Genomic DNA, 56,291 nt, shown 5'->3' on the forward strand with positions numbered 1-56,291 from the left:
GCCCAGTATGTACCCCATCCGAAAACACCATCCACTTTTCCCGTATAAAATCCGTTATATTTCAAACGAGATTGCAGTTCAATGACATCTTCGCCAGATGCTCCTCTTTGAATGACTTGATTAGAAAAAGCTTCAACATTTTTTAGTTGTATACTACTTACCATCAAAGATAGTCCTATGAATGCAAGTAAAATTGCTATTTTAAAAATAGCTTTTTGACGCATGATTTTCCCTCCTTAATTACGGAAATGATTTCTTGGTTATGTTTTGTAAAAGCCTCGCTTTTATGTAAAGAAGACAAAAAAATCCAAACTCATATCGTTGAAAAAATATGTAAACAATATAAAAAAATATAAAAGGAGTTCATCATGAAAAAATTGTTAAAGCGTATCGCACTCGTCATTTTGTTCATAACTACATGTTCAAATATATATACTGTCCCATCAATTGTTCATGCGCAGCCTCCGTATGCCAAATGGGGGAAACTTGCTGTAGAAAAGACGAAAGAACAATACCCAAAAGCGGAGATTATTGATTACCTTCATATAGGTAGAAAACCGAAAACCGTTCAAATAACGGTTGAAAAATTTAAATTGTGGCTACGTGAAGATGGAAAAGAATATGGTGTTTTTGTTGATGTAGAATTTGAAACGAAGACAGATAAATTTATAAAGATGACATTTCAGAAGACGAGTAGATAAAATGAAAGAACCCGCACTGTTTATATTTTAAACAGTGCGGGTTCTTTCATTTCTATAATCCATCCCTAAATTTACACCTTTCAAACATTCTCTCTTCTTATATAAACTTATAATGCTCCTGTACATGCTCAATAAACAATTTCAATGGAACAAGTCCACGTTTTGGCATATGACTACTTATTACAGCAACAAGTTCTAACTGTGGAATGATAACGATGTATTGTCCGCCATATCCCATAGCAAAATACATACAATACGGTATGTGAAATCTTTCGTTATTCAAAACCCACCAGTGATATCCATAAGCCCCCACATGTTCATACGTTTCAAATAGAGCTTTACTAGATTCTTCTAACCATTTCGATGATACAATTTCATTCCCTTGCCAATATCCATTCTGCAAACATAATATTCCGAGCTTTAATAAATCTTTAGATTTCATTTTCATACCGAAACCGCCGACATGTATGCCTTGCGGATCTTGTTGCCACTCATATTCGGTAATTTCTAATGGATCAAATAAATATCTTTTCGCAAACTGCTCTGTCGACATTCCGGTAACTTCTTGAACAATATAGCTAAGCAAGTGAGAAGACCCTGAGTTATAATTCATTTTTGTAGCTGGTTCTTCCATTATTGGTTTTTCTAATATATACTGCACCCAGTTTTCCGATTCTACAAAATCATTTGGGAACACTACTCCATTTCCGAACTCTTTCCAATCCTCACCTGTAGTCATCGTTAATAAATGATAAAGAGTCAAATCCCGCTTTTCATTAGATACATTTTCAATCCACTCTATAATCGGTGTATGTATATCATTTATATATCCTTTATCAATTGCAATACCAATTAATATAGATACAATGCTTTTTGTAATCGAGTTTATTTTATATAAATTACTTGCACATTCTATCGTTTTATAATATTCATTGGTTAGCTCACCTTTTTGATAAACGAGAAATGTATTTACTTTTTTCTTTTCAAATTTATTTTCTAGTTGCTTGAAATCCAAAACTTTACCTCCAATTAAATCATTACCTAATTTATTATATCTTGTAGTTTTCATTAAAACATACTTATGTTCAAATAAAAAACAAACCTGCCAGTAATAAACTGACAGGTTTGTTTTTTATAATTTCGTACGAACATTCCAAAGCTCTGGGAAGAAACATTGATCAAGTACCCTTTTCAGATAAGATACACCAGAAGATCCACCTGTTCCCATTTTATGACCAATAATACGTTCTACCGTTTTCATATGACGGAAACGCCATTGTTGTAGCCAGTCTTCAATATCGATTAATTTTTCAGCAAGCTGATATAAGTTCCAATACTTCTTCACATCTGCATACACTTCTATCCATGCTGCTTCTACTGTTGCGTCTTCTTCATAAGGCTGCGTAATATCACGATTTAACACATCTTTATGAATAGGGAATCCTTCTTTTACAAGAGCTTGAATTGCCACATCATACAAACTTGGTGCATGTAGTGCTGTATGAAGTCGAGCGTGTAATTCTGGATCTTTTTCATAAATTTTTAATGCGTGCGGCGTTTTATAGCCAAGCGCATACTCAATCATACGATATTGATACGATTGAAAACCTGAAGCTTGACCGAGTGAGTCACGAAACTCAATGTACTCTGATGGTGTTAATGTCGCAAGAATATCCCAAGATTGAATAATTTGCGACTGAATTTTTGATACACGTGCTAACATTTTAAAAGCTGGTTGTAATTTATCTTGTTTAATAGATTCAATCGCTGCGTTTAACTCATGTAAAATAAGCTTCATCCAAAGTTCACTTGCTTGGTGAATCACGATGAATAACATTTCATCATGATGATCTGATAATCTCTTTTGAGAAGATAGTAAACTATCTAATTGTAAATACTCCCCGTACGTCATATTCTCTTTAAAATCCGTATGAATTCCTTTTTCCATAATTACCTTTTCGTTTTCTTTCATATTAGCCAAACGCCCCTTTTATGTAATTCTACTTATATTGGTCTAATAACTGCTCGAACTGGACTTCCATCTGCATCTGTTAAGGCAAGTGGTAATGCGATTAATTCATAATCGCCGTCTGCTACATGTTCTAGTACGACATTTTCTAAAATGTGTATACCATGTTTAAACAATTGGTGATGCGCTGCTAATTCTTTATCGTCTAATGGATCTACTGATGGTACATCTACCCCAATTAAACGAATTCCCTTTTCAGAAAGAAATGGTGCGATATCAGCACGTAAATGCGGAATTACATCCGGGAATTCATTCGCTTTACCATGTGAAGATGTGCGTAACAACAAGCGTTCTATACCTTCTAAATGAAAGGTTTCTAATTCCTTTTTCCCAATGCTTTCAAGATTAGAAACATCAATGATCCGCGCTGGACCGACATAAACTTGAACATCTAAATCTATTACTTTCTTTCCATCATTATCAAAATGAAACGGTGCGTCAATATGAGTACCTGTATGAATACTCATCGTTAGCTTTCCGACATTTACTGAGCCACTTTCTTCTTTTGACCATGAAACTTCATACGAGAACGGTGTATCACCTGGCCAAGTAGCAATATCATTATTTAGCGGTTGTGAAATATCAATCCACTCTGAAGCTTTCATACTTATGCCACAACCTCTCGCTTATTTTCAAACTGCTTATACGCTTCATCTTTCATAATTTTCTTTAATATTTGTACAGATTTCCACACTTCTTCGTATGTGTTATATAAAGCGACCGGCGCAAGTCTTACTCCATTAGGTGCACGGAAATCAGGGATAACTCCATTTGCTTTTAACGCTTTACATATGCGTGCTGCTTCTGCATGTTCTAAATAAATATGCCCGCCTCGTTTTTCATCCTCTAATGGATTTCCAATTGTAAATCCGTAATCTTTTAATTCATAATCAATTAAATCCAGCATGTATCTTGTAATATGTAGCGATTTTTCACGTAAACGTTCTATACCAGCATCTTTAAATATTTCAAGAGAACCAATTAAAGGTGCAGTACTTAATACGTGCGGTGTACCAATTTGATAAGCACCTGCATGATCAGCAGCTGTTAATGTATGTTCCATATCAAACTGCTTATCTTTTCTAGAACTAAACCAACCTGATAATCCTGGAAGTCTATTAAAATGCTTTTTATTTACATAAAGGCCCGCAACTCCACCAGGTCCTGCATTTAAATATTTATAATTACACCAAATGGCGAAATCAACATCCCATTCTTTGAAATGATGCGGAATAGAACCGATTGAATGACATAAATCAAATCCAATATGAATACCACGCTCATGAGCTTCCGCTGTTAAACGTTTCATATCAAGAATTTGTCCACTTCTATATAGTACAGAAGGCAATAAAATTAACGCGATATCATCTGTCATTGCTTGAATAATATCATCTTCAGAAAGTGTTCTACCGTCTCGGCTCTTCACTCGTACTAAATGCTCATCTGGATCTAGACCCTTTAAACGAATTTGACTTTGAAGTGCATATATATCTGACGGAAATGTTAATTCATCAGCAAGAATTTTTGTACGTATTCCTTTCGGCTCATAAAACGTCGCAATTACTTGGTGAATATTCGTCGTTGTGGAACCGGTTACAATTGTTTCTTCCGGTAAAGCTCCAATAAGAGGCGCAGTCAATTCACCTAATTTCTCCGAAAGGAAAAACCACGGATGCTCTCCTTCAGTCCAGCCGTCAATTCCATACTCCTTCCATGAATCGAGCAACGTAAGTAATGATTTCTCTGCTCTTTTTGAAAGTAGTCCTAATGAGTTTCCATCTAAATATATCGTTCCTTCTTTTTTATAGAATTCAGTTTGAAAATCTTTCAGTTCATCATGTTTATCACATTCAAGCGCATATTCATAATTCGGTTGAAATGGTTCTTTATACATGGTGTCACCTTCTTTTAATTTTCTTTTTATTCTAACTAATCGAAATATATCACCTTAGTTGATATAACGTCAATGATATTATGTCAGTTGACTTTATATATGAATTCCTTTTACAATACAGTTATATTTTCAGATATTTCAGTATAAAGAGGTGGTTCTTTGAAAAACAATACTCTTTCATCAAGAAAACACCGCTCCTTAGAAACAAAGAAGAAACTATTACACGCTGGTTACACTATTTTTATACATAACGGATTTCAAAAAACGACTATTACACAAATTATTAAACATGCAGAAACTGGTTATGGAACGGCATATGTATACTTTAAAAACAAAGATGATCTCCTTATCGTTTTAATGGAAGATGTCATGAATCAATTTTATGATATTGCCGAGCGCTCTTTTTCCCCTCAAACGAAAGAAGAAGCACATAAAATGATTCAAAATCAAGTTAGAGCATTCCTACAACTAGCAGAAAAAGAACGAGCTATATTACAAGTTGTGCAGGAAGCAATTGGATTATCAAAAGAGATACGTCAAAAATGGGACGAGATACGGGAACGCTTTATAAACAGTATTACGCAGGATATTACATACTCTCAAGAAGGTGGATTAGCACAGCCTGAATTAAATAAAGAAATTGTAGCACGTGCTTGGTTCGCAATGAATGAGATGTTTCTTTGGGCAATTGTGAAAAATGATAAAGAATTAGAGTTAGGAGAAATTGTGCATACATTGACGGAAATGTATACGACTGTGCTATATAAATAGCACACTCATTTATATAGGTGTGCTATTGTATGGTCTATAAAAATATTTTATCTGGTTATGGTGATGCTAAAAGTGTTTTTTTAAATAACGGGAATGTCTTAGCAATATTTCCAAGGTAAGAAAAGAGAACATAACCTTACCTCTTCTGAACTTACTTATTGGATAACAGAAAGATTTTGTATTGATAAAGAGATGTACCAAACAGCTATTAAAATTTTTAATGAGCAAACTTCAAAAAAATAACCTGTTACTCAACAAATTAAGTACCAGGTTATTTTAAATATTTTATTACCGATACAATAATACAAATTAGCGATGTAAGTAAAAGCAACAGTCCCATATTCTTATTCTCTTTTTCATCCTTCTTAACATTTTGTATCCCCATTCCAGCAAGCATAAAACCTAACAATAATTGCAAAATAAGCATACTTTGCTTCGAATCATCATTCCAACTGTAAATAGAATAGCCCATTACAATAATAGCGAGTATAAATGTGGTAATTCTAATCATAAAAACACCCCCTATTTGATTCTATTGTGTTAACCTACTCACAATTCCAACAATAAACTTATACTCAGCTCTACTTTTTCTTACTTTCTTAAACCCTTCTTTCGTATCAAAAATAAAACACGTTTTCCAAAACCAAATTCGTACATATAAAGACTCAAAATAAATAGGTTTTATAATTCCTCGTTCCTCAAATTCAGTTCCATCTTTATTTTCTATTTCTGTTCGAACGAACCACCTATTTCCAATACCAATTTCAATATACTTCACATAAGTCCACCTTTCGGAAATTAATTTTTAACTATTCTATTATTTCCCCGGTAAGCGCACATTCCGACAGAACATGAGCCCATAAAGAAAAAGTAGATTACAAAAATCTACTTTATAACTTATATTTTTGCATTCGTTTATAAAATGTACTTCGAGGTACATCTAACAGTTTTGCAGCTAAAGAAACATTTCCATTCGTCTTTTCTAGCGCTTCAATCATACTATCACGCTGTATTTTTTCACGAAAATTTAATGTATGCTCCGTTTTATTTTCTGCTTGCAATTCAAGTTGATGTTGATTTCCCATCATTGTTTGTAATAAAAAAGAGATTTGTTTTTCGCATATTTCCCGTCCTTGCGACAAAATGTAAATACGTTCTAATGCATTTAATAATTCCCGAATATTTCCGGGCCATGTATGCTGTGAAAATTGATTACAAATACTCTTTGGAAATACAACATTCCAATTCTTTCGTCTACAAAAATCTTGTATGAAGTACGGAATATCCTCTTTTCTTTCTATTAACGATGGAACATAAAGTGGATAAACATGTAAACGATAATATAAATCTTGACGGAATTTCCCTTCTTCTACTAATCGCAGTAAATCTTTATGTGTCGCAGTAATAATACGAATATTTAGCGGTACCTCTTTTGAACTGCCAATTGGGGTTACTGTTCGTTCTTGTAAAACACGCAATAATGCGACTTGCATCTCTGGTGGCACTTCACCAATTTCATCTAAAAATATTGTTCCACTGTCTGCTTGTTCGAATTTCCCTTTATATCCTTGACGTCGCGCACCTGTAAACGCACCTTCAGCATAACCGAATAATTCACTTTCCATTAATTCTTTCGGCAACGAACCGCAGTTAACAGCTATAAAAGGACCATTTTTTCTTGGACTATTTTCATGAATCGCTCTCGCTACATATTCTTTCCCTACACCTGTTTCACCACAAACATATACACTAGCGTCAGTTGGAGATACAAGCTTAATTTCTTCTAACGTATGTTGAAATGCATTGCTTGTCCCAATAACTCCATGGAAAGTAATTCCGTTAATAAATTTGGAAGTAGAAAATAAATTCTCTCGTTTATTTTCTTTTAAATAAATACATTTCCCGATCATTCTATCATTACTATATACTGGTACTTCTAATTTAGGTTTCAATCCATTTTGTATTAAATCTTCAAGTTTCATTCGTGACCAATTAGAAACTTGTTCTCGAACCTTCTTGCTTGCAGAAACGATAACATCACGATGATTACAAATGACAACTTGTTCATCACTGTCAATTACATCTAAAAAACGATGGATTAAATGTAGTTCATTTTGATGCACTCGAATACTACATTCACGTTCAATCGCATGTGCAATTGAAGTTACCATCCCTAGCATATACGGATGTGAAAATTCAATTGGACAGGAGAAATCTAGAACACCAATTAATTTCCCATCATCGTTATGAATCGGAGCGGCCGCACAACTCCAGCTATGAGATGCGACAGAATAATGCTCTGTACCACTTATCATAATAGCCTCTTCAATCTGTAACGCGGTTCCTATCGCATTTGTACCAACAGCTGCTTCCGTCCATTTCACACCTTCAATGAAGTTAATATGTTTCGCTCGTTTTAACGTTTGTTGATTTCCGCTTAACGATAGAACGTAACCGTCTGGATCAATTAATAATGCCATCATTTGCAGTTCATCAATGGTTTTCCTCATATTTTGTAATTGAGGTATTGCTATATCAAGGAAGATTTCACTCTTTTTCTTTTGATCTTGAAAAAAATTAGAAGACAAAATTTTCTGACCTTTATTCATATGAGGATTCACATTTGCTTGTTTACATCGATGCCATGACTCTGAAATTCTTTCGTTCATACGGTTCGAATCAAGGACTCCTTCATCAATAAACTTTTTCCATGTATGTAAGTAAAACGGTGAAGCTAACATTGTATCATCTCCCTATTCATTATTTTGGAGATCTGTAAAAACATACTTTTATTATAAAACCGAATAAAAGCGTTTTCAATAAAACTAGAAAGACGACACAAATATGTTAATAATTTGAATATCTTAATGCGCTTCTTTATTCTTTTTTAGTAAAACTATATTTTGTATAATAGACGCAAAGAAAATACATAACCAAAACCACTTTTGTGGATTGCCGTTTATAAAGAAAACTATCAACGCTATTGCAAATAAAGTAGTGGATGCTAAACTAAAATATAATTTTGTTTTAATTCCCACTAGCCCTCACTCCTCTATTACTTTACAGTACATATTAACTCTTCATGTTTTAACTCTAATATGTACTTTTGTAAAACATATTCTCTTCCACCATGTTTTTCATACCAATCCTGTATTCTTTTAACATGCATCTCGTCACTTCTAATTTTTGATTCAATGTCTTTATACTGTTCATAACTGTCATATTCCCATATGGCGAATATTTCTGTTGTACCATCATTATTATCTTTCATCCAGCGTCCTATTAGCCTGGAACCATGCTTTAACTGGTTAGGTAAGTTTGTGTTAGTAAAATGCTCATTAAATATTTCTACAAATTCATTTTTTACTATATAGTACTTTCTTCTGTAAAACATCCCACTACACCTCTTTTATGAATCTTCCCATTACAACCGTATTATAATACTTCCCATCCGACAGCTTTTTGTCATTTTTCAAAATACCTTCTACTTCAAAACCTAATTTTTTATAAAGTTGAATAGCTTTTTCATTTGTCTCTAGCACTTGTAATGATATCTTTTTCACTTCATTTTCATCAGCCCACTGAATAGATTGTTGCAAGAGACTCTTACCGATTCTATATCCCCAAAACTTTCTTAAAATACAAACACCAAATTCTACCTTATGGGATAATCTCTTCAAATTTGATCCTTCACATCTTGAAAATCCTACGATTTGGTTGTGCACTTCTGCAACTAAAAACAGATTCTTCATCTCTTCACTATCTGCTTTTATTATTTTTTGAAAACCTATCTTATTTATAAATCCCTCTCCAGCTTCTCTATCCATATTTTCAGTTTCTCCATCAATCTGAACTCTAATCTTCGATAATTGCTCCGCATCCGGTTCAGCTGCTGAACGAATTGTATAAGTTAATCCATTTATATGAAACTCTTGTCCTTTTATAATCATTACAAACTCCTTTTAAATGCAGTCTATTGATGCGATTATAATTTCTTTACCCTGTTTCTCAAATTGTTGAATCGTTTCTTTACTAGCTTCTTCATCTGTTATTATAAGGTCAATTTCTATCAGTGACTCTCCTTTGATAAAGCAGTCTCTTCCAAGTTTCTTATGAGGAGCTAAACAAATATTTCTTCTAGCAATTTTACTTACTCTTTTTCCAAAATAAGCAACTTCCGGAGTTGCAGTACTTATACCGTTCAATGAAATGCCACCACCTGTAGAGAAATAAAGATCAATAGATAATCTACTTATCATTTCAGAGGCAAGTGTATCTGTCATATTCCCTGATGGTTTCACCTTTCCACCAATTAAGTATGTATCAATGTTCTTATATTCCCGTAAGGTACTAGCAATTTCTAAAGCATTCGTAATCACTGTAAATGACATTTCAGGTAAGTATTTTAACATGGCATAATGAATAGAAGCCCCGCCAATAAAAACGGAATCTCCTTCTTGTATGTAGGATGCAGCAACTTTCGCAATCGCTTCTTCACCTAGTGAACTATCACGATAACGTTTCGATGGTTCAGCAGTTAAATTCCTTACTCTAGTAAGTTCGATTGCACCTCCATGTGTTCTTTTTAACAAGCCATCCTTCTCCATAATAGATAAATCTCTTCTTATAGAATCAATAGACATATCGAAACTTTCCGCAAGATCTTTAGCAATTACCCTTCCATCTTTCTTAAGTAACTCTAAAATTTTCTCTCTACGCTCTTCAGTAAACATGTACCCACCGCCGTTATTGAAGATTCTGAAATCTCATCCTTATGTTAATTATATGCATGTCTCTTCCGTTTTACAATATTTTCAATTCTTATTCACTCCGTTTTATTCAGTTTTTCCCCTCTTTCTATTCCATTAACTTAAAACGAAATAAATGCATATTTGTATATTCCATAAATATACTTCCATTCCCCTTCCTAATCATGTAAAATTATTCCTATGTTTTACTTTTCAACACAGAAAGGAATTATTATGAAATCTATAATTAAAGTAACTTGTACAGCATTATTATTTACAGGACTACTGGCAGGATGTAATGGGAATACTGCACCGAAACAAGAAAAGAGCGCTCTTGAAAAGGATGCAATGCACTATGGGGAAATATATAAAAATGAATACTATAGAGCAACTGTTGAAAATGCTAAATTCGAAAAAATAGACAAAGAGTGGCGTCTCACAGCTCGAGTTACTATAAATAATGCTCGTACTGACGGACAAACGATAGATCTTTCAGAAATAAAATATTTCATAAAAGATGAAAAAACGGGTGTAAAATACGAAGGTGAAGTTATACAAAATGAAAATGCTAAAAAGGTTCCATCTGATTTTTCTTTAACTACCGACATTGAATTTAATATGAAAACTTCTCCAAAAGATTTAAATAATATGTATTTATTCATAGATAGCAAAGCTGCGCCTTTAAAAGATACATATTGGAAACTTGATAATTTAGCATCTTAATAAAAAACAGTTATATAAGACTGTTTTTTTATTTATAAAGTTTACTAGTTACTTATCTCAAGCAGTACGTCTTTTGCACAAATCGTCACTTCTTCAAATGGACAATCGAATAAAACACCCAATTCGAACCCTTCATTCGTAAGATCTATTTCATGACATAACCACCATGCACCTTCAAAATCTTCCGGAATAGAACATTTCGTTACCCCTATAAAAGTTACTTGCAGTTTATCAAATTCACTGAACGTGCCGCTGCAATCCAAAGTAATAATTAGCGTATCTTTTGATAATCTCTCTACTGATTTGACTACACTGTCATGTAGTGAGTAATCATGTAACTGAATAACATTTGTTGGGAGTTTTTTCTTAATCGAATGGAATTGCTCTAAGTAGAATCGATCTAAATGAGCCCTTCTTTTCTCACAATCCTCTATCCATTCTTTCATAAGTTTTTTCAATTCACTAGAAGGATATTCTGAATTAATTATGGTGTTATGAATAAATGGGTGTATGGATTCAGGAAGGAATTTTAATAAATCTGTTTTCCTTTCCTTTATTTCCTCTATTAAACTTTGTATATCCATTTCTGACCATTCTTTTATAGACTCTATAAAACTTACAAATTCTATAATTTGCATTTCTTTATACCAATCTCCAGTGAAATTCTTCAATCGCACCACCCCTAAAACATTTTAACATCCCACAAAAGCAATACATCTATTTATTATATCATTCCAATAACTATTTTTTCTAAAGAAAAAATGCAAAACTATAAATATTCCGCCTTTTATTTCTAAAACTTCAGAATATTTACAATAGTTGATAATTAGAATACATTTTACTAGTACAAAGTTTCACCTGTACAAAATCTAAACAAAAAGGGATGGTTATATGTTGAAGAAATTAGTAGCAGGTACACTAGTAGCGGGATTTGCATTCACTGGAGGACTTGGAGTAGCAAGTGCTGAAGAAAAAGCTAACACAATTAAGTCTTTTGATTATTTAAAAGTGGATGAACAGAATGTTAATTCACTTACAAAATTAAGTGATCAGGACAAGAAAGATATCCAAATTACTATGGTATTACCAGAGCAAAATGAAAATGGAGATTGGTTAGCTTACGGTTTTACTAGCCGCGAAACATTAGATGCTTATATTGAAAAGGATAAAAAAGTACTTAAAAATAAAATTAATCCTTTAGGTAGCGGTGCTGGTAGTACTGATTTTTATGAACATAAAGATAAAGGTGGCCAATATATTTACTGGAGCAGCGGTTTTAAAAACTTACCTTCTAGCTGGAATGACAGAATTTCTTCTGTAAGTACAGCATCGCCTTCAGCAAGTTATTCAACGACACTTTGGGAGCATACTTCAACACAAGGCTATGGAAAAGGTGTTGTATTCAAACATGCTGATTGGTACGGTAAAACTGCTAATTTAGCTGCTGATTGGAACGATATTACTTCAGCGATTGACGTAAAAAAATAATAAGATATTCAATTTTCCCTGTAAAAATTCAAACCACTATTCTCTTATTCATTTAGAGAATAGTGGTTTATTAATTTTCTATTTAAGCATGTACAGCATGCCCTACAGCTTGTAATAACGCTTCATGAATCGCTTCAGATAAAGTTGGATGCGCTGCAATATAATCTCTCATAATATCAGCGGTAACTTCTGTATGAATCATTACAGTTCCTTGTCCGATTAGTTCGGTTGCACGAGGACCGATAATAGAAATCCCAACAATTTCTTGATATTTAGGTTCCACGATAACTTTTACTTTACCCGTTTGTTCTCCAATAATAAGCGCTTTTCCGTTCGCTGTAAAAGGAAAATCTCCGATAAGAATATCACCGTATTGTTCTCTTGCATCTTTTTCGTTTAAACCAACACTTGCGATTTCTGGGGATGTGTATATACATCGAGGTACTGCATGATAGTTAACTTTCACATCTTCTCCACTCATATGTAACGCTGCTGTCGTTCCTTCATGGAAAGCAACGTGAGCAAGTTGTATTCCACCAATCACATCACCTGCTGCGTAAATATGTGATACATTTGTTTGCATATGTTCATTCACAGAAATTCCTTTATTTGAAAATTGAACACCTGCTTTTTCTAAATCTAATTTTTGTACACGTGGTTTTCGACCAACAGAAACGAGAACAATTTCCGGATTGACTACTTGGATACTTCCTTCATATTCAAATGAAGCCTGCTTCTTATAATTATTTAATCCTTTTAAAGCAGCTCCTGTAAATATTTCTACGCCATCATTTTCTAGTTTATCTCTTAAAATATGTGCGATATCTTCATCTTCACCAGGTAATAATTGCGGTGCCATTTCAACAATCGTAACTTTTGTTCCAAGACGACTATAAATACTTGCAAACTCGCAACCTATTACACCACCGCCAACGATTAATAATGATTTCGGTATATTTTCTAGGGACATTGCATGGCTACTATTTAAAATCCACCGCCCATCAAATGGAGCAAAAGGTACTTCAGTCGGTTCTGAACCTGTTGCTATAATGAACTGGGCTCCATCTACTACATCTACTTTATCACCGTGTGTAACTCGTACACGGTGATCCGTTTCAAATTTCGCTTTACCTTGTATAACTTTTATTTTATTTTTCTTCATTAAATATTGAATTCCTTGGACAAGCTGCGTTACGATCTGTGATTTCCTCGCCTGTATTTGCTTCCAATCAATTGATATACTTCCTTTGTTAAGCGTAACTCCGTAATTATTCGCTTTTCTCACAATGTCATGCACTTCCGCACTTTCTAACAATGATTTTGTAGGCATGCAACCAACATTTAAACAAGTCCCGCCAAGATCAGCTTCATCAATAAGAATGACATCTTTCCCATTTTGAGCCGCAGTAATTGCTGCTACATAGCCAGCAGGTCCGCCTCCAATAACGACTAATTTACTCATTCTCTCACCTTCTCTTTATAAAAGAATTGTTACAGGTTCTTCTAAATAACGTTTAATTGTACGTAAAAATGCAGCTGCTGGTGCACCATCTAATACACGATGATCGAATGTTAAACTTAAAGGTAACATACTTCCTTTTCTTAATTTTTTCCCTTTATATACAGGAACATGTTCAATTGCACCAACACCTAAAATACCAGTTTCAGGTGTATTTAATACTGGTGTGAAATATTCAATCCCAAAGCTACCTAAATTACTAATTGTAAAGGTTGTCCCTTGCATATCGTCACTACTTAAACTACCTTCTCTTGCTTTTTGTGCCACAATTTTAATTTCTTTAGATAACTCTACTAAAGATAAATTATTAGCAAAGCGAATAGACGGAACGACTAATCCTTTTTCTAACGCGACTGCCATGCCTAAATGAACATGTTCAAATTGATGAATTGCATCATCTATATAAGCGCTGTTCATTTCTTTATGCTCCGCAAGTACTAATACAACAGCGCGAGAAACGAAATCCGTAATGGTTAGTTTGTTATCGTATCGTTTTTGTACAACTTCCGCTATGTCTTTATGTAAAGCTACTAAATCTGTCACATCTACTTTCATCGTTAATGTTAATTGCGCACTATTTTGTAGGCTTGCATGCATACGGTTTGCGATTGCTTTCCTCATACCAGTCACAGGAATGACTTTACTTTCTTCTTGTTCAAGTACTTCTGGAATTGCAACTCTTTCCTCAAGTTCCTTTAAAACATCTACCTTTGTAATTCTTCCTCCAGGTCCTGTACCAATTAATGATCTAATATCAAGATTTTCAGTTTTTGCAATCTTTTTCGCAACCGGAGATATTTTGATTCTTTGCTTCGCTACTTCTTTCGCATATGGTTCTGGATGTTGTATATTTTTAGGTTCTGCATTAGGTGTTTTTTCTTCTACAACATTTGTATTTTCATAGACTTCTACTATTTCGTTCGGCTTACCGATATAGCAAATTACAGTACCCGGCGGCACTCCCTCATCTTCACTTACAGCTATATCAAGAACAGTTCCATCAGCCGGTGCTTCTATTTCAGTTTCGATTTTTTCCGAGTTAATGCTAGCAATTAGTTCACCTTTTGATACGTTATCGCCTGCTTTAATATTCCAGCTCGTAATAATACCTTCTTTCATCGCCATACCTAACTTTGGCATTACAACTTCTACAGCCATGTTTCTCTCTCCCTTCTCATCGTTTCATTACACATGTAATAAAGATTGGTCTCCGATCATTTCTGATACAGTTTCAATTACTTTCTCCGGCGTTGGTAAATATAACTTTTCAAGTGGTGGTGAGAACGGAACTGGTGTATGTGGTGCTGTAATTCGTTTAATAGGTGCATCTAACAAATCGAATCCTTTATCCGCTACAATTGCTGCAATATCCGTTGCGATACTACATCTTGGATTTGCTTCGTCAATAACAATTAGGCGATTCGTTTTTTCAACAGATGCTAAAATCGTATTTTCATCCAGTGGTGATAAAGAACGTGGATCAATTACTTCTACTTCAAGTCCCTTTTTCGATAATTGCTCAGCAGCTGCAAGTGCTGTATGAACTTGTTTTCCAATTGCGACGATTGTTACATCAGAACCTTCACGTTTAATATCTGCTTTCCCTAATGGAATTGTATAGTATTCTTCTGGTACTTCGCCTTTCATATTGTAAAGTGTTTTATCTTCAAAGAAGATAACTGGATCGTCATCTTCAATTGCTGCTAATAATAAGCCTTTTGCGTCATACGGAGTAGAAGGAACGACAACTTTTATACCTGGAATGCTCGTAAATAACGCATATAAACTTTGTGAATGCTGTGCCGCTGCGCTAAAACCAGCACCATGCATCGTACGTACTGTAACTGGCACTTTCGCTTTACCACCGAACATGTAGCGGAACTTTGCGCCTTGGTTTAATACTTGATCAAGACAACTACCGATAAAATCATTAAACATTAATTCGGCAATCGGACGTAATCCTGTTGCAGCAGCTGCCATCGCCGCTCCCATATAACCCGCTTCTGAAATAGGTGTATCTAAAATACGATTTCGACCAAATTCTTGTACAAGGCCTTTCGTAACACCAAGCACACCGCCCCATGCTTCATCGTCTTGCAAGTGATCAACTTGTGCACCGCCTGCAACATCTTCTCCGATTAAAATTACATTTTCATCACGACGCATTGATATTTTCATCGCTTCATTAATTGCAGTTGACATACTTACTGTTCTAGTCATTATTTTTCACCCTCCTCTTATTTGTAAGAAACGTATACATCTTTTAATAATTCTTCATCCTCTGGATATGGACTATTTTCACTAAATTCAATTGATCTTTGCACTGCTTCATCTACTGCCTTTTCCATATCGACAAGTTCAGATTCAGTTAATAGCGCTTCATGAATTAAATGCTTACGGAAATTCACAATCGCATCTTTTTCATTTAAATGTTCTTCTTTTTCTTCTGAAGTTTTATACGTTTGTGCTTCACCTTCGAAATGACCGTAATTGCGATATGTCATACATTCAATTATTGTTGGACCACCACCATTACGCGCACGTTCTACTGCTTCTTCCGCGGCTTTATATACTGCAAGTAAATCTTTTCCATCCACTTGAATACCTGGAATATTGTAGGCTTTTGCTCGATCTGCAATGGAATCACAACTTGACGCATATTCAAATGTCGTTGCTTCACCGTAACCGTTATTTTCGGCGATAAAAATAACTGGTAACTTCCAAATCGCTGCTAAGTTAACCCCTTCGTGAAATGTCCCTTCATTATTTGCTCCGTCACCGAAGAAGCAAACACTCACATCTTTCGTTCCTTTATATTTAGCTGTTAATGCTGAGCCGCAAGCAAGTGGAAAACCTCCGCCTACAATCCCATTTGCACCAAGCATTCCTTTATTTAAATCGGCAATATGCATGGAACCGCCTTTACCTTTACATAACCCTGTCACTTTCCCAAAAAGTTCAGCCATCATCCCGTTTAAATCACAGCCTTTTGCGATACAATGTCCATGTCCTCTATGCGTACTTGTAATACTGTCACGATCCGTTAAGTGGGCACATACACCAACTGCTACCGCTTCTTCACCTGCGTATAAATGAACGAAACCTGGCAGAACGCCTTGGGCGAATAATTCATGCACCTTATCTTCAAACTTACGAATCTCTAACATTTTTTCATACATCCAACGAGCTTGTTCTTTCGTAATTTCATTCCCTTTACTTTCAGTTGTTTTTAACATGTTCAGCCCTCCTATTTTCTTGTTCATCTTTTATATTGCAAGTACTGTGCCAAATTCTAATCCCTGATTTCATAGGTTTTCTCTTTTCTTTCATAATAAAAAAGTGGACAAAATGAGACATATGTCTCGTTTTGTCCACTTTTGTTCACTTAATGTTAGAATGATTATCTTATTCATTATCAAAACTCTTCTGTAACTTCCGGATGTAAATAATTTGACCAATATGATAAGCGTTATGAGTTGTTACATTTGCTAATATTTCCCACCATTTTGCGGAAACAGGAAATCCAACTACATCACTTTCAACCTTCTCTTCATTTATAAGCTTTTGCCATTGTAACAGTTTCTCTAGTAGTTTTTCTCTTAACTCATCGAAGGTTTGATTATTTGAAAGCATAAAACTTTTGTTATTATCACCAATAGCGGGCACGGCATCCACATTCGATTCTTTGTACCTAGTTTGCCACGTTGAATTCCAATACAGTAAATGTTGTACAATTTCAGCTATACTATTACTCTCTTCATTCGGTTTCCAGAAAGCTTCTCTCTCAGGTAGATCTTTCACTGCATCTGAAAATGGAATATACCAACTAGGATCGTTTGCATTTGCTAATAATTGATCTGCTAAAACATCTTTCACATGGGCCATTTTTTTCCCTCATTTCATTAACATATTCATACTCACTTCTCTATATACGCTGAGTCTTTATAATTCCCTTTTTTAAAAATCCCATAGAATATAGAATTAACGGGTATTGCTCTCAATACGAATGTAAGAATAATAGATTTTCTTATCATAACTCGTTATGATAAAAGAAAAAGAAAGCTGGCGGAAAATGGATAAAAAAATCGCAGTTATAACCGGGGCTTCAAGTGGTTTCGGTCTTTTAACAACACTTGAGCTTGCGAAAAAAGACTATTTAGTCATAGCTACAATGCGAAACCTTAATAAACAAGAAGATTTAATATCTCAAGCTACTAAACTGAACTTACAACAAAACATCAAAATTCAACCATTAGATGTAACCAATCAAAACTCTATACATAACTTTCAATTATTTTTAAAAGAAATAAATAGTGTAGATCTTCTCATTAATAATGCAGGATATGCACATGGGGGCTTTGTAGAAGAAATTCCAGTAGAGGAATACCGTAAACAATTTGAAACAAACCTTTTTGGAGCTATATCAATTACTCAACTTGTATTACCTTATATGAGAGAACAAAAAAGTGGGAAAATCATAAATATAAGTAGTATTAGTGGCCAAGTCGGATTCCCTGGTCTATCTCCTTACGTTTCTTCAAAATATGCATTAGAAGGCTGGAGTGAATCCCTTCGTTTAGAAGTAAAGCCTTTCGGAATAGATGTTGCTTTAATTGAACCTGGTTCTTATAACACGAATATATGGGAAGTTGGTAAACAACTAGCTACAAACCAATCTGATACATCTTCTCCTTACAAAGAATATATGGGTAAAATACAAAAACATATTAATAGCGGCAGTGATACATTTGGTAATCCGATAGAAGTTGCTAATAAAATTATAGAAATCGCTGAATCTAAGCGTACGAATTTACGATATCCGATTGGAAAAGGTGTAAAATTTATGATCTTTGCGAAGAGGATTCTTCCTTGGAGATTGTGGGAATACCTTGTATTGAGAACCTTTAAGAAAATGTAGTTAACTTTTTTGATAAACATTTTGAAAGAGGTGCTAATTAAATGTTAGGTTTACCGTATGGAAAAGTGTTTTTAGTTCCGTGGACTGAAGAATGGCAAATTGAATTTATGAAAGAGAAACAATTCATTGAGGAACAAATTGGCGAACATATTTTAGCAATACACCATATTGGTAGTACCTCTATTCCACATTTAAGTGCAAAGCCAATTATTGATATTGCAATCGAATTAGAAGATTATACGGACGGTTTAACATGTATTAAAAAGTTAGAACTGCTAAACTATAAATACAGAAAAGATGTATTGCCTGAACGATATTATTTTAATAAAGGAGAGCCAAGAACTCATCAAATTCATATGTATGAACAAAGGAATACATATTTAATAGAACAATTACAATTCAGAGATTACTTAATAGACAATAAAACTTCTCGTATTCAGTATGAACAGTTAAAGATTCAACTTTCACAAGCTAATCCTAATGATAAACATAAATATGCTGAGGATAAAACAAATTTCGTTACATCCATATTAGCCAAAATAAATGATGAATTTAAATAAGAAACCATTTACTACTCAATGGTTTCTTATTTATTAGTTAACTCTTGATTTGTACCATCAATTATAAAATCTGCAAATTCATGTGGTTTATGACTTTCTACATACATATCTTCAGCAACCATCCAATTGTTTTCCCACATATCACGTGCTGTTTCCCCATCTCTAGCAATCCCTCTTTTTATACGTGTTTCACGAGGACAATTCACCCATATTTTCAAATCATACATTCCCGCCAGCTCCTGACGTGTTGCATATACACCTTCTATAATTACAATCCCGTTTGCAGGGACAGTATGAGATTCTGCTAAAGAATCCGTTTCCCAATCGTAACGTTTATAACATCCTTCAATGCCATTACTAATCGGATCTAAAACTTCTTGTAAAAGGCGTTTCCAATCAAAATCTGCACCAATCGATTTATTCGTAGGATGTTCATTTATAATTTGTGAGGATGGTAAATAAAAATCATCCATATGAACAATCGTTACAGTTGAAAACTTACTTTTTATTTTATTAGCTAACGTACTTTTTCCTGCACCACCACAACCATCAATACCTATTAGTAGTGATTGCTCTACAGACTTCACTCGAATTTGTTCTAATATGTTATTTAACCCCAAACCATTTCATCCTCTCGTTTTATATCTATAGACTTACTTTTACGCTGAAATTGGATCGAAGTAAAGTAGCAATGAAATCATAACTACAAATGCAAGTAAACCGATTGTAGAAAGGATGTATTCTTTCGATTCTCTATCAAATTTCCATTCCATCAATGCTCTTAATATCAACGTTCCCCCTAAATAAGTGAAAATGACATAAGCAATATTAACGTTTTCGAATTTAACGATAAAAATAAAACTAGTTATTAAATAAATAAACATTAGTCCTATTTCTAATTTTTTGTGTAAACTATTTACATGTTTTTTATATCCCCAAAAACCACTCTTTGGCATATTCAATTTTTTTCTTAAATACTTATCCAAAAAATAAACAACTATACAAAAAATAATACTTATAATCCAAAAAGTAGAAGTTCCCATTACTCCACCTCCTATTACTTTATTTATTTTTAGAAATAAAGTGGACTATATTATGGTTATCCTTTTCTAAATAACTTACAATCCCTTCAGGGTATGTTGGCTTCGTTTTTAATTCTTCTATACTTTTCCATATTAATATAATATCCGCATGTTCTTTATGTCTTATTTCATTGGTAATTATCTCTTCAACAGTTCCCCAATGTAGCAATGTACAGTGATGTCCTTTTTCATTCTTCCACTCAAAAATATGCTCACTTACAATTGCTAACTTTTGAACATCAACTTTCAAATCATATTCTTCCATCAACTCCCGCATTATTGATTCTTGTGCCATCTCGCCAAATTCAATAGAACCTCCTGGAAAACGGTAAAATGATTCATTCTCATCACATTGAACAAGCACTTTAGAATGATCTACATTTAAAATCATTATTTCAGCACGTAATTTAGGATTTTTCATTTGTCTCCCCATTCATTCCACATATGATTAAATCCAATAGTTATAAAAAAAAAGATTAATCATAATTCCTGTTATTATTAATAATGGAACTGTTCCTAAAGAAATGACATATTCCCTCGATTCTTTATTATATTTCCACTCCATATATGATTGAAAGCAGTATAAAGTTATTAAAAATAATATGGGTAAATTACTAATATAAATAGGATTGAAAGTGGCACATATCATCGTAACAATTATATAAGAAATGATAAGAGCCCTAGTGCCCCATTTATGAGCGTTGTTTACATATTTACTATTCCAGTCAGTTTGTTTCGGTATATTTAATTTTTTTCTCACTACTTTTTCCAAAAAAACTAAGAATATGATCCATAATACTAATAAAATCCCTTTAGCTAAAAGCAGTGATGTCTCCTCCTTTATCTTTTATCCGGCTGATCACTCGGATACGTAGTATTTCTTTTATTTTCAACATCCCAACTAATAATTGTCGCACTATCTCGTCCGAATTGATGATGAACGTACTCTAATACATGATGAACACTTTCTTCAAGTTCTACATTAGTTCTATTCGTATCATTATATAGATTAAATGGTGTTTCATAGTGTCGGTCCCCGCATTCTAATACCCCATCTGTAACCATTACAATTCGATTTTTTCCAGTACGTAATTCACGAATTCCTGTTGAGTAGCAAGGTACAGATAAATCAAAGGTATTTACATTTCCAATCCATTCGTAAAAATGACGTTGATTTAATGCATATTGTCCTAACTTATGTAACTCTTCATGAAATACATAAACTAAACAATCACCAATAGATAACCACCATATGTAGTTTTCTTTTCTTACACATATTAAGCACGCTGTTTCCCCTTTTACTCTTTTGCACTTTTCTTTAAATGAGAGGGATTGAAAGATTGTAAGTAGATGATTTTCAACAGATCGAAATACTGTATCAATCGATTCATTCATCATTACTTTTATATTTTCATATTCTTTTTGGATTGTATTTACTACTAAATCAACACTTTCCGCACTATTATGTCCATCTAAAATAGCTGCAAATTCCCAATCACCATTTGACCAAACTAACGCACCATCTTCGTTCTTTTTTGCTCCGGCGCTTATATTCCCGCCGTATTTTCCAAGTACAACGTCACCATATTGTTTAACTGAAATTTCTCCTAAACACATTACTGTATTTCCAACCCATGAATATTGTCTATTATTTGTTGTATGCATTTCCATCACCAACCTTTCCATATATACTATCATAAAAAAAGGAAAAACAGGATTTATATTCCGAAAATTCATTCTTTCAATTCGGCAATTTTTGAAATAAATTTGCACCTTATTATTTCTTCAAAAACGCAATCCCAATTACGATTCCAATCACAATTCCGATTACTAAATTATTAGTAAAAAAGCCTTGAAATACACCGATTACAACCCCTATACCGACACCTATTGCCAAGGCATCATTCCTTTTATTATTTTTAGCCAAAATTGCATCTCCTCCCATCATTTCTCCCTAAATAACATACATTTACTTGAATGTATTAATATATTCACTATCTCACTTGAATATTTCCAAAAAATGCACTATAACTTCACATATAATATTTTCCATTTTCTGTACATACTCCTTTTATAATGAAAAATTTCAAGTAACCATTAAATATATATAGGCATTTACTATAAGAAATATCAGTAAGTCATTTAAGGAGGAACGATTCAAATGCATCCTCGTTGGAATCCAAATATAAATCAACAATATGTATATTCCCCCCATCCCGTAAGGAATACATTGCATCAAGATTCACAATATATGATGCAGCGTATTGCAAGTCTTGAAAGTCAATTAGCGAAACTAATCTCATTAATCGACGAAAATAATCAATTAATTAAATCAATGGAACAACAACAAAACCAAGTTTGCACACCAGCTGGCGGTTCTGTTATCGTTCGTATGTAATTTTTTGAACAAAAAACACACTTTGTATAATAAAGTGTGTTTTCCTTTTATCTTCTTTTTTGATGAAATCCTTGTGTAATGCGGTCTAATATAATCGCAATGACAACAATAGCTAGTCCGGCTTCGAATCCCATTCCAATATTAACTTGTGTTACAGAACGGTATACATCAACTCCAAGACCTGGCGCTCCTACAAGAGATGCTGTTACTACCATCGATAAAGAAAGCATTATACTTTGGTTCACACCAGCCATGATTGTTCCAGTTGCGAGTGGTAATTGTACTTTAAATAATTTTTGTGATGCGGTAGAGCCAAATGCATTCGCTGCTTCAATTAAATCTTCTGGAACTTGTCTAATTCCTAAGTCAGTAAAACGAATTGTCGGTGGCATTGCAAAGATTACGGATGCGATAATCCCAGGCACTACACCTACTCCGAAAAATGTAATTGCAGGAATAAGATATACGAAAGCCGGCATTGTTTGCATAAAGTCTAATGTCGGTTTTAAAAATTTTGAGAATCGTTCATTTTGAGAAGCTAAAATTCCGATTGGGATTCCTACAATAATTGAAATAATAACAGACGTAAGTACAAGTGCTAATGTTTGCATCGTCTGTGCCCAGTAGTTAATATTTAAAATAAATAATAAACCGATCAGTGTAAAAATAATTAAAGATACCTTTCTCGTTGTGTACCAAATGAGGAAACAAAGGATAATAATCATCAATATGGCCGGTATTATTGTTAAAAAATTAGTGAGTAAATCAACGAATCCACCGATAATATAAGAGAATCCTCGGAATAAGCCTTCAAGGTGCTCATATAAACTTGCAACAAATGAATCGACCCATTCCCCTAATGGAATACGTGGTATACTACTCATCGTCTTTCACCTCTTCCTCAATATTACCTGCAAGAGCTTGAATGACACTTTCGCGTTTAATAATTCCTCTAAGCCTTTTCTTCTCATCAATTACTGGTAACGGATATTTCATCTCCGCCATTTTCGCATACGTTTCTTCAAGTAAAGTATCTAAATACACATGCGGGATATCGGTAAGTAATAAATCAGCAATTGGCCACTGTTTTTGAACGGCTTTACTCGCATCATCTGCCGTTAATATCCCTAAAAACTCATACTTTTTGTTAACAACATACACAGTAGAAACGCCAGCGTTCCTCATAATTTGAAGTGCTACACGCGGTCCACGATCAATTAATAAAGTCTCCGGTCGTTTTAATATAGATTCTGCCGTGATTACTTTTCCTAAATTTACATCCGCTACGAATTTCTCTACAAATTCATTGGCAGGACTCATCATAATTTCTTCCGGTGTTCCAATTTGGACAATCTCTCCATCTTTCATTAATGCGATACGATCTCCAATTCGAAGAGCTTCATCTAAATCATGTGTAATAAAAATAATTGTTTTCTCCATTTTATCTTGTAATTCTAACAGCTCATCTTGCATTTCTTTTCGAATCAGTGGGTCTAATGCACTAAATGACTCATCCATTAACAATACATCTGGATTATTTGTTAATGCCCTTGCGATTCCAACACGTTGCTGCATACCGCCACTAAGTTGACTTGGATAATTATCTTTATGATGATCAAGTCCTACTAACTGTAGCGATTCTAACGCTTTATTCTCTCGTTCCTCTACTGGAACTCCTTGAATTTCTAACCCGTACGCAACATTTTGTATCACTGTACGATGTGGAAATAAAGCGAACTTTTGAAACACCATACTCATCTTCGTTCTTCTCACTCTTCGCAACTCTTCTTTTCCCATCGTTGCGGTATCTTCACCATCTATGTATATATGCCCCGCTGTTGGTTTAATTAATTGGTTTAACATCCGAACTAACGTAGATTTCCCGCTACCAGACAAACCCATAATAACGAAAATCTCTCCAGTATATACTTCAAAGGTTGCCTTTTTTACACCAACGTTCATTCCTGTCTCTTTCAAAATTTCCGATTTGCTTTTTCCTTCTTTTAATAAAGACAGCGCTCTTTGCGGGTGTTTCCCAAATACTTTTGTTACGTTTTCAACACGCACCTTTGTATTATCCATGTCACTACTCCTTTTCTACCCATCTATTCATATAGTGTTGCGATTTTACAAAGAAATATTACATAAAAATGACATTCATAAGATTTCTTTAAAATTCGCGTTTCCGTTCATAATAAGAATGCTTACTTATACATTTATTTAAAAAGGCAAACATTTCTTAGGAGGGTTTCGATGAAAAAGAAAATATGGCTTATATGCCTTGCATTATTTATTACTATGATATTCTCTTCATGTAATGCAACAAATGCAAATTCGAAAGGAAAAATTAAACTTGGTGTAACAAGTTGGAAAGAAAACATTGCAACGGCAAACATGTGGAAAGTTTTATTAGAACAAAAAGGTTACAAAGTTGAGCTCATGTACTTAGAAAAAGCTGCAATTTGGACTGGCGTTGCTCGCGGTGATGTTGATGCTAATTTAGAAGTATGGCTACCTGTTACGGATAAACCGCTAAATGCTCGTTATAAAGATGATATAGTCTTAAAATCAAAATGGTATGAAGGTACTGGACTTGGCCTTGTCGTCCCTTCTTATATGAAAAACATTAACAGTATTGAGGATTTAAATGCTCATAAAGATGAACTAGATAACAAAATTGTCGGTATCGAACCCGGTAGTAGTCTTATGAATTTAACAAATAAAGCGATGAAGGAATATGATATTAAACTAAAACTTGTCCAATCTTCTGAAGCTGCGATGATGAGTGAATTAAAGAAAGCATATACGAAAAAGAAACCAATCGCTGTTACGCTTTGGAATCCGCATTGGGGCTTTTCAGAATTTGACTTAAAATATTTAAAAGACCCTAAGAAAGTATATGGTGAAAAAGATGATATTTATTACTCTGTTCGTAAAGGTTTCGAAAAAGATTATCCAGATATCGTGAAATACTTTGACAAATGGAAAATGAACGATGAACAACTTGGTACATTAATGGTCATGTTAAATAAAACGAAAGACCCTGAAGAAGCGGCGCGCAAATGGATTGAAAAGAATCAAGCGCTAGTTGATGAATGGGTAAAAGATTAATAAAACAGGCTAGAGGATATGCTATTCCTCTAGCCTGTTTTATCTTATTTTTTCGTAACAACATCATCTACAATCCCATATTCTTTCGCTTCTTCAGCAGTCATAAAATAATCTCTTTCTGTATCATGTGCTACTCTTTCAATCGATTGCCCCGTTTTTTCTGCAATCATTTTATTAATATCACGCTTTAACTTTAGTATTCTTTTCGCTGTTATTTCAATTTCTGTTGCCTGGCCTTGCGCACCACCAAGTGGCTGATGAATCATAATTTCACTGTTAGGGAGCGCAAACCGTTTTCCTTTTGCACCTGATAATAATAACAATGCACCAAATGATGCTGCAAATCCCATGCATAGCGTTTGTACATCTGGTTTAATGAGATTCATCGTATCTAATATGGCAAAACCCGCTGTTGTTGAACCACCTGGGCTATTGATGTATAAATATATATCTTTCTCTGCATCTTCCGCTTCTAAAAATAATAATTGAGCTACGACACTACTCGCTACTTGATCATTTATTTCTGAACCGATAATAATAATACGATCTTTTAATAACCTTGAATATATATCATAGGAACGTTCTCCTAATTTCGTTTGTTCTACTACATATGGAATTGCATTCATTTTAAATCCCTCCAATAATTGTTATGCAACGCAAAGCATACAACTGTAGGAAGAAGGGTTTTTCGCATAAAACAATAAGACTGGCTGTATAGATGGTAACTTAGTAAAATCTATTGTCGGAAGGAGTTTCGTTAATAATTCTGGTCTCTCCTCACGAATAGACGTTACTACAACTTCAATATCATCTGTGAATTCGACAATCTCTATCCCTTCTTCGCTTACAGTTTTCAGCCTATTTCTACTCCGAAATAAAGAGGCTTTTACTGCACCTTCTGATACGGAACATACTTTAGCAATATCAGCGATACTATATTGAAAAACATCTTTTAATAATAAAATTGTGGATTGTTGTACATTTAATGACGATAATACTTTCCCTACCATTTCATGCAAATCTGCAATGTTCTCTTGTGGGGCATCAAAAATAATTTGTTCCTTTATTTTTTCATGGACTGATTTTGATTTCATCTGGTCTATCCAGCGATTTCTAGCTATTTTATATACAAGCGTCATACAAATATCTTTATTACTATATTTTTGAAGAACTTTACAAACTGTTTCTTGAGCTAGATCTTCGCCGTCCCATTTGTTTTTCGTTAAAAATGTACAGTACCTTTTCAATTCTCCATATTGCTCAATTAAAAAGTTTATATTTGAATAATTCATATCGATATGATTCTTTAAAATATGAGTTACTTTTGTGCACAAAATAACCACTCCTTTTCAGCGCTTACTTAATTAACGATTAAACAAATAAAAAAGTTACGGGGCATATAAAAAAATTATGTTTATGTTCAATAATTCGCGGTCATAAATATGTTATGTACAATTTTACGTGAGGAGGAACAAATTTGCCAAAATTAACAATTGAAGGTGCGGGAACTTTTGATGTAAAAGAAGGCACAAAGTTAGTATTAGCGATCGAAGATAACGGTGTACACATTCTCCATCGCTGCGGTGGGAAAGCACGCTGCACAACTTGTAGAGTAGAAATTATAGCAGGTGAGTTTTGTGAAGCAAGTTCTAATGAAAAAAATGCAATTACGGAAAAAGGAATTGAAGATCACTTACGTTTATCATGCCAAATGCACGTACATAAAGATATAGTCGTTCGTCCTATACTTACAGTGGAAAATTCAGGTCTAGATGCAGGCCCACGTCCAGCAGAATAATATGCTGAATTTAAAACAGCTCGCTGGTGAATATGCTGCAAACTTTGTAAAATATGGGATGAAAGTTGGACTTGGCACAGGTTCTACTGTATATTGGACGATACAAAAATTAGGTGAGCGTGTAAAAGAAGGCTTAGCATTTCAAGCTGTACCAACGTCAAAAGAAACGGAAGTATTAGCTAAACAACTAAATATCTCTCTAATTTCGTTAAACGACGTACAAAGCCTTGATCTTACAATTGATGGAGCGGATGAAATTGATGCTAATTTACAACTTATAAAAGGTGGTGGTGGCGCATTACTTCGCGAGAAAATTGTTGCCACTTCCTCCAAAGAACTAATTATTATTGCTGACGAATCGAAACTTGTAACACATTTAGGTACTTTCCCAGTACCTGTTGAAATTATACCCTTTTCATGGAAACAAACCGAAAGGAAAATTCAATCTTTAGGTTGTCAAACAACGTTACGTTTAAAAAATAACGAAACGTTTATTACCGATAACAAAAACATGATTATCGATTGTATATTCCCTCATAACATATCTAATCCAGCCAATTTACACACTCAATTAAAAATGATTACAGGTGTAGTTGAAACAGGGTTGTTTGTTAATATGACTAGCAAGGCGATTATTGGAACTGAAAACGGAATAGAGGAATTATAAATCCGCTTTATTCCGTGTAGTTAAAAAGGATGAGGTGCTTCCTCATCCTTTTTTCATGTCATTGGTAACGAATCTAATTGTATGAATTACAAACATTATAATAAAAATTACTGTAACAATTAACGGAAAGTAAAAATCATTAGATGTTGTTTTACGGCTATATATAATGAACCAAAATATAGGTATACCAGGTAACATTACTACACCACTAACAAAATTGAGGGTAATTTTATTTATTTTGCTTTTTAACAGAATATGAATAATGAAATTAGAAAGGAAAATAAGAAATAATGTAGTTATTAATAATGACATTATTTCTTATTTTCCATATTGATTGCAGGCGTTAGTTCATAATATATTCTTTTGGACGTCAAAAACTCAAAATCATTTATTTTATGAAAAATTTAACTTCCATCTTTTTTATTGTTCAAGCACAAAAAATAAAATAATGTTGAAGTATGATATACTATGAAAACAAAAGAACATCACTCTAGAAAGGGCTGAACAATTTGCACTCCAAAATCATAACAGAACTTACAGATTTAGAAACTGCCTTTCATATTCGAAAAGAAGTATTTGTAAAAGAACAAAATGTCCCTCTTGAAGATGAATTCGATACATTCGATAAAATTGGTGAGAAATGCAAACATATTTTAGTTTATTATAACGATCTTCCTGTAGGTACAGGTCGTATACGATTTGTTGACGGTGCAGGAAAATTAGAACGCATCTGTATTTTAAAAGACTATCGTAAATACGGATTAGGAAAAGTAATAATCAAAGTGCTAGAAGAAATTGCTCGTGACAAAGAAGCTACAAAAGTAAAACTACACGGTCAAACACAAGCTGAAGGATTTTATAAAAAATTAGATTATCAAACTTCTTCTGATGTATTTATTGAAGATGGTATTCCGCACGTTATTATGACGAAAGTACTATCATAATAAAAAGGGTAGTATATGAATTTATATACTACCCTTTTTTATAAATAGAAAAGTGAATTCTCAAGATTTTCTTTTGCATCAAAGCCCATCATCTCTTAGTTCATATCTAGGTAAAGCTTACACTGTTTTCCATAATGATAAGGCATAAATCCAGTTTGGATCCCCATTTCCTTGATAACTCTGGACAGCTTCATATACTTTTCCCTCGTGTAGAACTCTATCTCCCTTTTCATATGCTTTCTTTGCATTCCACTCTTCATATGAAGCGCTTTCAGTTTTTGTAGTAATTGTGAATATATCACTCTGTACAGATTCATTTCCAGCTACATCAACAGCTTTCACTACATATTTATAAGTAGTATTAGGAAGTAAATTTTTATCCATATAAGAAGTCGTATTGGATGTTGCAATTTTTTTCAATAATCCTTCTGTTTCTCTATAAATATCGTAATGGTCTACACCAATATTATCGTCAGAGGGACTCCACATTAGATCCACACTTGACGCTGTCGTTCCCATACTATGTAATCCTTTTGGTTGTGTTGGTATTTCTGTATCAGGCGCCTCAACTGTTGTTTTTACTGTAAGCGCTGCACTTTCTTTCGATACATTTCCAGCTGAGTCAATTGCTTTTACAGTATAAGAGTATTCTGTACTTGGTTGTAATTTTTTATCAATAAAATGAGTTCCTGGTACTGTATCAATCATCTCTCCGTTACGGAAGATTTGATACCCTTTTACCCCTACATTATCCGTAGAAGCGTTCCACGTTAGTTCTATACTATTCGCTGTTACGTTTTGTGTCTGAATTCCATTTGGACTACTTGGAGCTTCTATGTCCGGTTTCACATCATTAATAAGATTAACATCAATTACATTATAAAATGCATTTACTGTATCAGCTACATCCCATACTGCTAAAATCACATGATATCCACTACGATCAGTAGGCACATTGATTTTGTGAGTTAAATGATTTGAGGCTGCAGAACCATCATGTTGTACAGTTCCAATTGGTTCTAAATCTGCTCTTGTGAGCGCTTTATTTGGGTTCCATTCTTTTTTTGTAATATAGTAATGCCATTTACTTGTTAAGTGAGGCGCTGTATATTTCCAAGTAAAAGTATTTTCCCCGCCTGTGATTGTATTTTTAAACCAACGATCAGCTGTTTGTTGATCTAAAACACCACCAAATTTACCACCTGCAGAAGCGATTTGACCATCAACTGGGCCAGCTTGCGGGAACCCTTTTGGAGCTTCCAAACTTTGTGGTTCATACATAACACTTCCACAGTTTGCATTTAGTGCACCATAGGTTGGACTACATAAAGCAGATCGGCTGCTAGGCTTTTCAACAAAACCGTGCGCGTATGCGTTTTGAGGAATAAGTGTCGTGCCAATAATTCCAGCTGTTAATGCAACAGCTCCTAGACTTTTTTTGTTCATTTTCATGTTTTGTAGTTGTTTTAATAATCGATTATTCATGTTCCTGTCCCCTTCTTGTTATACTTTGTAGTGTAATGTGGGCTTCGATGTAAAAGAATAACAAGAGACAATTTTGTATCGATGTATGTGTTAATTATGCATACACCGCAGTGAAAATATATTTCATTTCTTGTGAAATATTTCACTTGATGAATATATCATGACATAAAAATCATCAAAGTATGTGCAGAAGTTGTGCAGAAATGATGAAAGCATTAGTAACACGTAAAACTATGGTCCGGATTTATAAAACAGAATATTTAACCTTTCAAAACAACGAATTCTCCGCTTCATATAAAAGAAGAGTATCTATACCATTTCATATAGACACTCTTCTCATGTATAATCTTACATTTATTACTGACCTATAAATGTAAAAATCTCATCAGCAGCTTTCTTATAGCCACCAGATTTTCGGAAAGACTCCTTCAAATTCAATGCAGCTTCTTTATATGATGGATTATTTAATACAAATTCTACACTTTCACGTAGTTGTTCCACAGTTAATTCATTTATAGATAACTTAATCCCAGCTCCTAGCTTCTCTACTTGCTTTGCGATTACTGGCTGATCTGCACTTTGCGGAATTACAATGAGTGGAATCCCGTTATTTAATCCTTCATGTGTACTGTTCATTCCGCCATGTGTAATAAACAACTTTGTATATGCAAGTAGTTTAGTTTGTGGTACATAGTTTTTTACAATGAAGTTTTTAGGAATGTTACCTAAATCACTTATTTTTGTTTTATTACCAATAGACATAACAATAGTATGATCACTATTCTCGAACGCCTTCATACAAAGTTTATAAAAATCAAGCGATTCATTAAAAACAGTGCCTAGTGAAATGTAAATCGGGCTTTTTTCTTCAATTGTAGTAAAATCAAACTCTTCATCTTTTACTTGTGCAGGGATGGACGGACCTACAAATTTAAATGTTTCATTAAACATATCTCCAAAAGGTTGGAACTCTTTTATTGTATACACAATAGTAAGTGGCGCTGGATTACAAAAAACTTCATATGGTGAGTTTATTTCAACATTATATTTTTCCGCAATCCCCTTAGTTAATCTTTCAAAATCATTATGTATCCTATCCTGAACTTCCATTGGGATACTTTTAGACAAGTAATCCAACATTTGTTCAAATGATTTTTCATTCTGTGCAAAAGATGTACAAGAATTTATTGCCGGAAGATTTAGAATTTGAGCAATTAAACGGCCACAGCCAAACATTGAATCATGAATGATGTAATCAAACTGTTCCCCTTCAATTTGTTCAAGAACATTTGGTATAATAACATCTGCCGTATGTAAAAGACCATTTATTCTCTCTGGTAAATAATTTCGACCACCGGAAAGAAAAGCATTTATAAATTTTTGATCGTCAATTGTTCGTACAGTAGCACCCGTCTTCTCAATACGCTCTCTAAAAGATTCTATTGAAAAATAAACTACCTCTTCCCCGCGTGAGACTAATTCTTCTACAACTTGCAATGTAGGATTTATATGTCCTTCTGATCCAGTATTAATGAATAAAACACGTGCCACTTAAAACACTCCTTCATTAAAATCTTTTCTATGTTGTTTTGGTCTTATTATTCTTCTAAATGGACCTAGCGAGCCTAAATCCAAGGTCATCTATATGAAATGTAGGATGGCTACGGCGACGACAAGTCGCACCGCAACCTCTAGCTGCTTCAGCCCAGCTACCGCCGCGGAAAATTCGGTATGATCCGTACACTTGTTCATCATATAAATCATAGCACCATTCCCAAACGTTTCCTAACATATCGTAAAGTCCCCATGCATTCGGTTCTTTTTTTCCGACCTCATGAATATGTCCACTAGAATTTTCATTGTACCAAGCAATCTCTTTCAGTTCTCCATATATGTATCCGGTAGTTCCTGCCTTACACGCATATTGCCACTCTGCTTCAAAAGGTAATCGGTACCCATTTGAATCTAAATTACAACTAACAATTTGACCACCATCATTAATAGAATAACATTCTTTTAATCCCGCTTTTTTTTGAAAGTAAATTACAAAATATAATGGCATCATTCCATGAAATATTTACAACTGGTTTGTTACTATTTTCATTACCATTTAGTGCACGATTCATAATAGCATAATATAATTCCACTGTTACAACATACTTTGCAAGAAGAAACGGTTTAACTTGAACTTGCCATTGTTTTTTTATTCGATCATCTCTTAATTCTACTTTTCCTGCTGGAATTTTCACCATATTAGAATCAACCGGGCTAATGAATCTATTCAATCCTATCCCCCCATGTTACTTCCTTTTATATTCTAACTATCTATGGTATCGTATTTCTCTAAAAATAGTCTTACTTCATTTGAAGATTTTAAAATAATAACCTCTTTTTCCTTACTCAATTGATTTAGCCTTTTTAAAATTGAGGGTCGTTTCGTTTTAGGATATTGCCATATCCATTTAAAAAATTGCAAATCAAACCTTTCTTCACATCCAGCACCCATATCCGGTCTTGTTTTATTCCGATATTGTACAACCCTTTTAAAAGCACGATAAACACATATTGTTCTATGAATATCAAGAAAGATAATTGTATCAGCAGCGTTAATTCTTATGTCCATTGTCCCGCCATAATTCCCATCAATAATCCACTCATCTTCTTTAACTAATTCATTTTGAACCTTTCTTTGCTCCTCTTTCGGTACACCTTCCCAATTCGGTTTCCAAAATAACGCATCAAGATGATGTACTTTAATATTTAATTTATTACCTAACTGCCTTGCTAATGTAGATTTTCCTGAACCACCAGAACCTATTAATATTATTTTTTTCATACATACCCCTTTTTAAATCTATTATTTCTTCTGTAACATAAACTCACAAAACATTCCAATCCCAACACCAATTGTATAAGCAACTAAATCACTCCACAAAAATCCGTAACCTAATACAAGGCCACCTAAAGTCGTTGCACGAATGCTATCTATCCATTCAGCATGATACAATTGGCTTACTTCAATCCCGTAGCAAAACAGTAAACTTATAAAAGCCAATTTCTTCGTTTCTATTTTAGGAAATAAAAAACCGAGCCCTGTAAAAATCATGAGTGCCCATAAAGCATCGCCTAAGTACGCGTTTAATAGATGAGGTAACGCAAAAGCTAACTTTCTTGAGCTAAGACCTAAAATAATTATAACTATAGTAAATAGCGCATATAATAATCTATTTCGTTTCTTATTCATCTCAAAATCTCCTAATATGTAATTAAAAACTGTAAATAGGTAGTAAAATATAATTATTTTACTACCTATTTTTTAATGGCTTTCATAATAAGAAAATGTGGATTTGTATTTAGATAATGATATGATGTTTCATTTACTTCTCTCATTTTTTCAACCGGCCTCGGTTCCACCATTTTATCTAACACAAAATAATTTGTTGTTTCATTAATTATGTCTTGGAGTGATCTTCTAAAAAAGCTAACTTCTATTGTAATATTTGGTTTAACCCAAGTATCTACTAATAATTGTTTTTCGAAATAATTTTCACTAGTAAACTTTGTAAAATCCATAAAAGGATGATGAATGGAATATATAAATTCGCCACCTGGCTTTAATACTCGATGAAACTCCTGAAATACTTTATCCCAATTTTCTAAGTAATGAAGCGTTAACGAACTTACAATAACATCAAAAGTATTATCTTCAGATGGTAATACTTCTTGCAAATCATGACAAAGAAACGTTGCTTTATTACCCGTACTTTCCTTTGCAGCTTTTACCATTTCAGAACTTACGTCAATTGCAGTAACATTTGCTCCCCTTTCTACAAATTGAGTAGTATACCATCCAGCTGCACATCCAGCATCTAATATACTCTTCCCTTCTAAATTCTTTGGAATCATCTCCATCATCGCTGGTCTTTCATAATAACTGTTATATGGATTTGCCAAGTCTAGATTTTCTTTATATGTACTCGCTAATTTATCATATGTATCTTTGATCGTGTCTTTCATTACTTCCACCCCTTATACATATTAATCTAATAACTCTTGCTGCTTTTTCTTTGAAAATGATTGTAGAACTAAATCATATGACCAATCAATCATCTTATTAATTTGCTCTTGCTCTACATCTTTATGTATATACACTGTATTCCAATGTTTTTTATTCATATGATACCCGTGAATGATTGCTTCTGGATACTCTTCTCTTAATCTTAATGCAAGTTCTGGATCACATTTTAATGTAATCGCAGCTTTTTCTCCTTCTTCATGGTTTATTATCGCAAATATTTTATTATTAAGCCTCATACATGTTGCATTCCACCCATCTGGAGAATCTTCAGTCGCTTTTCTTTTTGATAAACAATATGTTCTAGTTGCATTCATTTTAATTGGCACCTCTTATTCTTTCACGATTTGATTACGATGCATTACAATTTGTTTCGTCGCTTGAAATTGGTGTTCACCATAAAACTTTATTAACTTCTCTCCACAAAATAGACTAACAATATGAACATGAGATATTTCTTGAAGTAACATTGTAAGCATCTTCTCCCCAATCCCTTTATTTCTTACAATCTCATGCACAACAACATCTTCTATGTACGCTCGAAAAACACCATCAGAAACAACTCTAGCAAATCCGATTAATTCATTTTCTTCCCATACTCCAATTGCTATACTATGCTTTAACATTTTTTGAATATCAATTTCTTTTCTTTCTGGCCACCAACCGACAGAGTCATAAAGTTTTTTTATTTTGCCTACGCAGATTGGTTGTTCATGTTGCAATTTATACGTGTACATTTTCTTTCTCCCATCAAATTACTCATTATATTTATTTTGTCTTACTTTACTTCTTTCAATATAAAACTATAGAATCCAACCTGTTACAAAAAAACTTCATAAAATAAATTTATAATATCAATTTTACAATTGCAATCGTTACTCTCATCCTTTCATATTACGTATATCAAATATACAGAATAAGAGAAAACTAATGAATATAATACCAAAAGCATTTCTCATATTATTTTCAACTATTAAAACTTGAATTTCTTGCAATAAATGGTAAAGTTAATTAGGTAAAAAATATACAAAGTGAGGCGATTTTTTGAAAAAGTTTAGTTTATTACTAACAGCATTTGTCATAATTTTATCATTATTCATCCCTAATTTTACAAGTGCTAAATCTTTCCCTGATGTCCAATCTAATCATTGGGCAATTAAAGAAATTAACTATTTATCGGATATAGGTATCATTAAAGGTACGCCAGAAGGAACTTTTAAACCGAGTGATGATGTAACTCGTGGACAAATGGCCTTAATGCTAGATTTATCCTTAAAATTAGAAAAACCATCTAGCTATAATCATATTTTTTCCGATGTAGCCAAAGGTATCTATTACTATGATTCTGTACATAAGTTAGCACATAATAACATTGTACAACGTGAAACAAACTATTTCCCTGACCGCTCATTAACTCGTGCAGAAATGGCAGTAGTTTTAGTTAAAACTTTTAATTTGAAGCCTACAGGTGCAGACGTCAATTTCCCTGATGTTCCATCTAATCACTGGGGTTACAATTATGTCAAAATTTTAGCACAAAATAATATTACTACTGGATTGCCTGATGGTACATTTGGTCCAGGTGTAAAAGTAACTCGTGAGCAATTCGCTGCATTTTTGGCTCGTGTATTAGAACCAAATTTCCGTCCAGCTCTTCCTAAGCCTAAAAGTAACTTAGAGGTACATTATATTGATGTCGGACAAGGTGATGCTACTTTTATTAAATCTCCAAGTGGAGAAACGATCCTTATTGACGCTGGTAACAATGGCAAAGGTAAAGTAGTAGCGAATTATTTAAAAGGATTAGGATTCCAAACTATTGATTATATGATTGCCACTCATCCTGATGCTGATCATGTAGGCGGATTAGATGAAGTGCTTTATGCTATGAATGTAAAAAACATTTACGCCCCTAAAGTAAGTCATACGACACAAACGTTCAAAGACTTCCTAACTGCTGTAGCTAACAAAGGATTAACAATTAAAGAAGCGAATTCTGGAGTAACTTTACCAATCAACGGTTTAAACTCACAATTTTTAGCTCCCGTGAAAGAATACGATAACGATCTAAATGAGTGGAGTGCGGTATTAAAAGTAACACACGGTAGCAAATCTTTCTTATTTACTGGTGATGCTGAATCTAAAAGTGAAAAAGATATGGTTCTAGCACATGGTTCTAACCTAAAATCTGACGTATTAAAACCTGGTCATCATGGAAGTAAGACATCTTCTTCTCAGCCATTTTTAGATGCAGTGAAACCAAGTATCGCTGTAATTAGTGCAGGTGCAGGTAACCGTTATGGCCATCCTACACAGGAAACTTTAGCAAAGTTACATTCAATGTCTGTTAATGTATATAGAACTGATTTAAATGGAACTGTAATTATAAATAGTGATGGTTCTAACATTTCTGTAAGAACGGAGAGATAATTATGAAAAGAGGTATTATTGACCGTTTTGAAGGTGAACTAGCAATTATTGAATTGAATAACGTAACAATTGATGTACCTAAATCCAAACTCCCTTCTACTGCAAAAGAAGGTGATATTCTTATAATCGAGGATGATACGTATACAATTGATAAAGACGAAACAGATAAAAGAAGACGTGAAATCCAAGATTTAATGAATAAGCTATTTGAATAGCAAAAAAAAGAGCCATCCTGTTGGAGGGCTCTTTTTTGCTATTCAAATAGTAACTAGTAAATTTTTATTATTTAACTTCATACCACCAACCTTTTCGATCGAGCCAGCCTTTCATAGCATTTAATTGCGTATCACTAGTTGGTTCAGTAACAAAATACGTTAAACCATCCGATTGTAAAATGAAGGTAGCAGTCATTTTTAAAGAAGTTAACGCTCCCATAACATCTGGAGTTTCATCAGGTGAAAAGGCTCCAGATTGAATGATATTTTGTTTAGAAACTTGTCCTTGTATATTTTCTTGTTTCGGTATTGATTCAGTAAACCAGGAAAGTGGTTTATTACCTATTAATTGATTTAAATCACATTTGCCGATACCTGGTACATTACCTGTCTCCGTGTATTGCCAAATATCACAAGGATATGCTGGTTTATTGCCGCCATATCGAGGAATCCATACAAAATCACTTTTTACGTTCGCCATTCCGAAAGGCTCATATACATGATGGCCAACATATAAACCAACTTTTTTAGCACCTAGTCGGCGTAATTCATCGATAAAAGCTTGTGTACCTGCTCTCATGTCATCCATTGTTTTCACTTCTATATCAGCCGCCCAAACCGTAGCGCTCTTATCACCGCGATTCCAAAAATCTTGCGCTTCCTTCTTCGCATCAGCAATTGAAATAAATCGGCAAAATGCATAATTACCGAAAGGAATATTTCTTATTTTCAATGCTTGAGCGTAATTTTTATATAAAGGGTCTACGTAATTCGAACCATCTTGTACCCTAGCGATTACGAAATCTAGTTGTGGAGCTGCTACATCCCAGTTAATGTTACCGTTCCATTTCGAAATATCTACAATATAACCCATTGCTTAACACCTCCTTTATTAGTATTATATTCAGAGCTCGTCTTATTGCTCTTCCTCTCCTAAAAATTCAATAGTATTTGCTAGTACATATAATAAATACGACAAGTGTCTTCTACAAAGACAGTAACTCATTTCCATTAAAAAAGAAAATCATAGCTATACGAATCGTACTATTTGTCCCCATAATTACATCAGCTTGAGTAGTCGCTTTAAAATTAAAATAGCATCACCTTGTTTGGTGATGCCTTTAAAATCAATTTTTCTTCTAGAGCACGAATACTATTACTATAACCGCTTCTCTAAAAAGTGTTGGCTATGTCCTTTAGGATGATCTTCAACAACACCATATTCTCGGTAGCCGTGCTTTTTATAAAAATCTGGCGCTTGAAAACTAAATGAATCTAATAATATTAATCTACACCCTTTTTCCTTCGCGATGTCTTCGATTTTATGTAACAGTTGACTGCCATAACCATCATGACGAACTGTTTCTTCAACCCATAAAAAATCTATATGAAGATGATAAAAATACATCGTTCCTGTTACCCCACCAAATATTTTTCCATCCTCATCTTTTACTACGAAACTTACTTGCTCCATCGGCTGTTTTGCTTCATCCTTTAAAATCGACATGTTATATTGAATTACTTTATTTTTTATGTACTCTCCTTCAGTGAGAGTACCATTCTCTATGTGTTTCATATATTTCTCCATTTCAACTTAGTAAGCTATCTTTAATTTTTACTTTTTCTCTTTAAAATAGTAATAAACACGAATCCACCATAAGTAACAAAGCATGAAAAACCAATTATCCCTGGCACTGAAACATAGCCTATTCTTATATAACTTATAATTGCAAAACTAGCGATAGACAATAAAATAGATGGCCAAAATATAAGAGCTGTTTTGCTTCCTCTCTGTTTCGATGTACTTTCTTTCTCTTTAGAAATACGTGTGCCAAAAAGCAATACAATACAAATCAGTATCGCCGCAAAGTAAATTATATCTAATGAAAGATTATGATCGTAAATCGCGATTCCAACTTCCAAAATAATAATTGTTAAAATTAATATGATGATTGTTGAAGTTTTTAAGTTTCGTTTCAATCGCTCACCCCTAGCATGCTATCATTATATTTTTTGTATATGCATCTCAAAGCCAATACAACTGTTTCATCGACTTCGTTATTATCGAATCGATTAGGCAAATCTTTTCCTCCAATAACATATAGAAGCGGGTATTCATGGAACATTCCCATTATACCAATATTTATTATTGCTGTGGGCAATCCACCTGTCATATGAGCTATATGATAATACGGTATCCCTTCATATTCTCCTTGCTGCCTTACCATTCCATTTATTATTGGTCCCCATAATTCTGGATCACTTTTATAACATTTAAAAATATGTACTAACAGTGAATGTACTTGATTTAACTCTCCAACATTTTGTTCATCTCTAGGGTTTTCTTGAACATGTATCTTGGAAAAATACGTTGAAACATATTTTCTAATAGCGTTCCATCCTCCGCAGTACATTACAATCGACTTTGCAATAAAACTGTCATGACATGCTATCATCACTTCTACTGCTTTACTAAGTGATAGTGTATCTCTCCCTTGCAAATGCGGATATAATTGTGCGCTATCTTCTTTCGGATTAAATTTAATTTGATGAAGTATATCATCCCAACTAATTTGTTCCTCCTTTACCATGTTTGCTACTGCAAATCCAATTGCCACTTTTGCTGCTGATGCTAAAGGAACATATAGTTCATTATTATAGGAAGCAATTATATCTTCGTATTTTGTAGAAGACACAATCACTCCAACTTGACCAGATTGTATATCTTTCATTCTTTTAATGACAGTTTGCATATTCGCACCTCTTTTTATATTGTTTTATTACATTCTTAAATTTCGATATAGAATGTATAAAACCTTTTTTGTTACTTGATATGTATGCATATAATAAAAAAGATAGCATAAAATTTTCCCATGCTATCTTTCTAAAATACTTAATTCGCATAACGCAAACATTTACTCTTCCGTAGGCTTTTTAGGACCATTAAGCTTCAATTGATAAAAAGCTAAATCTAACCACCTATTAAACTTATAACCAGCCTTCTTAATTGTCCCCGCATGAACAAATCCATAGTTTTCATGTAAGGCAATGCTTTTCTCATTTTCTGCATCAATTCCAGCAATTAAGGTCATATATTCCCTTTCTTTTGCAACTGTGATCAATGCTTGCATTAATGAAGTTCCTATCCCATTTTTTCTATATTCCTTATGAACGTACACAGAATGCTCAATTGAATATTTATAGGCAGGCCAAGCTCTAAACGGGCCAAATGTCGCAAATCCTACTATTTTATTATCTAATTCACATACTAAAATCGGATAGCCGTTAGCCTTTTTTTGTTCATACCAATCTATTCTATTTTCAAGGGTTACAGGTTTATACGTATAGACGGCTGTTGTATTCAATATAGCATCATTATAAATATCTAAAATGTATGTGACATCTTGTTTCCTTGCTTCCCTTATCATCACTTTCTTCCTTTCCTCTAATTTCACTCCTATATACGAATACGAGCTTTTCGGAAACCATCAAATATATTTAACGCAGCAGACAAAATGTAAATGATAATACCTCCACCAATTAACCACTTTTTAACTTCCTCTGGAGAAGTAGTAAACACATTTGCCACATACGTAATAAATCCTTCATTAAATAAATGCGGATTTACTATAATTACAATGAATACTATTGTTCCAACTATTTGAAGAATAGCATTCCCGATTGCCAGCTTTTTCGTCCATTGTCCTTGTACTAACTTATAAAGAGATATACCTATTTCAAACACAATCACAATTACAACGATTGGCCAATACTGAAGTAACACCTCTTGATTAAAAGTTGCCGCGACAAACTTCAATCCGCTTTCTGTACCATGATATACACCTACAAGATGGTTCGCATAAAAATAAAGTGTTGCCCATATTGCCGTCCACATTAACCCGCCAAATACTTCGAACTTTGAGATCGACTTTTTCTTTGGAATATACGAAGTATTTTTCAAATCATCAGGCGTCCACTTTTTTAAACTTGTCGTCAACGGTTGGGTACCTTTGTCTTTATCTGTTCTTTCTAAAATTGCAAATACAAGTGTCAACCAGAAAAATACATGGAGGCCTACTTCGATAATTTCCCCAATTCCTTTACCTATCAGATTTAAAATAACATTTAATACCGCTTGCTCACCATCATATCCTACAAAATTTTCTGCAACCATTGCAATGAGTGCGATAACAGCTGCAATCGGTATGATCATTTTTAATAATATCGTATATACATCAAAATAACGTGGTCCAATTAAATACATCGGCCTATCTAAGTACCCATTTGCCAATGAAACTGGACTCCCCAATTTTTCAAGAACTCTTTTTTCATCATCTTCATTATAATCATCAGGTAACATATCCTCGATTGTTGACCGTAGTTCAAGAATAATATCTTCACGATTTTTTTCAGGTAATCTCTTCGCTACTTCCTCGACGTAAATATCAATCAAATTCATTCTTGTCCTCCTCCTTTAATAATTTATAAAGTTCTTTCGAATCCTTTATCCATTCCTTTTTCAACTGCAAAAATATCTCTAATCCGTATTCACTTAAAATATAATACTTACGCGGTCTACTCTCCGTTTTATCCCAACTACTCGTCACTAGCTCCTGCTTTTCTAATCGGCGAAGTAGTGGATATAACGTACTTTGATCGATTGTAATCCCTGATTGCTCCAATAATTGGACAAGTGAATACCCATACTGCGGTGTTCTTAACTGGCTTAAAACCGCTAATGTTAATGTACCTCTTCTTAGTTCAGTAATTAACGAATTTAATAAAGCATCCATTCACTCACCTCATTTTCATTACTATATGTCATACAGTATGTGTTTTATACTATGTATCGTACAGTATTAATGTGATAAAAACAATACGTATTTACAAAAAATAGAAAATAAAAAAGCACAAACTATATATTTTGTGCTTTTCTGGCTAATTTAAATGCTTATAACAATTTTAATTTTGTACCTCTTGTAATATAAACTCTCCTTTTTCTTTAATAAATGGGGTAACATTTACAACTGATTCAATATGAATTACTCCATATACATGCGGATATTCTTGACCGTTAGAAGCAAGTTCATATTTTATTTCTGCTTTTATTAAGGATCGATCAATTGTCAGTAATAAAACATCTTCTTTATGACTAAAATGTTTTTCAGCAACTTCTAAAGCTTGTTTTAAAAATGAACAATGAATAAATCCTTCTTCTTTTAGTGAAGTTTCATTAATTTCTCCATTTATCTTTGCGATTTCCCAATTTCTTTTTGTTATTACTTTTGTGATCATTGTTATTTTCTCTCCATGTCTTTATATAGAAAAACAAGAGGTTCTTCTTTTTGTTACTAGAAACGCCTCTTGTTTTTCATATTTATTTTATTCCTTTAATTAAAGGCGATGCTTCCCCGCTATGGAAAATCCATAAATCATGAAGTGACCTTGTACATCCGACATATAGTAACTTCGCATCATGTTTCATATTTTTATAATGTTCTTCATCAACATCGATTAATAGAACCGCATCAAATTCTAGCCCTTTTGCCAAGTATACAGGTACTACTGAAATACCACCTTCATATTTACTTTGATCTGCTTCAATGACGTTTACGGCCAATCCTGCTTTTGTTAATTTCTCATATATATCGCGACATTCATCTTCTGTTCTTCCTATTACCGCAATTGTTTTCACATCTTCGTTTTGTAGATGTTTTAACGTCTTCATAATCTCATTAAATTGATCTTCTGCATGGATTACCTTAACATTTTCACCACTGCGAAAAACTGGTGTTGCGAGCCCAACTGGAATCTCTGCGTTTTTAATTATTTCGTTCGCAAATTCTATAATTTCTTTTGTAGAACGATAACTTCTCGTCAGTTCATAATAACCTGTTTCTTGGAATACTTCCTTAAAAGCACCCCAATCTTCAATCCCTTGATAATCATAAATTGCTTGAGATAAATCACCTAATATAGTGAAAGAATTACCTAGTGTAATTTCTTTTAATACATACACTTGGAATGGTGAGAAATCTTGCGCTTCATCAATAACGACGTGATGGAATTTCTGTCCGATTTCAATACCTGTTATGCGGTGATGTAAGTAAATTAAAGCTGGTAAATCTTCTACATACACTTCTTTTTTACGACAACTCTTTTCAGTTTCTTTCACAAGTTCTTCAGGCAATACTTCGAGTATTTCTTTACTTTTCAATATTGAACTATAAAGTGAAAGTGGGCTCATTTTCGGCCAAAACTTCATATATGTGTTCAATCTCTTTGTCGCTTCTTTTTTTAATAATTTCTTCTCGTTTGTTTCTCCATACTTTTTCAGTTCAATTTCAATCCAGCGCTTCATTCGGCCGACTAATCTTTCTCTTCTTTTCTTTAATGGATAATGTTTATATTCAACTTGCATCCATTTTTTTATGTCTTCTACTGGAATAATAGCTTTGTCCCATGCCTCAAAATCACTTGTTGGTATTAATTCTTTTTCAAATTGAACCATTCTCTCTTCAATAAAGGACTTAAATTCCAGCGTGCCTTTCAATTTACCGAGCATAACCTTTTCTTCATCACGATTAATAGAAAAGGCTTCTTTCAACTTTTCTTCTGTTTGCTTTAGTTTCACAGAATCATCTAACGTACGTAATGCCCAATCTGGAAATGTTGTTTGACTAATATTCCCTACACCTAATTCAGGAAGCACACTCGAAATATAGTCTAAAAACAGACTATTCGGAGCGAATACAATCATTCTCTCAGCTTCTAATTGTTCACGATATTCATAAATTAAAAAAGCAAGGCGATGTAAAGCGATCGTTGTTTTTCCGCTTCCTGCAACCCCTTGAATTAATAATGGTAAGTTTCTTTCCGCACGAATAATATCGTTTTGCTCCGATTGTATCGTCGAAACAATATCCTTTAGTTTATTATCTTTATTCTCACCTAATCGATATAGAAGAAAATCATCGGCATGTGAGACATCTTCATTTCCTTTTACATATGTATCAACAACACGTTCTAGTTCTCTTTTTCGAATAGAGATGTTTCGCTTTAAATACACATCACCTTCTACTAATCCGTCTGGCGATTGATAAAATGCTAATTCATCTCCACCGGTAAATGAATAAAACATACTTGCAACAGGTGCCCGCCAATCTATTACAATTGGTTTCATTGTGTCTTTATGTGAAACACCTACTTTACCGATGTAGATCGGCATAACATCTTCCTTGCCATCCTCTTGAAAATCTAATCTTCCAAAGTACGGTTCTTGTACACCGATACGTAAATTTTGCCTATTAGATTCTCTCATACTTTCTAGAATTTGTTCTTTAAAATCATCTCCATAATAAACCGGAATGTTTTCGAGCTGTTCTAATTGATCATCCATCGTACGTAATGTATCTTTCATCCTTTGTAACTCTTCTTCAAAAATGTTGTTCATTTGATGATTCCCTCCTGTCCGTTCTAATTTTTCAGTCGAAATATAATTGTATTAAAAATCCATTTATAAAGTCAATAGTTTTAGTAAGAATTTTCTAAAATAAAGAAGAGTAGAGATTAATCTCTACTCTTCTTTATTTTAATTCGGTACGCCAAACATTCATTTAAAGTTGTTAATTCTTTATATTTCTCTTTTTCAAAATCATATGCTCCGCCTGGAAAGAATCCTACAATACTTAAACCAGCTTCAGCACATACATTACTAATCTCATCTACCGTATAACATCGTAAAGACTGTGTAACTATATCATTTGGATTATTAGGATGCCACCAATGATCTAACATTCTTTCATTTATACGATCATATTCGTATTTTCGCATAGCTGAGCTTAAAGACATTTCTTGTCCACTTACCTTTTTCCAATACAATGGTTGATAAATATCAATAAGTGCACATCCATCATCCTTCATCCAGTTTTTAATCCGTTTTAATAGAATCAATTGCTCATCATCTGATCCTACACCAAATCCGTCTAAATAACTAACAACATCAAACTTTTCTTCAAAATTTATTTTATAAAAATCAGCGCAATGAATATCAATATCATTAGTAGAATGTTCTTTCGCAAACATAACTAACTCTCGTACTAGCTCAACTGTAGTCATCTTTACATTCAAATTAGACATCGCTCTTGCAAATCCACCATTTCCTGCTCCTAGTTCTAACATCGACTGAAATGTATATCCAACTTGCTCTTGTACTTCTTTAGCAACTTCCTGTAACCAATTTTCATTATTTACATCATAGCTTAGTAGTTCAAATTGTTTTTTATAAAATTCTTTTACATTTAATTCGTTCATTAATATTCTCCTCCTGTATATTATTTTTCTGCTACAGGTGAGAAACTAAATTTCTGATACCCATGAAAAATCCTCCTTTTGATTTCCCTTTATTTACATTTTATCAAAATAATCAGAAATTTAAAAGTGTCAATATAAAAAGCAGATAATGGATAATCCCACTATCTGCTCTATGGCTTCTATTATTTTCCTTGTTGATGCTCCACCCAATCACCAGAAATGATAACTTTCTTTAGCATCTCTTTATCTTGAGCGACATACACAAATGCACGTATTATTCTATCTCCTAAATAAATCGTTTCGGTGATTCGGTCATATAAATCACTTTCTGCATTACCTGTATATTCTTCAAGTTCATCTAATTTTTGCAGAATAACCTCATTTACTTCATAAACTTCTCCGTATACTTTGTCCTCATTTGAACAAATCATTGCCGGATACCCCTCGTTTGTATCAAATAATTTACCATACGTCCATGCTCCGTCTGCGATGCATATTGTACCTTGCATAAAATGAGCATTCGTTTGCTCTTTTCTTAATGTGCCATACACGAAAACGTGATGCATATATCCCCTATCCCCTTTATATATATCTACTTTCTAAATTGTAAATATGCACGAATCATAAAGTAACTCACTTCATTTGGAAGTTGTTCCTTAATTGATTTCAGACCACCTTCTGCATTTTGCACGGCAGTTTCAATCAGTGATTCATATTCTGCAGGAACAAAACTGTTCCAGTCTATTTCCATTCCATCTTCAAAAGAGCGAATTAAATGATTTTCAATTGTTTGTCTTGATAAGCCACGTTCTTTCGCAATTTCATCTAGATCAATGCCTTGTTTATACATTTCATACGTTTCTAAATGAGAATTTGCTGAAGCTTTCCCTGACTTTTTCCGCTCTGTCACCACTTCTGTTTTAACTGTTTCAGCATAGTTTGGATTGTCCTTAATAAAGTGCTGAACTGCTTGTAAGAAGTGAGAACCATACTTCACAAGTTTATGTTCGCCGATCCCTTTCACAGTTAAAAGTTCAGAGTCACTTTGTGGCATTTTTGCACACATATCCTTCAACGTTTGATCAGAGAAAATAACGAATGGAGGTACACCTTCTCCTTGCGCAATTTCTTTACGTACTTCGCGAAGTACTTCAAATAAAGGATGATCTTGAACAATTTGTCTTGTCTCTACTCGTTCTTTACGTAAAACATTCTCTTTACCTAATAATACTTCTTTCCCTTTTTCCGTAACTTTTAATGTCGGATACGTACCATGTTCTACTGCAATTAACTCATCTGAAATTAGAAACTCAATAAATTCACTAACTTCTTTTACACTACGATTTGATAGTAACCCGTATGTTGGTAAAGTATGAAAATTGAATTCAATAACTTTCTTATTTTTAGAACCAGTTAAAACTTGTGCAATCATTTGTTTTCCAAATCGTTGGTTCGTTCTAATCATGCAAGATAGAACCATTTGTGATTCTCTCGTCACATCGATACTTTCCCGGTCGTCCGTACAATTTCCGCAGCGACCACAATCTTCTTTCGGTTCTTCCCCAAAGTATTGCAAAATAAATGATTGTAAACATTGTTCTGTATGACAATAATCAGTCATATTTTGCAGTTTTTCAAGTTCATTTGAAAATCGAGATTCACCTGTCGATTGATCAATTAAAAAGCGTTGTACTTGCACATCCTGAGAAGAATATAGCAATATACACGCACTATCTAATCCGTCACGTCCAGCACGTCCTGCTTCTTGGTAATAACTTTCCATGTTTTTTGGCAATTGATAATGGATAACGTAACGAATATTCGATTTATCAATCCCCATCCCGAATGCAGATGTTGCTACCATTACACTCACTTCATCACGTAAAAAGAGTTCTTGCTGCTCATTTCGATCGGTATCACTCATACCAGCATGGTATTTTGATACCGAAACTCCCGCTTTCATTAAATCTTCATACAACTGATCAACTACTTTTCTAGTAGCTGCATATATAATCCCAGATTCCTTTTGATTTTGACGAATATAATCCGCTAAATATGCATTTCGATCTTGTCCTTTAATAACAGAAAATGATAAGTTCTCGCGCTCAAACGTTGTCATAATCGTATTTTCTTGATTAATTCCAAGCGTGTTGCAAATATCTTCACGAACTTGTGGTGTTGCCGTCGCAGTTAAAGCTAATACAAGCGGCTTTTCGGGAAGATAATCTAATATGCGATGTATATGTAAATAACTTGGACGGAAATCATGTCCCCACTGCGAAATACAGTGCGCCTCATCAATTGCAATCATCGGGATTTTCATATCGATAAGTTGGTCAACAAACTCCATTGAATCAAGACGCTCAGGCGCTACATAAAGTAACTTATAATGTCCTTGTTTCGCTAATTGAATGCGTTGATTCGCTTCTGTAATTGAAATAGAACTATTAATATAAGTAGCTGAAATACCGTTTTGTATTAATGTATCTACTTGGTCTTTCATAAGTGAAATCAAAGGTGAAATAACTAATGTCGTTCCTTCGAATACTAATGCGGGAATTTGATAACAAATTGACTTACCACCACCCGTAGGCATAATACAAACCGTATCTTTCCCATCTAATACATTTTTAATTGTTTCATCTTGTCCTCTTCGGAATGACGAATAACCGAAATAAGACGCTAAAAGTTCTTGTGCTTTTGTAAACAAAAAAGAGTCACCTGCTTTTCTATATCTTTCATCTATTCCTATTATATCATCACTTATGCGTCATGAAAGTGATGAATACATGACTAACAACTTGCTTTTTCATTTTTTATGCTTTTCTACGTTTTAAAGGTTGTTTAGCAACGGTGTTTTAATGGCTATTTATGTTTATAAATTTTAAAACAAAAATAAAGCACATATAAAATGAATTACAAAATAAATATACATTTTATTACTCTTCCTTGAATACTACTAATCTTATACATATGAATTCAGGAGGTTACTATATGAAGCAGCAGAATATTAGTTCCATCAAGCAGAAAACAGTACCGAACCAACTCCAATTTTCAAATCATGATGCGTGGAAATATGAATCGTATTATAAATACCAGCCATTATTTTCTTATAGAAATATTTTCCATTTCCTTTCTCAACTTTTTAAACGTTAATGTGTATGTGATATATTATCCATAATAATTTTCTCAATATATACCTTATAGACTTACTATAATACAGCTGTTATCATATGAAATATTCTGTTGGATAAACCCCTTAAGTTGACCTGCTTATAAAAGCAGGTCTTTTTTGATTATTATACATTTCAGTACACTTTAAGATACACTTGTATATCTTTTCTCTATTTTATAACCATACTGCACTCACAACAAATGATAATAGTAACGAGATGTAAAATATAAGTTCTTAACATTTATTGAAGTAATTCTTTTTTTCTCAATACACAAAACGAATTTCACTTATTACTATAAAAGTACTCCAGATGAGTTTTTGCTCATCAACATTATCTAGTTAACGGGATCTGCTGCGGGAAGCTGATCCCATTGACTTTATTAAAAATCCACTTTCATTTGGACACATTTACCAGGTTTTTTAAATAGAATTTTATGATAACATTACTTAGTCGAGTCCGACATCTCGGCAATACCCTTTTGAGGCTCTGCAACTTCCCTTGCAGAGCCTTGTTTATTTTTATATTCATTTTATTTGTATATACCACAATAAAATTCTTCATCTTTTTCCATATCAATTTCTGAAATTAATTTAGGACACGTAACTAAAAATAAATTCCCATCATACTTTGAGTTATACATGTTCAAAGGAGTGTTACCTTTTATGTATTCTTATTGGCAATCGTATTACTCCCCCTATCATAACCCTTATGTACACTTTGATACATCTATACGTAATTACCGAATTAGTAAAAACGAGAACTTTTTAAAAGGTTATATGCGTTCTTTATGGGAACAACATGTCGCTTGGACGAGATTAGCTATTATTAGTATTGTCTTTAATTTACCAGACGTAAACGTTACAGTTGGGCGACTTCTTCAAAATGCAACACATATGGGACTGTCACTTGAACCATTCTATGGTGAAGATGCTGTAAAAAAATATAGTGCACTAATTAAAGATCACTTAGTCATTGCAGCGGATCTAGTTAAAGCCGCAAAATCAGGTGATCAAAATGCAGCTGCCGCTATAGAGAAAAAATGGTACGCTAATGGTGATGAAATTGTGGCGTTTCTTACTAGCATCAACCCATATATAGAAAAAGAAGAATTCAGAAAAATGTTTTATGAACATTTAGCACTTACGAAAGCAGAAGCGCTTGCCTTCCTAAATAAAGATTTTGAAGCAAGCGTAAAACTATACGATAAAATTGAAAAAGAAGCATTAGAAATGGCTGATATGCTAACAAATGCAATCGTAAAACAATTCCCACAAGTGTTTCAATAATAATAAGCCGATTTGAAAAAACAAATCGGCTTATAAAACTTTCTATCAATGAAATTTCACCTCTCCTCTTTACATTTAACGTATATCGATATATTTTATTAATATCCGTTTTTTATAGGAGGAAATCTTTTGATTAACGCCATTGGTCTCGTATTTATCCTCACAAATAAACACGAGAAAAAGAAGAAAGTTTATCTGAATGAAAAATTTGCATTAATAGACATTATTGATTCTAAAGAAGTAATTGATGATGAAGGGAACTCACTAGTAGAACTAACATGTAAATACAGTATTTATCTAGATGAAAAATATTACTGTAAATCTCTCGATGATTATACTGGACAAGTATTTCCGTTCTTGAGCGCTAAAATAGGAAAAGGTCTTCTCAGAAACTTAAATTACTATTTCTCTTACGTTGATGCCTATGATAAAAAACCACCCGTTAAAGAAATTAGGCCACTTATGAAACAAGTAACGAACAGATAGCGAAAAATACTAAAAAAAGAAAGCATCTAACTTCGGATGCTTTCTTTTTTGAATCTAGAACTCATTAACTTCTATCCTTCTTCTAAAAGTATGTATCTAGGCATACGTTTAATTAAAAACATTGGAGGATTAAACTAAATGAAATACTCAGAAACGATTGTTAGTAAACGGCTTCGAACACTTAAAATATCTAGTATATTTATTATGCTAGTTTTAATTGGATGGCTTGGATATACAAAATTACTTTATGAAAACGGATTTCTTCAAGAAAAGAAAATTTCAGTTGAAGTAATGAATACTAGTATTACAGGTGAAATTGAACAAAGTTTCCATGTAAACTTACAAGGTTACCGTAAAACAGACGTTGATACTATTATTGATGCAAGTAAAACCGATCCGAGCGAACTATCTTTAATTGAGATTATCAATACATCTTGTTCACGAGATTGCATAGGTGAACCATTGGCATATGTAAACTCAAACGATGGATATATCTTTTATAAGGAGTCTACCGGAACTAATGTTGCTTTAAAAATCAAAAAACAAGACTCGTGGGAAATCGTAAAAAAATCTGTTCAAGATGGAATATAACATTAGAAAATTAAAGAGTACGTAACGTACTCTTTTTTATTATTAATACCCTTCATGTTTACAATGACATTTTGGTTTCTCTTTACAATTACATTTTTCACAATCACACTTCGGTTTCTCTTTGCAGCAACACTCGTCACAATCGCATTTCGGTTTCTCTTTGCAACGACATTCGTGACAATCCCTGCATTTACATCCACATCTTCCAAACATTAAATCGTCCCAAAATGAGCGCCTACAATTACAATGATTCCCCAAGAATATGCATCCTCCTAAATAGAATTCATCATATTCTATGTTTAAAAGTAGAAAAAAGTTTGTTTACTAGTCTATTTTCTAGATTTATAAGTATAGTTATAAATGTTATACTTTTCTATTAGTTGTACCTAATATATTTAAAGAGATTACTACAAAGAAAAAAGCCCAATATTTGGGCTTTAAATTAATATGTATTTTCTATCTTCTTGCTCACAATATATATAACTAAAAAGCTCATACAACAAGTTGGCTATAGTTCCTTTCCTTCCTCCACAGCCCCTTTCAACCTCTGCAACATATACCCAATCCCTTTACACCCTGCTAACGGATACGTAATAATTTCTTCTGGATACAGTTGTGTCACTACTTTCTTATGCTTCTTCCCTGCAAGTAAAACTATTTCATCAAACTGAAGCAAGTCTTTTTCAATCATCTGTTGTTTTAATTGCTCCATACTAATAATTTCATCGCTCTTTGAATCGAAAGCAAGATCATAGTTTTCTAATACAATATCATTTGGTCTTAAAAATCCATGCTTCGCCGATAAGATAACCCAATTCTCGAAAAACATAGTTGCATACGCCTGACATGCTTTTCCGAACGGGCTAATATATACATCCTTTGCCTCCATCGGTCCGTAATCTGGATACTTATCCCAAATTTTCTTTTTTCCGCATGGAATTATGCATAACCTTTTCATCGTTATTTCTTACCTCACTTCTAACTTTTTAAATATAAAAATATAGAATTCCCTACTTCTTCATACTCAGCTTCTATATCTCCAATCCCCACTACGTTCCAACCATTATTTGTTTCTATTGGCTTTTCATTCATTATAATATGAACTTGTGTCATATTTTTAAAATCTTCTTCAAAAGATGCTAAAACAGGTTGATCTATCATAAATGTTTTATTATGTATACTCACACTTAAAAAGGTTTTATGTAATGCTTTATTTCCGTTTAAATTTACATTCATTGGATTAAACATGTTTAATTTCATATTACCTACAATATACAGATGATACCCTTTTTCTTTATAGAATTGTTTAAAATCCTTGTCTCTTTCGTTTTGAACAAAATGAAGGATTTGCTTCGTTTCTTTACTTATTGCAATTTCATTATTAAAACTCAAATCCACATTTATATTTTGTTTTAAAAAGGCATATAACGATTTATCACTATTAAAGAAGCTCGTTTTCCAGTTAGGAAGGATTTCATCTAATAATAAACATAAAAGCATTCCTGAGCTATAGCAGCTCTTCCTAATGTTATAATTAGCTTCATATGCATCTAAAATAAATCCGCTATATTTTCGTAATGTTTCGCTTTCATCCTTTTCACATATTGCATTGTAAGCGTTCATTTCTACATACCAAGCAGGCCCCTCTATACTTTCAACCATACACTCATATGTTATAAACTCTTCTTTCATAAAACTAGTTCTTTGCTCTCTTAGTTCAATAAATTGCTTAATATAATTATATTTCTCAGCTTGTGACTTACAATGCACAGCATCATATAAACACATTCGTTCATTATTTCGCAATTGTATATTTTCTTCTAATATAGGATATAGAAATCCTAGAGATTCATTTGGAAATCTACTTTCTTTATTCAAATATTGATAGCAATGAAAAAGTTCATGCACCACAATCGCAAGTAAACTTTCATAATCTTTATGCCTATTCATATTCACGATGGCAGTTGGATAATCTTTTAATAAGATACATGTATCAGCCTTAAATTGGTCATCTCGCTTTAAAACGGCATACTCACCATCATCTTTCAAAAATAATGGATGATGAAATACATACACATGCTCATCATTATATAATGCAAATGCAGCCCTATTAAAACCAGGCCAAAGCGTACTCAATAATTCTATACTTACATCTTTCTTTATTCGATTTAATATATTGTTCATTATATGTAACACCCCTATATCATTCTACATACACCTATTCTATTCCACTTAATAACAACCCTTTTATTTACATAAATGTTAGAAAAACATATATCTTTTCTCAAACCATAATGTATTATACAAATATACATGTGATGATTTTATGAAAAGGAGGTGAACAAATGAAAAATATAATCCCTGCGCTAGTACTCTATATTATCGTTTGCGTAATCGCTATGATTGCTCCAGCATCTGAAGGCTATAATCATGTTGGCTGGAAATTGTTTGTTGGGCAAGCATATGCTATACCTATTTTCTTCATTACTGCAATTATTACATTTTATATAAACAAGAAAAAATCTACGAACAAACAGTTATAAGGATAGCAAATGCTATCCTTATTTTAATTCATTTATTAGATCAAAAATTACACTTGCAGTACTTTCTATCCTTTCTTCCGAAAAGTCAAACGTAACACCTGTTTTTTCATATATTTCTTGTATAGGTAAATTCCAATCTGCATTCGCTCCCTCTTTAAAGAAAGCAATCGCTTTTTTTGGATCCTCTCGATAAATTTGAAACAATTGCATTGCTCCTATTTGCGCAATTGCGTATTCAATTTTATAGAAAGGAAACTGAACATAATGAAATGACTCTAACCAGCTTGCACCGATTTCATCTTCTAATCCTACAATATTGACTGGTGAATATTGATACCTTTTACATACTTCAGCGTATTTCTTATCACGTTCTTCTGATGTATGGTTTGGATTTGTATAGATCCAGTGCTGGAATACATCTCCTGCAATTGACGACATTAATAAAGACAAAGCACGATATAATTGTACGCGCTGCACTTCTTTATATTCATCCTCTTGCTTATAAAAGATATTGAGCTTATCCATTACTAGCAACTCAAGACCTAGGGAATAAAGCTCAGCTACCTCTTCACGAAGATATCTTTCTTGCATGCTACTATCATTGTTAAATTGTTTATAAAAATGAAATGCATGCCCCACTTCATGTATTAGCGCGTTAATTGTATAAAATGATGGACTAAAATTAGAATACACAAAAACCTCTTTACTATGAGGAAAGGTAAAACAAGCAGCTCCCGGTGCTTTATTTTCACGCTCTTCTACGTCAATTAATCCCGTTTTTCGTATATGAATAAATTTCTCATAAAAATATAAATCTGTCTTCCGAAATATTTCTTCCACCCCATTCAATAAATCAATAGCATTTTGGAATGGAGCTTTTGGTAATTTACATGGAGTAAGGTCCCAAGGGCAATATTTTTTTACACCGAGATTGTTTTTAGAAAGAATCCCCAACTGTTCCCATATTGGTACAACATACTTTTCTATAGATTCATGAAGCTTATAACACTCTTTAATACTATAATCTCTATTTTTTTGTTTAAAAGCATACTCACTATAATTATTAAATCCTGCATGTAAAGCGATCTCATTCCGCAATTGTATGAGTTCATTCATAATACAATCTATTTCTATTTTCACTATACTTCTTGCTTCACATAAAGCGTACCAAGCTTTTTCGCGAATAGCTCTATTGGGGTTATCTAGTTTTGCTTTTACGTATACATACGTCTTTTGCTCTCCTTCCCAATTAATAGATATGTTAGACATTATTTCTCTATATTTCGTAATAAGCTTTTGCTCTTTAATGGAAAGAGCAATATTCTTGTCATTAAACATTTTACTTTTTACCAATCTTGCTTTTTTCATAAAACCGTATTTCTGCTCATTTAATAAGTCGGAAAACGGAGACTTTCTAAATTTCTGGTCAAATTTCGCATTGTATCTTTTTAAAAGTGGTTGAATTGTATTTTGATTATACATATGTAAATTACGTTTATTTCTGTCATTTGTATCTCTATACGTGGCAATTAAACTACTTGTTATCTCCTCTTCTATTTCAGCGGTTACACGCAGTTCATCCAAAAGCCAACTCTCTAATTCTGAAACAGAAGTAATATTTCGCTCTAAAAGTGACTGTAATTTACTCTCCAAATCATTAAGCATACACAATCCTCCTGTTTTAAAATTTTAATTTTCTGTTTTTTGGAGATAGAAAAGGACAAGTAGCCAATCCGACTACTTGTCCTTGCTGTGTATCTGCACTCAATGAAATTAAGCTTGGAATGCTTCTGTTAATATTGGTACGATTTGTTTTTTACGAGATACAACACCTTTTAAAGTAGCAGTGTTGTTTTCTAGAGATACGTTGTATGCTTTCTCAACAACGTTTGCTGCTTTACCGATCGCAAGACCGACAGAATCGTTAGTTAAGATATCAGTTACAACGAATAAGAATAGGTCTAAACCTTTTTCTTCTACTACTGCAGAGATAACTTTTTCAAGTTCCGCTTGGTGTACAAGAACGTCGTTTGTATCAACAGCGTTTACTTGTGCGATTTCAACTTTCGCATTACCCATTTGGAATTCTTTAGCGTCAAGAGAGATTAATTGCTCCATTGTTTTTCCGCTTAAGTCAGCACCAGCTTTTAACATTTCTAAGCCGTAGTTATCAGCATCTACACCAGCAATTTCCGCTAATTCACGAGCTGCTGCTACGTCTTGCTCTGTGCAAGTTGGAGATTTGAATAGTAAAGAATCTGAAATGATTGCAGATAACATTAAACCTGCAACTTCTTTACGAATTGTAACGCCATTTTCTTTGTACATTTTGTTTAAGAT

General features: G+C 33.4%; 69 protein-coding genes and 1 pseudogene (2 of these 70 cut by a window edge). 18 read left to right on the forward strand and 52 right to left on the reverse strand.

All coding sequences use genetic code 11. The features are described 5' to 3' along the window. Positions 1-224, reverse strand: the start of a protein-coding gene (sleB, locus tag ACSG5Z_RS06020; RefSeq protein WP_048547302.1) for a spore cortex-lytic enzyme. Its footprint begins 556 nt before the window's first position; only the first 224 of its 780 coding nucleotides appear in the window; the start codon lies at positions 222-224; the stop codon falls past the left edge of the window. A 144-nt stretch (positions 225-368) separates the two neighbouring features. Here sleB and ACSG5Z_RS06025 point away from each other — a divergent pair, with 144 nt between their 5' ends. Further along, entirely contained in the window at positions 369-701 is a 333-nt protein-coding gene (locus ACSG5Z_RS06025) for a DUF3889 domain-containing protein (protein ID WP_048547304.1), read from the forward strand. A gap of 97 nt (positions 702-798) precedes the next feature. Here the strand turns inward: ACSG5Z_RS06025 and ACSG5Z_RS06030 are convergent, their stop codons facing one another. The 4 genes from ACSG5Z_RS06030 to kynU form a co-directional block, all read right to left on the reverse strand. Next, on the reverse strand, positions 799-1,716 hold the full coding sequence (locus ACSG5Z_RS06030) for a serine hydrolase domain-containing protein (RefSeq protein ID WP_088063661.1): 918 nt from the start codon (positions 1,714-1,716) through the stop codon (positions 799-801). Positions 1,717-1,833: 117 nt separating this feature from the next. After that, complete coding sequence (kynA, locus tag ACSG5Z_RS06035) at positions 1,834-2,673, reverse strand: tryptophan 2,3-dioxygenase (protein ID WP_087983895.1); 840 nt, start codon at positions 2,671-2,673, stop codon at positions 1,834-1,836. Between the two features lie 32 nt (positions 2,674-2,705). After that, positions 2,706-3,335, reverse strand: a complete 630-nt coding sequence (gene kynB / locus ACSG5Z_RS06040; protein WP_087983894.1) for an arylformamidase — start codon at positions 3,333-3,335, stop codon at positions 2,706-2,708. Between the two features lie 2 nt (positions 3,336-3,337). Further along, positions 3,338-4,624, reverse strand: coding sequence for a kynureninase (gene kynU, locus ACSG5Z_RS06045; protein WP_137014966.1), 1,287 nt, complete (start codon positions 4,622-4,624; stop codon positions 3,338-3,340). Between the two features lie 159 nt (positions 4,625-4,783). Here kynU and ACSG5Z_RS06050 point away from each other — a divergent pair, with 159 nt between their 5' ends. Next, positions 4,784-5,395 carry a TetR/AcrR family transcriptional regulator gene (locus tag ACSG5Z_RS06050; protein WP_435711008.1) on the forward strand — a complete coding sequence of 204 codons (612 nt, stop codon included), beginning with the start codon at positions 4,784-4,786 and terminating at the stop codon, positions 5,393-5,395. A 271-nt stretch (positions 5,396-5,666) separates the two neighbouring features. On the opposite strand, the gene ACSG5Z_RS06055 is transcribed toward ACSG5Z_RS06050, so the two are convergent. The 6 genes from ACSG5Z_RS06055 to ACSG5Z_RS06080 form a co-directional block, all read right to left on the reverse strand. Further along, on the reverse strand, positions 5,667-5,906 hold the full coding sequence (locus ACSG5Z_RS06055) for a DUF3953 domain-containing protein (RefSeq protein WP_073515272.1): 240 nt from the start codon (positions 5,904-5,906) through the stop codon (positions 5,667-5,669). 21 nt (positions 5,907-5,927) lie between these two features. Further along, positions 5,928-6,173 carry a DUF3977 family protein gene (locus tag ACSG5Z_RS06060; RefSeq protein WP_087983891.1) on the reverse strand — a complete coding sequence of 82 codons (246 nt, stop codon included), beginning with the start codon at positions 6,171-6,173 and terminating at the stop codon, positions 5,928-5,930. A 112-nt stretch (positions 6,174-6,285) separates the two neighbouring features. Then, positions 6,286-8,136 (reverse strand): sigma-54-dependent Fis family transcriptional regulator, encoded by a 1,851-nt coding sequence (locus ACSG5Z_RS06065; RefSeq protein ID WP_435711011.1) that lies wholly within the window; start codon positions 8,134-8,136, stop codon positions 6,286-6,288. A 314-nt stretch (positions 8,137-8,450) separates the two neighbouring features. Next, a complete protein-coding gene (locus tag ACSG5Z_RS06070) occupies positions 8,451-8,789 on the reverse strand; it encodes an NIPSNAP family protein (protein ID WP_088063669.1) in 339 nt (112 codons plus the stop codon). Positions 8,790-8,793: 4 nt separating this feature from the next. Further along, the gene (locus ACSG5Z_RS06075; RefSeq protein ID WP_137015587.1) at positions 8,794-9,345 is read right to left on the reverse strand and encodes a GNAT family N-acetyltransferase; all 552 of its coding nucleotides are present in this window, start codon (positions 9,343-9,345) and stop codon (positions 8,794-8,796) included. Positions 9,346-9,357: 12 nt separating this feature from the next. Continuing rightward, on the reverse strand, positions 9,358-10,128 hold the full coding sequence (locus ACSG5Z_RS06080) for a DeoR/GlpR family DNA-binding transcription regulator (RefSeq protein WP_087983887.1): 771 nt from the start codon (positions 10,126-10,128) through the stop codon (positions 9,358-9,360). Between the two features lie 249 nt (positions 10,129-10,377). Between ACSG5Z_RS06080 and ACSG5Z_RS06085 the strand changes: the two genes are divergently transcribed. After that, the gene (locus ACSG5Z_RS06085) at positions 10,378-10,866 is read left to right on the forward strand and encodes a hypothetical protein (RefSeq protein ID WP_137015667.1); all 489 of its coding nucleotides are present in this window, start codon (positions 10,378-10,380) and stop codon (positions 10,864-10,866) included. A 44-nt stretch (positions 10,867-10,910) separates the two neighbouring features. Here ACSG5Z_RS06085 and ACSG5Z_RS06090 read toward each other — a convergent pair whose 3' ends face one another. Continuing rightward, complete coding sequence (locus ACSG5Z_RS06090) at positions 10,911-11,537, reverse strand: DUF4085 family protein (RefSeq protein WP_435711014.1); 627 nt, start codon at positions 11,535-11,537, stop codon at positions 10,911-10,913. A 220-nt stretch (positions 11,538-11,757) separates the two neighbouring features. Here ACSG5Z_RS06090 and ACSG5Z_RS06095 point away from each other — a divergent pair, with 220 nt between their 5' ends. Further along, a complete protein-coding gene (locus ACSG5Z_RS06095) occupies positions 11,758-12,354 on the forward strand; it encodes a hypothetical protein (RefSeq protein ID WP_087983884.1) in 597 nt (198 codons plus the stop codon). 82 nt (positions 12,355-12,436) lie between these two features. On the opposite strand, the gene lpdA is transcribed toward ACSG5Z_RS06095, so the two are convergent. The 5 genes from lpdA to ACSG5Z_RS06120 form a co-directional block, all read right to left on the reverse strand. Then, positions 12,437-13,816 (reverse strand): dihydrolipoyl dehydrogenase, encoded by a 1,380-nt coding sequence (gene lpdA, locus ACSG5Z_RS06100; RefSeq protein WP_435711016.1) that lies wholly within the window; start codon positions 13,814-13,816, stop codon positions 12,437-12,439. 15 nt (positions 13,817-13,831) lie between these two features. After that, complete coding sequence (locus ACSG5Z_RS06105; protein ID WP_262748991.1) at positions 13,832-15,031, reverse strand: dihydrolipoamide acetyltransferase family protein; 1,200 nt, start codon at positions 15,029-15,031, stop codon at positions 13,832-13,834. A gap of 27 nt (positions 15,032-15,058) precedes the next feature. Further along, positions 15,059-16,093 carry an acetoin:2,6-dichlorophenolindophenol oxidoreductase subunit beta gene (acoB, locus tag ACSG5Z_RS06110; RefSeq protein ID WP_088608819.1) on the reverse strand — a complete coding sequence of 345 codons (1,035 nt, stop codon included), beginning with the start codon at positions 16,091-16,093 and terminating at the stop codon, positions 15,059-15,061. Positions 16,094-16,110: 17 nt separating this feature from the next. Further along, positions 16,111-17,109, reverse strand: a complete 999-nt coding sequence (gene acoA, locus ACSG5Z_RS06115) for an acetoin:2,6-dichlorophenolindophenol oxidoreductase subunit alpha (protein ID WP_046954101.1) — start codon at positions 17,107-17,109, stop codon at positions 16,111-16,113. 169 nt (positions 17,110-17,278) lie between these two features. Further along, positions 17,279-17,758, reverse strand: coding sequence for a DinB family protein (locus tag ACSG5Z_RS06120; protein WP_060486729.1), 480 nt, complete (start codon positions 17,756-17,758; stop codon positions 17,279-17,281). A gap of 187 nt (positions 17,759-17,945) precedes the next feature. Here ACSG5Z_RS06120 and ACSG5Z_RS06125 point away from each other — a divergent pair, with 187 nt between their 5' ends. Both ACSG5Z_RS06125 and ACSG5Z_RS06130 read left to right on the forward strand, forming a co-directional pair. Next, the gene (locus ACSG5Z_RS06125) at positions 17,946-18,791 is read left to right on the forward strand and encodes an oxidoreductase (RefSeq protein ID WP_435711020.1); all 846 of its coding nucleotides are present in this window, start codon (positions 17,946-17,948) and stop codon (positions 18,789-18,791) included. A gap of 41 nt (positions 18,792-18,832) precedes the next feature. Further along, complete coding sequence (locus ACSG5Z_RS06130; RefSeq protein ID WP_106101899.1) at positions 18,833-19,351, forward strand: GrpB family protein; 519 nt, start codon at positions 18,833-18,835, stop codon at positions 19,349-19,351. 26 nt (positions 19,352-19,377) lie between these two features. Here the strand turns inward: ACSG5Z_RS06130 and ACSG5Z_RS06135 are convergent, their stop codons facing one another. The 6 genes from ACSG5Z_RS06135 to ACSG5Z_RS06160 all read right to left on the reverse strand — a co-directional run bounded on the left by ACSG5Z_RS06135 (position 19,378) and on the right by ACSG5Z_RS06160 (position 22,378). Next, positions 19,378-19,971 (reverse strand): uridine kinase family protein, encoded by a 594-nt coding sequence (locus ACSG5Z_RS06135; RefSeq protein ID WP_106101900.1) that lies wholly within the window; start codon positions 19,969-19,971, stop codon positions 19,378-19,380. A gap of 39 nt (positions 19,972-20,010) precedes the next feature. Then, positions 20,011-20,394, reverse strand: a complete 384-nt coding sequence (locus ACSG5Z_RS06140; RefSeq protein ID WP_435711022.1) for a DUF4181 domain-containing protein — start codon at positions 20,392-20,394, stop codon at positions 20,011-20,013. Positions 20,395-20,413: 19 nt separating this feature from the next. Continuing rightward, positions 20,414-20,854, reverse strand: coding sequence for an NUDIX domain-containing protein (locus ACSG5Z_RS06145; RefSeq protein WP_376903721.1), 441 nt, complete (start codon positions 20,852-20,854; stop codon positions 20,414-20,416). A 27-nt stretch (positions 20,855-20,881) separates the two neighbouring features. Then, positions 20,882-21,205 carry a DUF4181 domain-containing protein gene (locus ACSG5Z_RS06150; protein ID WP_106101902.1) on the reverse strand — a complete coding sequence of 108 codons (324 nt, stop codon included), beginning with the start codon at positions 21,203-21,205 and terminating at the stop codon, positions 20,882-20,884. Positions 21,206-21,273: 68 nt separating this feature from the next. Next, positions 21,274-22,098, reverse strand: coding sequence for a PP2C family serine/threonine-protein phosphatase (locus ACSG5Z_RS06155; RefSeq protein ID WP_435711024.1), 825 nt, complete (start codon positions 22,096-22,098; stop codon positions 21,274-21,276). A 112-nt stretch (positions 22,099-22,210) separates the two neighbouring features. Continuing rightward, entirely contained in the window at positions 22,211-22,378 is a 168-nt protein-coding gene (locus ACSG5Z_RS06160) for a glycine zipper domain-containing protein (protein WP_048547350.1), read from the reverse strand. 216 nt (positions 22,379-22,594) lie between these two features. Here ACSG5Z_RS06160 and ACSG5Z_RS06165 point away from each other — a divergent pair, with 216 nt between their 5' ends. After that, complete coding sequence (locus tag ACSG5Z_RS06165) at positions 22,595-22,831, forward strand: hypothetical protein (protein ID WP_137013974.1); 237 nt, start codon at positions 22,595-22,597, stop codon at positions 22,829-22,831. Between the two features lie 47 nt (positions 22,832-22,878). Here ACSG5Z_RS06165 and ACSG5Z_RS06170 read toward each other — a convergent pair whose 3' ends face one another. Then, on the reverse strand, positions 22,879-23,715 hold the full coding sequence (locus ACSG5Z_RS06170) for an ABC transporter permease (RefSeq protein WP_000095064.1): 837 nt from the start codon (positions 23,713-23,715) through the stop codon (positions 22,879-22,881). Continuing rightward, a complete protein-coding gene (locus ACSG5Z_RS06175) occupies positions 23,708-24,913 on the reverse strand; it encodes a quaternary amine ABC transporter ATP-binding protein (protein WP_435711026.1) in 1,206 nt (401 codons plus the stop codon). The genes ACSG5Z_RS06170 and ACSG5Z_RS06175 overlap by 8 nt, the downstream gene beginning before the upstream one ends. A 171-nt stretch (positions 24,914-25,084) precedes the next feature. Here ACSG5Z_RS06175 and ACSG5Z_RS06180 point away from each other — a divergent pair, with 171 nt between their 5' ends. After that, positions 25,085-25,942 carry a glycine betaine ABC transporter substrate-binding protein gene (locus tag ACSG5Z_RS06180; RefSeq protein WP_048547352.1) on the forward strand — a complete coding sequence of 286 codons (858 nt, stop codon included), beginning with the start codon at positions 25,085-25,087 and terminating at the stop codon, positions 25,940-25,942. Between the two features lie 44 nt (positions 25,943-25,986). Here the strand turns inward: ACSG5Z_RS06180 and clpP are convergent, their stop codons facing one another. Both clpP and ACSG5Z_RS06190 read right to left on the reverse strand, forming a co-directional pair. After that, on the reverse strand, positions 25,987-26,568 hold the full coding sequence (clpP, locus tag ACSG5Z_RS06185; RefSeq protein ID WP_000991621.1) for an ATP-dependent Clp endopeptidase proteolytic subunit ClpP: 582 nt from the start codon (positions 26,566-26,568) through the stop codon (positions 25,987-25,989). A 21-nt stretch (positions 26,569-26,589) separates the two neighbouring features. Beyond that, positions 26,590-27,276 (reverse strand): RNA polymerase subunit sigma-70, encoded by a 687-nt coding sequence (locus ACSG5Z_RS06190; protein WP_435711028.1) that lies wholly within the window; start codon positions 27,274-27,276, stop codon positions 26,590-26,592. A gap of 143 nt (positions 27,277-27,419) precedes the next feature. Here ACSG5Z_RS06190 and ACSG5Z_RS06195 point away from each other — a divergent pair, with 143 nt between their 5' ends. The 3 genes from ACSG5Z_RS06195 to ACSG5Z_RS06205 all read left to right on the forward strand — a co-directional run bounded on the left by ACSG5Z_RS06195 (position 27,420) and on the right by ACSG5Z_RS06205 (position 29,351). Beyond that, positions 27,420-27,740 (forward strand): 2Fe-2S iron-sulfur cluster-binding protein, encoded by a 321-nt coding sequence (locus tag ACSG5Z_RS06195; RefSeq protein WP_001125375.1) that lies wholly within the window; start codon positions 27,420-27,422, stop codon positions 27,738-27,740. Positions 27,741-27,744: 4 nt separating this feature from the next. After that, positions 27,745-28,407 carry a ribose-5-phosphate isomerase RpiA gene (rpiA, locus tag ACSG5Z_RS06200; RefSeq protein ID WP_088063930.1) on the forward strand — a complete coding sequence of 221 codons (663 nt, stop codon included), beginning with the start codon at positions 27,745-27,747 and terminating at the stop codon, positions 28,405-28,407. A 509-nt stretch (positions 28,408-28,916) separates the two neighbouring features. Further along, a complete protein-coding gene (locus tag ACSG5Z_RS06205; RefSeq protein ID WP_435711029.1) occupies positions 28,917-29,351 on the forward strand; it encodes a GNAT family N-acetyltransferase in 435 nt (144 codons plus the stop codon). Between the two features lie 117 nt (positions 29,352-29,468). Here ACSG5Z_RS06205 and ACSG5Z_RS06210 read toward each other — a convergent pair whose 3' ends face one another. From ACSG5Z_RS06210 to ACSG5Z_RS06245, 8 genes and pseudogenes are all read right to left on the reverse strand, one after another. Continuing rightward, positions 29,469-30,836 carry a lytic polysaccharide monooxygenase gene (locus ACSG5Z_RS06210; protein ID WP_435711031.1) on the reverse strand — a complete coding sequence of 456 codons (1,368 nt, stop codon included), beginning with the start codon at positions 30,834-30,836 and terminating at the stop codon, positions 29,469-29,471. Between the two features lie 357 nt (positions 30,837-31,193). Then, the gene (locus ACSG5Z_RS06215) at positions 31,194-32,387 is read right to left on the reverse strand and encodes a macrolide family glycosyltransferase (protein ID WP_435711033.1); all 1,194 of its coding nucleotides are present in this window, start codon (positions 32,385-32,387) and stop codon (positions 31,194-31,196) included. 55 nt (positions 32,388-32,442) lie between these two features. Further along, a pseudogene (locus ACSG5Z_RS06220) lies at positions 32,443-33,088 on the reverse strand (formylglycine-generating enzyme family protein). Between the two features lie 65 nt (positions 33,089-33,153). Then, positions 33,154-33,672, reverse strand: a complete 519-nt coding sequence (locus ACSG5Z_RS06225) for a DNA topology modulation protein (protein WP_088063684.1) — start codon at positions 33,670-33,672, stop codon at positions 33,154-33,156. Positions 33,673-33,693: 21 nt separating this feature from the next. After that, positions 33,694-34,080, reverse strand: a complete 387-nt coding sequence (locus ACSG5Z_RS06230) for a ribosomal maturation YjgA family protein (RefSeq protein ID WP_088608827.1) — start codon at positions 34,078-34,080, stop codon at positions 33,694-33,696. Positions 34,081-34,145: 65 nt separating this feature from the next. Next, the gene (locus ACSG5Z_RS06235) at positions 34,146-34,853 is read right to left on the reverse strand and encodes a class I SAM-dependent methyltransferase (RefSeq protein WP_137015553.1); all 708 of its coding nucleotides are present in this window, start codon (positions 34,851-34,853) and stop codon (positions 34,146-34,148) included. A gap of 21 nt (positions 34,854-34,874) precedes the next feature. Then, the gene (locus ACSG5Z_RS06240) at positions 34,875-35,228 is read right to left on the reverse strand and encodes an MmcQ/YjbR family DNA-binding protein (RefSeq protein WP_087983914.1); all 354 of its coding nucleotides are present in this window, start codon (positions 35,226-35,228) and stop codon (positions 34,875-34,877) included. A gap of 15 nt (positions 35,229-35,243) precedes the next feature. Next, entirely contained in the window at positions 35,244-35,648 is a 405-nt protein-coding gene (locus ACSG5Z_RS06245) for a GNAT family N-acetyltransferase (protein WP_000288955.1), read from the reverse strand. Between the two features lie 307 nt (positions 35,649-35,955). Here ACSG5Z_RS06245 and ACSG5Z_RS06250 point away from each other — a divergent pair, with 307 nt between their 5' ends. Both ACSG5Z_RS06250 and ACSG5Z_RS06255 read left to right on the forward strand, forming a co-directional pair. Next, the gene (locus ACSG5Z_RS06250; RefSeq protein ID WP_435711036.1) at positions 35,956-37,341 is read left to right on the forward strand and encodes an S-layer homology domain-containing protein; all 1,386 of its coding nucleotides are present in this window, start codon (positions 35,956-35,958) and stop codon (positions 37,339-37,341) included. 2 nt (positions 37,342-37,343) lie between these two features. Next, entirely contained in the window at positions 37,344-37,556 is a 213-nt protein-coding gene (locus ACSG5Z_RS06255; RefSeq protein ID WP_087983863.1) for a DUF3006 domain-containing protein, read from the forward strand. 67 nt (positions 37,557-37,623) lie between these two features. On the opposite strand, the gene ACSG5Z_RS06260 is transcribed toward ACSG5Z_RS06255, so the two are convergent. The 12 genes from ACSG5Z_RS06260 to recQ form a co-directional block, all read right to left on the reverse strand. Then, positions 37,624-38,430, reverse strand: coding sequence for a GH25 family lysozyme (locus ACSG5Z_RS06260; protein ID WP_435711039.1), 807 nt, complete (start codon positions 38,428-38,430; stop codon positions 37,624-37,626). Between the two features lie 285 nt (positions 38,431-38,715). Then, the gene (locus tag ACSG5Z_RS06265; RefSeq protein WP_435711041.1) at positions 38,716-39,132 is read right to left on the reverse strand and encodes a GNAT family N-acetyltransferase; all 417 of its coding nucleotides are present in this window, start codon (positions 39,130-39,132) and stop codon (positions 38,716-38,718) included. A gap of 32 nt (positions 39,133-39,164) precedes the next feature. After that, positions 39,165-39,536: a hypothetical protein gene (locus ACSG5Z_RS06270; protein ID WP_087983860.1), complete on the reverse strand. Its 372-nt coding sequence runs from the start codon at positions 39,534-39,536 to the stop codon at positions 39,165-39,167. After that, complete coding sequence (locus ACSG5Z_RS06275) at positions 39,533-40,309, reverse strand: serine hydrolase (protein ID WP_097890111.1); 777 nt, start codon at positions 40,307-40,309, stop codon at positions 39,533-39,535. Before ACSG5Z_RS06275 ends, ACSG5Z_RS06270 begins: the two co-directional genes overlap by 4 nt. A gap of 162 nt (positions 40,310-40,471) precedes the next feature. After that, a complete protein-coding gene (locus ACSG5Z_RS06280) occupies positions 40,472-40,984 on the reverse strand; it encodes a GNAT family N-acetyltransferase (protein WP_426934255.1) in 513 nt (170 codons plus the stop codon). A gap of 29 nt (positions 40,985-41,013) precedes the next feature. Further along, entirely contained in the window at positions 41,014-42,015 is a 1,002-nt protein-coding gene (locus ACSG5Z_RS06285; RefSeq protein ID WP_435711043.1) for an HAAS signaling domain-containing protein, read from the reverse strand. Then, a complete protein-coding gene (locus tag ACSG5Z_RS06290; protein WP_048547374.1) occupies positions 42,002-42,349 on the reverse strand; it encodes a PadR family transcriptional regulator in 348 nt (115 codons plus the stop codon). Before ACSG5Z_RS06290 ends, ACSG5Z_RS06285 begins: the two co-directional genes overlap by 14 nt. A gap of 169 nt (positions 42,350-42,518) precedes the next feature. Beyond that, positions 42,519-42,851 (reverse strand): DUF952 domain-containing protein, encoded by a 333-nt coding sequence (locus ACSG5Z_RS06295; RefSeq protein WP_435711045.1) that lies wholly within the window; start codon positions 42,849-42,851, stop codon positions 42,519-42,521. Positions 42,852-42,933: 82 nt separating this feature from the next. After that, entirely contained in the window at positions 42,934-45,009 is a 2,076-nt protein-coding gene (locus ACSG5Z_RS06300; protein WP_087983855.1) for a HelD family protein, read from the reverse strand. A 116-nt stretch (positions 45,010-45,125) separates the two neighbouring features. Next, positions 45,126-45,869: a class I SAM-dependent methyltransferase gene (locus ACSG5Z_RS06305; protein WP_435711047.1), complete on the reverse strand. Its 744-nt coding sequence runs from the start codon at positions 45,867-45,869 to the stop codon at positions 45,126-45,128. A 182-nt stretch (positions 45,870-46,051) separates the two neighbouring features. Then, positions 46,052-46,435 (reverse strand): gamma-glutamylcyclotransferase family protein, encoded by a 384-nt coding sequence (locus ACSG5Z_RS06310; RefSeq protein ID WP_435711049.1) that lies wholly within the window; start codon positions 46,433-46,435, stop codon positions 46,052-46,054. A gap of 26 nt (positions 46,436-46,461) precedes the next feature. Beyond that, positions 46,462-48,579, reverse strand: coding sequence for a DNA helicase RecQ (recQ, locus tag ACSG5Z_RS06315; protein ID WP_435711051.1), 2,118 nt, complete (start codon positions 48,577-48,579; stop codon positions 46,462-46,464). 284 nt (positions 48,580-48,863) lie between these two features. On the opposite strand from recQ, the gene ACSG5Z_RS06320 reads away from it, so the two are divergent. From ACSG5Z_RS06320 to ACSG5Z_RS06335, 4 genes are all read left to right on the forward strand, one after another. Then, on the forward strand, positions 48,864-49,025 hold the full coding sequence (locus tag ACSG5Z_RS06320; RefSeq protein ID WP_353840523.1) for a hypothetical protein: 162 nt from the start codon (positions 48,864-48,866) through the stop codon (positions 49,023-49,025). A gap of 682 nt (positions 49,026-49,707) precedes the next feature. Then, positions 49,708-50,331, forward strand: a complete 624-nt coding sequence (locus ACSG5Z_RS06325; RefSeq protein WP_435711052.1) for an acetylglutamate kinase — start codon at positions 49,708-49,710, stop codon at positions 50,329-50,331. Positions 50,332-50,460: 129 nt separating this feature from the next. Beyond that, entirely contained in the window at positions 50,461-50,817 is a 357-nt protein-coding gene (locus tag ACSG5Z_RS06330) for a hypothetical protein (protein ID WP_000606238.1), read from the forward strand. A gap of 138 nt (positions 50,818-50,955) precedes the next feature. Next, the gene (locus ACSG5Z_RS06335; protein WP_435711053.1) at positions 50,956-51,408 is read left to right on the forward strand and encodes a hypothetical protein; all 453 of its coding nucleotides are present in this window, start codon (positions 50,956-50,958) and stop codon (positions 51,406-51,408) included. Between the two features lie 2 nt (positions 51,409-51,410). Here ACSG5Z_RS06335 and ACSG5Z_RS06340 read toward each other — a convergent pair whose 3' ends face one another. The 3 genes from ACSG5Z_RS06340 to ACSG5Z_RS06350 form a co-directional block, all read right to left on the reverse strand. After that, the gene (locus ACSG5Z_RS06340) at positions 51,411-51,617 is read right to left on the reverse strand and encodes a hypothetical protein (protein WP_137015648.1); all 207 of its coding nucleotides are present in this window, start codon (positions 51,615-51,617) and stop codon (positions 51,411-51,413) included. Between the two features lie 299 nt (positions 51,618-51,916). After that, entirely contained in the window at positions 51,917-52,366 is a 450-nt protein-coding gene (locus ACSG5Z_RS06345; protein WP_435711056.1) for a DUF6884 domain-containing protein, read from the reverse strand. 20 nt (positions 52,367-52,386) lie between these two features. Then, a complete protein-coding gene (locus ACSG5Z_RS06350; protein WP_435711057.1) occupies positions 52,387-53,592 on the reverse strand; it encodes a peptide ABC transporter permease in 1,206 nt (401 codons plus the stop codon). Positions 53,593-53,753: 161 nt separating this feature from the next. Between ACSG5Z_RS06350 and ACSG5Z_RS06355 the strand changes: the two genes are divergently transcribed. Further along, the gene (locus tag ACSG5Z_RS06355) at positions 53,754-53,951 is read left to right on the forward strand and encodes a DUF4017 family protein (protein WP_435711058.1); all 198 of its coding nucleotides are present in this window, start codon (positions 53,754-53,756) and stop codon (positions 53,949-53,951) included. Between the two features lie 18 nt (positions 53,952-53,969). Here ACSG5Z_RS06355 and ACSG5Z_RS06360 read toward each other — a convergent pair whose 3' ends face one another. Continuing rightward, positions 53,970-55,616 (reverse strand): M3 family oligoendopeptidase, encoded by a 1,647-nt coding sequence (locus ACSG5Z_RS06360; protein WP_435711059.1) that lies wholly within the window; start codon positions 55,614-55,616, stop codon positions 53,970-53,972. A 108-nt stretch (positions 55,617-55,724) separates the two neighbouring features. Further along, positions 55,725-56,291, reverse strand: partial view of a manganese-dependent inorganic pyrophosphatase gene (gene ppaC / locus ACSG5Z_RS06365; protein ID WP_435711061.1) — the 3' portion only. It continues 363 nt past the right edge of the window; 567 of the gene's 930 nt are visible here — the last part of the coding sequence; its start codon lies beyond the right edge, outside the window — the gene reads right to left on this strand; its stop codon occupies positions 55,725-55,727.

Origin of the sequence: Bacillus pretiosus, from assembly GCF_051294775.1 — a bacterium.
In the GTDB taxonomy this organism is placed as follows: Bacteria; Bacillota; Bacilli; order Bacillales; family Bacillaceae_G; genus Bacillus_A; species Bacillus_A wiedmannii.

Excerpts from the sequence above, each read along its gene's own strand:
- ACSG5Z_RS06025 (WP_048547304.1), top strand. The coding sequence starts at position 369 with ATGAAAAAATTGTTAAAGCGTATCGCACTCGTCATTTTGTTCATAACT.
- kynA (WP_087983895.1), bottom strand. The coding sequence starts at position 2,673 with ATGAAAGAAAACGAAAAGGTAATTATGGAAAAAGGAATTCATACGGAT.
- kynB (WP_087983894.1), bottom strand. The coding sequence starts at position 3,335 with ATGAAAGCTTCAGAGTGGATTGATATTTCACAACCGCTAAATAATGAT.
- kynU (WP_137014966.1), bottom strand. The coding sequence starts at position 4,624 with ATGTATAAAGAACCATTTCAACCGAATTATGAATATGCGCTTGAATGT.
- ACSG5Z_RS06055 (WP_073515272.1), bottom strand. The coding sequence starts at position 5,906 with ATGATTAGAATTACCACATTTATACTCGCTATTATTGTAATGGGCTAT.
- ACSG5Z_RS06065 (WP_435711011.1), bottom strand. The coding sequence starts at position 8,136 with ATGTTAGCTTCACCGTTTTACTTACATACATGGAAAAAGTTTATTGAT.
- ACSG5Z_RS06070 (WP_088063669.1), bottom strand. The coding sequence starts at position 8,789 with ATGTTTTACAGAAGAAAGTACTATATAGTAAAAAATGAATTTGTAGAA.
- ACSG5Z_RS06075 (WP_137015587.1), bottom strand. The coding sequence starts at position 9,345 with ATGATTATAAAAGGACAAGAGTTTCATATAAATGGATTAACTTATACA.
- ACSG5Z_RS06080 (WP_087983887.1), bottom strand. The coding sequence starts at position 10,128 with ATGTTTACTGAAGAGCGTAGAGAGAAAATTTTAGAGTTACTTAAGAAA.
- ACSG5Z_RS06085 (WP_137015667.1), top strand. The coding sequence starts at position 10,378 with ATGAAATCTATAATTAAAGTAACTTGTACAGCATTATTATTTACAGGA.
- ACSG5Z_RS06095 (WP_087983884.1), top strand. The coding sequence starts at position 11,758 with ATGTTGAAGAAATTAGTAGCAGGTACACTAGTAGCGGGATTTGCATTC.
- lpdA (WP_435711016.1), bottom strand. The coding sequence starts at position 13,816 with ATGAGTAAATTAGTCGTTATTGGAGGCGGACCTGCTGGCTATGTAGCA.
- ACSG5Z_RS06105 (WP_262748991.1), bottom strand. The coding sequence starts at position 15,031 with ATGGCTGTAGAAGTTGTAATGCCAAAGTTAGGTATGGCGATGAAAGAA.
- acoB (WP_088608819.1), bottom strand. The coding sequence starts at position 16,093 with ATGACTAGAACAGTAAGTATGTCAACTGCAATTAATGAAGCGATGAAA.
- acoA (WP_046954101.1), bottom strand. The coding sequence starts at position 17,109 with ATGTTAAAAACAACTGAAAGTAAAGGGAATGAAATTACGAAAGAACAA.
- ACSG5Z_RS06120 (WP_060486729.1), bottom strand. The coding sequence starts at position 17,758 with ATGGCCCATGTGAAAGATGTTTTAGCAGATCAATTATTAGCAAATGCA.
- ACSG5Z_RS06125 (WP_435711020.1), top strand. The coding sequence starts at position 17,946 with ATGGATAAAAAAATCGCAGTTATAACCGGGGCTTCAAGTGGTTTCGGT.
- ACSG5Z_RS06130 (WP_106101899.1), top strand. The coding sequence starts at position 18,833 with ATGTTAGGTTTACCGTATGGAAAAGTGTTTTTAGTTCCGTGGACTGAA.
- ACSG5Z_RS06140 (WP_435711022.1), bottom strand. The coding sequence starts at position 20,394 with ATGGGAACTTCTACTTTTTGGATTATAAGTATTATTTTTTGTATAGTT.
- ACSG5Z_RS06145 (WP_376903721.1), bottom strand. The coding sequence starts at position 20,854 with ATGAAAAATCCTAAATTACGTGCTGAAATAATGATTTTAAATGTAGAT.
- ACSG5Z_RS06155 (WP_435711024.1), bottom strand. The coding sequence starts at position 22,098 with ATGCATACAACAAATAATAGACAATATTCATGGGTTGGAAATACAGTA.
- ACSG5Z_RS06160 (WP_048547350.1), bottom strand. The coding sequence starts at position 22,378 with ATGGGAGGAGATGCAATTTTGGCTAAAAATAATAAAAGGAATGATGCC.
- ACSG5Z_RS06165 (WP_137013974.1), top strand. The coding sequence starts at position 22,595 with ATGCATCCTCGTTGGAATCCAAATATAAATCAACAATATGTATATTCC.
- ACSG5Z_RS06170 (WP_000095064.1), bottom strand. The coding sequence starts at position 23,715 with ATGAGTAGTATACCACGTATTCCATTAGGGGAATGGGTCGATTCATTT.
- ACSG5Z_RS06175 (WP_435711026.1), bottom strand. The coding sequence starts at position 24,913 with ATGGATAATACAAAGGTGCGTGTTGAAAACGTAACAAAAGTATTTGGG.
- ACSG5Z_RS06180 (WP_048547352.1), top strand. The coding sequence starts at position 25,085 with ATGAAAAAGAAAATATGGCTTATATGCCTTGCATTATTTATTACTATG.
- clpP (WP_000991621.1), bottom strand. The coding sequence starts at position 26,568 with ATGAATGCAATTCCATATGTAGTAGAACAAACGAAATTAGGAGAACGT.
- ACSG5Z_RS06210 (WP_435711031.1), bottom strand. The coding sequence starts at position 30,836 with ATGAATAATCGATTATTAAAACAACTACAAAACATGAAAATGAACAAA.
- ACSG5Z_RS06225 (WP_088063684.1), bottom strand. The coding sequence starts at position 33,672 with ATGAAAAAAATAATATTAATAGGTTCTGGTGGTTCAGGAAAATCTACA.
- ACSG5Z_RS06230 (WP_088608827.1), bottom strand. The coding sequence starts at position 34,080 with ATGAATAAGAAACGAAATAGATTATTATATGCGCTATTTACTATAGTT.
- ACSG5Z_RS06235 (WP_137015553.1), bottom strand. The coding sequence starts at position 34,853 with ATGAAAGACACGATCAAAGATACATATGATAAATTAGCGAGTACATAT.
- ACSG5Z_RS06240 (WP_087983914.1), bottom strand. The coding sequence starts at position 35,228 with ATGAATGCAACTAGAACATATTGTTTATCAAAAAGAAAAGCGACTGAA.
- ACSG5Z_RS06245 (WP_000288955.1), bottom strand. The coding sequence starts at position 35,648 with ATGTACACGTATAAATTGCAACATGAACAACCAATCTGCGTAGGCAAA.
- ACSG5Z_RS06255 (WP_087983863.1), top strand. The coding sequence starts at position 37,344 with ATGAAAAGAGGTATTATTGACCGTTTTGAAGGTGAACTAGCAATTATT.
- ACSG5Z_RS06260 (WP_435711039.1), bottom strand. The coding sequence starts at position 38,430 with ATGGGTTATATTGTAGATATTTCGAAATGGAACGGTAACATTAACTGG.
- ACSG5Z_RS06265 (WP_435711041.1), bottom strand. The coding sequence starts at position 39,132 with ATGAAACACATAGAGAATGGTACTCTCACTGAAGGAGAGTACATAAAA.
- ACSG5Z_RS06275 (WP_097890111.1), bottom strand. The coding sequence starts at position 40,309 with ATGCAAACTGTCATTAAAAGAATGAAAGATATACAATCTGGTCAAGTT.
- ACSG5Z_RS06280 (WP_426934255.1), bottom strand. The coding sequence starts at position 40,984 with ATGATAAGGGAAGCAAGGAAACAAGATGTCACATACATTTTAGATATT.
- ACSG5Z_RS06285 (WP_435711043.1), bottom strand. The coding sequence starts at position 42,015 with ATGAATTTGATTGATATTTACGTCGAGGAAGTAGCGAAGAGATTACCT.
- ACSG5Z_RS06290 (WP_048547374.1), bottom strand. The coding sequence starts at position 42,349 with ATGGATGCTTTATTAAATTCGTTAATTACTGAACTAAGAAGAGGTACA.
- ACSG5Z_RS06295 (WP_435711045.1), bottom strand. The coding sequence starts at position 42,851 with ATGATCACAAAAGTAATAACAAAAAGAAATTGGGAAATCGCAAAGATA.
- ACSG5Z_RS06300 (WP_087983855.1), bottom strand. The coding sequence starts at position 45,009 with ATGAACAACATTTTTGAAGAAGAGTTACAAAGGATGAAAGATACATTA.
- ACSG5Z_RS06305 (WP_435711047.1), bottom strand. The coding sequence starts at position 45,869 with ATGAACGAATTAAATGTAAAAGAATTTTATAAAAAACAATTTGAACTA.
- ACSG5Z_RS06310 (WP_435711049.1), bottom strand. The coding sequence starts at position 46,435 with ATGCATCACGTTTTCGTGTATGGCACATTAAGAAAAGAGCAAACGAAT.
- ACSG5Z_RS06320 (WP_353840523.1), top strand. The coding sequence starts at position 48,864 with ATGAAGCAGCAGAATATTAGTTCCATCAAGCAGAAAACAGTACCGAAC.
- ACSG5Z_RS06325 (WP_435711052.1), top strand. The coding sequence starts at position 49,708 with ATGTATTCTTATTGGCAATCGTATTACTCCCCCTATCATAACCCTTAT.
- ACSG5Z_RS06335 (WP_435711053.1), top strand. The coding sequence starts at position 50,956 with ATGAAATACTCAGAAACGATTGTTAGTAAACGGCTTCGAACACTTAAA.
- ACSG5Z_RS06345 (WP_435711056.1), bottom strand. The coding sequence starts at position 52,366 with ATGAAAAGGTTATGCATAATTCCATGCGGAAAAAAGAAAATTTGGGAT.
- ACSG5Z_RS06350 (WP_435711057.1), bottom strand. The coding sequence starts at position 53,592 with ATGAACAATATATTAAATCGAATAAAGAAAGATGTAAGTATAGAATTA.
- ACSG5Z_RS06355 (WP_435711058.1), top strand. The coding sequence starts at position 53,754 with ATGAAAAATATAATCCCTGCGCTAGTACTCTATATTATCGTTTGCGTA.
- ACSG5Z_RS06360 (WP_435711059.1), bottom strand. The coding sequence starts at position 55,616 with ATGCTTAATGATTTGGAGAGTAAATTACAGTCACTTTTAGAGCGAAAT.